Annotated in this window: 54 protein-coding genes and 1 pseudogene (2 of these 55 cut by a window edge); 13 read left to right on the forward strand and 42 right to left on the reverse strand. The window is 33.1% G+C overall.

Translation table 11 applies throughout. The annotated features are described in order from the left end of the window. From AAGV33_RS09005 to AAGV33_RS09065, 13 genes are all read right to left on the reverse strand, one after another. On the reverse strand, window positions 1–780 hold the 5' portion of the coding sequence (locus AAGV33_RS09005) for a sensor histidine kinase (RefSeq protein WP_373391644.1). It extends 876 nt beyond the left edge of the window; 780 of the gene's 1,656 nt are visible here — the first part of the coding sequence; it begins with the start codon at window positions 778–780; its stop codon lies beyond the left edge, outside the window. Window positions 781–1,214: 434 nt separating this feature from the next. Continuing rightward, window positions 1,215–2,114: an alpha/beta hydrolase family protein gene (locus tag AAGV33_RS09010; protein ID WP_373391645.1), complete on the reverse strand. Its 900-nt coding sequence runs from the start codon at window positions 2,112–2,114 to the stop codon at window positions 1,215–1,217. A gap of 286 nt (window positions 2,115–2,400) precedes the next feature. Beyond that, on the reverse strand, window positions 2,401–3,900 hold the full coding sequence (locus tag AAGV33_RS09015) for an FGGY family carbohydrate kinase (RefSeq protein WP_373391646.1): 1,500 nt from the start codon (window positions 3,898–3,900) through the stop codon (window positions 2,401–2,403). A gap of 298 nt (window positions 3,901–4,198) precedes the next feature. Further along, complete coding sequence (locus AAGV33_RS09020) at window positions 4,199–5,089, reverse strand: ABC transporter permease (RefSeq protein ID WP_373391647.1); 891 nt, start codon at window positions 5,087–5,089, stop codon at window positions 4,199–4,201. Between the two features lie 86 nt (window positions 5,090–5,175). Next, window positions 5,176–6,666 (reverse strand): sugar ABC transporter ATP-binding protein, encoded by a 1,491-nt coding sequence (locus AAGV33_RS09025; protein ID WP_373391648.1) that lies wholly within the window; start codon window positions 6,664–6,666, stop codon window positions 5,176–5,178. Window position 6,667: 1 nt separating this feature from the next. Next, window positions 6,668–7,282: a DUF2291 domain-containing protein gene (locus AAGV33_RS09030; protein ID WP_373391649.1), complete on the reverse strand. Its 615-nt coding sequence runs from the start codon at window positions 7,280–7,282 to the stop codon at window positions 6,668–6,670. A gap of 1 nt (window position 7,283) precedes the next feature. Then, complete coding sequence (locus AAGV33_RS09035; RefSeq protein ID WP_373391650.1) at window positions 7,284–8,204, reverse strand: D-ribose ABC transporter substrate-binding protein; 921 nt, start codon at window positions 8,202–8,204, stop codon at window positions 7,284–7,286. Further along, a complete protein-coding gene (locus AAGV33_RS09040) occupies window positions 8,201–9,163 on the reverse strand; it encodes a transketolase family protein (protein ID WP_373391651.1) in 963 nt (320 codons plus the stop codon). Before AAGV33_RS09040 ends, AAGV33_RS09035 begins: the two co-directional genes overlap by 4 nt. Next, window positions 9,163–10,002: a transketolase gene (locus tag AAGV33_RS09045; RefSeq protein WP_373391652.1), complete on the reverse strand. Its 840-nt coding sequence runs from the start codon at window positions 10,000–10,002 to the stop codon at window positions 9,163–9,165. The genes AAGV33_RS09040 and AAGV33_RS09045 overlap by 1 nt, the downstream gene beginning before the upstream one ends. Window positions 10,003–10,013: 11 nt before the next feature. Further along, entirely contained in the window at window positions 10,014–11,417 is a 1,404-nt protein-coding gene (locus tag AAGV33_RS09050) for an L-fucose/L-arabinose isomerase family protein (RefSeq protein WP_373391653.1), read from the reverse strand. Between the two features lie 42 nt (window positions 11,418–11,459). Continuing rightward, window positions 11,460–12,221, reverse strand: coding sequence for a DeoR/GlpR family DNA-binding transcription regulator (locus tag AAGV33_RS09055; protein WP_373391654.1), 762 nt, complete (start codon window positions 12,219–12,221; stop codon window positions 11,460–11,462). A gap of 398 nt (window positions 12,222–12,619) precedes the next feature. Continuing rightward, window positions 12,620–13,621: an AlbA family DNA-binding domain-containing protein gene (locus AAGV33_RS09060; protein WP_373391655.1), complete on the reverse strand. Its 1,002-nt coding sequence runs from the start codon at window positions 13,619–13,621 to the stop codon at window positions 12,620–12,622. Window positions 13,622–13,784: 163 nt separating this feature from the next. Continuing rightward, window positions 13,785–14,462, reverse strand: coding sequence for a Crp/Fnr family transcriptional regulator (locus AAGV33_RS09065; RefSeq protein ID WP_373391656.1), 678 nt, complete (start codon window positions 14,460–14,462; stop codon window positions 13,785–13,787). Between the two features lie 107 nt (window positions 14,463–14,569). Here AAGV33_RS09065 and AAGV33_RS09070 point away from each other — a divergent pair, with 107 nt between their 5' ends. The 8 genes from AAGV33_RS09070 (at window position 14,570) to AAGV33_RS09105 (ending at window position 23,671) form a co-directional block, all read left to right on the forward strand. After that, on the forward strand, window positions 14,570–16,957 hold the full coding sequence (locus AAGV33_RS09070) for a heavy metal translocating P-type ATPase (RefSeq protein ID WP_373391657.1): 2,388 nt from the start codon (window positions 14,570–14,572) through the stop codon (window positions 16,955–16,957). Window positions 16,958–17,119: 162 nt separating this feature from the next. Beyond that, complete coding sequence (gene ccoS, locus AAGV33_RS09075; RefSeq protein WP_373391658.1) at window positions 17,120–17,332, forward strand: cbb3-type cytochrome oxidase assembly protein CcoS; 213 nt, start codon at window positions 17,120–17,122, stop codon at window positions 17,330–17,332. A 38-nt stretch (window positions 17,333–17,370) separates the two neighbouring features. Beyond that, window positions 17,371–19,548 carry a cytochrome-c oxidase, cbb3-type subunit I gene (gene ccoN, locus AAGV33_RS09080; protein ID WP_373391659.1) on the forward strand — a complete coding sequence of 726 codons (2,178 nt, stop codon included), beginning with the start codon at window positions 17,371–17,373 and terminating at the stop codon, window positions 19,546–19,548. Window positions 19,549–19,653: 105 nt separating this feature from the next. Further along, complete coding sequence (locus AAGV33_RS09085; protein WP_373391660.1) at window positions 19,654–19,836, forward strand: CcoQ/FixQ family Cbb3-type cytochrome c oxidase assembly chaperone; 183 nt, start codon at window positions 19,654–19,656, stop codon at window positions 19,834–19,836. A 14-nt stretch (window positions 19,837–19,850) separates the two neighbouring features. Then, window positions 19,851–20,750, forward strand: coding sequence for a cbb3-type cytochrome c oxidase N-terminal domain-containing protein (locus tag AAGV33_RS09090; protein ID WP_373391661.1), 900 nt, complete (start codon window positions 19,851–19,853; stop codon window positions 20,748–20,750). Window positions 20,751–20,841: 91 nt separating this feature from the next. Further along, window positions 20,842–22,260 (forward strand): cytochrome c oxidase accessory protein CcoG, encoded by a 1,419-nt coding sequence (ccoG, locus tag AAGV33_RS09095; RefSeq protein ID WP_373391662.1) that lies wholly within the window; start codon window positions 20,842–20,844, stop codon window positions 22,258–22,260. A 140-nt stretch (window positions 22,261–22,400) separates the two neighbouring features. After that, window positions 22,401–22,850 carry a FixH family protein gene (locus tag AAGV33_RS09100; RefSeq protein ID WP_373391704.1) on the forward strand — a complete coding sequence of 150 codons (450 nt, stop codon included), beginning with the start codon at window positions 22,401–22,403 and terminating at the stop codon, window positions 22,848–22,850. Window positions 22,851–22,969: 119 nt separating this feature from the next. Then, a complete protein-coding gene (locus AAGV33_RS09105; protein ID WP_373391663.1) occupies window positions 22,970–23,671 on the forward strand; it encodes a sulfite exporter TauE/SafE family protein in 702 nt (233 codons plus the stop codon). Window positions 23,672–23,893: 222 nt separating this feature from the next. Here the strand turns inward: AAGV33_RS09105 and AAGV33_RS09110 are convergent, their stop codons facing one another. Next, entirely contained in the window at window positions 23,894–24,373 is a 480-nt protein-coding gene (locus AAGV33_RS09110; RefSeq protein ID WP_373391664.1) for a hypothetical protein, read from the reverse strand. Between the two features lie 352 nt (window positions 24,374–24,725). Between AAGV33_RS09110 and AAGV33_RS09115 the strand changes: the two genes are divergently transcribed. After that, window positions 24,726–25,577, forward strand: coding sequence for an alpha/beta fold hydrolase (locus AAGV33_RS09115; protein ID WP_373391665.1), 852 nt, complete (start codon window positions 24,726–24,728; stop codon window positions 25,575–25,577). Window positions 25,578–25,651: 74 nt separating this feature from the next. On the opposite strand, the gene hemN is transcribed toward AAGV33_RS09115, so the two are convergent. The 5 genes from hemN to nhaA all read right to left on the reverse strand — a co-directional run bounded on the left by hemN (window position 25,652) and on the right by nhaA (window position 32,507). Next, window positions 25,652–27,016 carry an oxygen-independent coproporphyrinogen III oxidase gene (hemN, locus tag AAGV33_RS09120; protein ID WP_373391666.1) on the reverse strand — a complete coding sequence of 455 codons (1,365 nt, stop codon included), beginning with the start codon at window positions 27,014–27,016 and terminating at the stop codon, window positions 25,652–25,654. 218 nt (window positions 27,017–27,234) lie between these two features. Continuing rightward, on the reverse strand, window positions 27,235–29,175 hold the full coding sequence (locus AAGV33_RS09125) for a DUF349 domain-containing protein (RefSeq protein ID WP_373391667.1): 1,941 nt from the start codon (window positions 29,173–29,175) through the stop codon (window positions 27,235–27,237). 222 nt (window positions 29,176–29,397) lie between these two features. Further along, window positions 29,398–30,009 carry an alpha-ketoglutarate-dependent dioxygenase AlkB family protein gene (locus AAGV33_RS09130; protein WP_373391668.1) on the reverse strand — a complete coding sequence of 204 codons (612 nt, stop codon included), beginning with the start codon at window positions 30,007–30,009 and terminating at the stop codon, window positions 29,398–29,400. Window positions 30,010–30,042: 33 nt separating this feature from the next. Beyond that, window positions 30,043–31,350, reverse strand: coding sequence for a TIGR00341 family protein (locus AAGV33_RS09135; protein WP_373391669.1), 1,308 nt, complete (start codon window positions 31,348–31,350; stop codon window positions 30,043–30,045). Beyond that, window positions 31,350–32,507 (reverse strand): Na+/H+ antiporter NhaA, encoded by a 1,158-nt coding sequence (gene nhaA, locus AAGV33_RS09140; RefSeq protein WP_373391670.1) that lies wholly within the window; start codon window positions 32,505–32,507, stop codon window positions 31,350–31,352. Before nhaA ends, AAGV33_RS09135 begins: the two co-directional genes overlap by 1 nt. Before the next feature lie 383 nt (window positions 32,508–32,890). Here nhaA and yaaA point away from each other — a divergent pair, with 383 nt between their 5' ends. Further along, complete coding sequence (gene yaaA, locus AAGV33_RS09145) at window positions 32,891–33,649, forward strand: peroxide stress protein YaaA (RefSeq protein WP_373391671.1); 759 nt, start codon at window positions 32,891–32,893, stop codon at window positions 33,647–33,649. On the opposite strand, the gene AAGV33_RS09150 is transcribed toward yaaA, so the two are convergent. Next, a complete protein-coding gene (locus AAGV33_RS09150) occupies window positions 33,639–34,319 on the reverse strand; it encodes a 2'-5' RNA ligase family protein (RefSeq protein ID WP_373391672.1) in 681 nt (226 codons plus the stop codon). The genes yaaA and AAGV33_RS09150 overlap by 11 nt on opposite strands. Window positions 34,320–34,499: 180 nt before the next feature. Between AAGV33_RS09150 and AAGV33_RS09155 the strand changes: the two genes are divergently transcribed. After that, the gene (locus AAGV33_RS09155; RefSeq protein ID WP_373391673.1) at window positions 34,500–35,054 is read left to right on the forward strand and encodes a DUF4494 domain-containing protein; all 555 of its coding nucleotides are present in this window, start codon (window positions 34,500–34,502) and stop codon (window positions 35,052–35,054) included. A 91-nt stretch (window positions 35,055–35,145) separates the two neighbouring features. Here AAGV33_RS09155 and AAGV33_RS09160 read toward each other — a convergent pair whose 3' ends face one another. The 16 genes and pseudogenes from AAGV33_RS09160 to AAGV33_RS09235 all read right to left on the reverse strand — a co-directional run bounded on the left by AAGV33_RS09160 (window position 35,146) and on the right by AAGV33_RS09235 (window position 52,123). Then, a complete protein-coding gene (locus AAGV33_RS09160; RefSeq protein WP_373391674.1) occupies window positions 35,146–35,304 on the reverse strand; it encodes a hypothetical protein in 159 nt (52 codons plus the stop codon). A gap of 5 nt (window positions 35,305–35,309) precedes the next feature. Next, window positions 35,310–35,755 (reverse strand): annotated as a pseudogene (locus AAGV33_RS09165) (DUF6934 family protein). A 174-nt stretch (window positions 35,756–35,929) separates the two neighbouring features. After that, the gene (locus tag AAGV33_RS09170) at window positions 35,930–36,925 is read right to left on the reverse strand and encodes a bile acid:sodium symporter family protein (protein WP_373391675.1); all 996 of its coding nucleotides are present in this window, start codon (window positions 36,923–36,925) and stop codon (window positions 35,930–35,932) included. 151 nt (window positions 36,926–37,076) lie between these two features. Further along, the gene (hxpB, locus tag AAGV33_RS09175) at window positions 37,077–37,745 is read right to left on the reverse strand and encodes a hexitol phosphatase HxpB (RefSeq protein WP_373391676.1); all 669 of its coding nucleotides are present in this window, start codon (window positions 37,743–37,745) and stop codon (window positions 37,077–37,079) included. A gap of 56 nt (window positions 37,746–37,801) precedes the next feature. Further along, entirely contained in the window at window positions 37,802–39,430 is a 1,629-nt protein-coding gene (locus AAGV33_RS09180) for an acyl-CoA carboxylase subunit beta (protein WP_373391677.1), read from the reverse strand. Between the two features lie 370 nt (window positions 39,431–39,800). After that, window positions 39,801–40,799, reverse strand: a complete 999-nt coding sequence (gene lpxD / locus AAGV33_RS09185; protein WP_373391678.1) for a UDP-3-O-(3-hydroxymyristoyl)glucosamine N-acyltransferase — start codon at window positions 40,797–40,799, stop codon at window positions 39,801–39,803. A 236-nt stretch (window positions 40,800–41,035) separates the two neighbouring features. Then, window positions 41,036–41,551 (reverse strand): hypothetical protein, encoded by a 516-nt coding sequence (locus tag AAGV33_RS09190; RefSeq protein ID WP_373391679.1) that lies wholly within the window; start codon window positions 41,549–41,551, stop codon window positions 41,036–41,038. A gap of 707 nt (window positions 41,552–42,258) precedes the next feature. Then, window positions 42,259–42,741, reverse strand: a complete 483-nt coding sequence (locus AAGV33_RS09195; RefSeq protein ID WP_373391680.1) for a hypothetical protein — start codon at window positions 42,739–42,741, stop codon at window positions 42,259–42,261. A gap of 154 nt (window positions 42,742–42,895) precedes the next feature. Next, on the reverse strand, window positions 42,896–43,204 hold the full coding sequence (locus AAGV33_RS09200; RefSeq protein WP_373391681.1) for a hypothetical protein: 309 nt from the start codon (window positions 43,202–43,204) through the stop codon (window positions 42,896–42,898). A gap of 77 nt (window positions 43,205–43,281) precedes the next feature. Beyond that, window positions 43,282–45,096, reverse strand: a complete 1,815-nt coding sequence (locus tag AAGV33_RS09205; RefSeq protein ID WP_373391682.1) for a BamA/TamA family outer membrane protein — start codon at window positions 45,094–45,096, stop codon at window positions 43,282–43,284. 161 nt (window positions 45,097–45,257) lie between these two features. Next, window positions 45,258–45,788: a mechanosensitive ion channel domain-containing protein gene (locus AAGV33_RS09210; RefSeq protein ID WP_373391683.1), complete on the reverse strand. Its 531-nt coding sequence runs from the start codon at window positions 45,786–45,788 to the stop codon at window positions 45,258–45,260. A gap of 11 nt (window positions 45,789–45,799) precedes the next feature. Continuing rightward, window positions 45,800–46,384, reverse strand: a complete 585-nt coding sequence (locus AAGV33_RS09215) for a Maf-like protein (RefSeq protein WP_373391684.1) — start codon at window positions 46,382–46,384, stop codon at window positions 45,800–45,802. After that, entirely contained in the window at window positions 46,371–47,264 is an 894-nt protein-coding gene (locus tag AAGV33_RS09220; RefSeq protein ID WP_373391705.1) for a geranylgeranylglycerol-phosphate geranylgeranyltransferase, read from the reverse strand. Before AAGV33_RS09220 ends, AAGV33_RS09215 begins: the two co-directional genes overlap by 14 nt. Window positions 47,265–47,413: 149 nt before the next feature. Continuing rightward, entirely contained in the window at window positions 47,414–47,941 is a 528-nt protein-coding gene (locus tag AAGV33_RS09225; protein ID WP_373391685.1) for a KdsC family phosphatase, read from the reverse strand. Beyond that, a complete protein-coding gene (locus AAGV33_RS09230; protein ID WP_373391686.1) occupies window positions 47,925–48,698 on the reverse strand; it encodes a Rossmann-like and DUF2520 domain-containing protein in 774 nt (257 codons plus the stop codon). The genes AAGV33_RS09225 and AAGV33_RS09230 overlap by 17 nt, the downstream gene beginning before the upstream one ends. A gap of 164 nt (window positions 48,699–48,862) precedes the next feature. Further along, window positions 48,863–52,123, reverse strand: a complete 3,261-nt coding sequence (locus tag AAGV33_RS09235) for a cytochrome c biogenesis protein CcsA (protein WP_373391687.1) — start codon at window positions 52,121–52,123, stop codon at window positions 48,863–48,865. Window positions 52,124–52,423: 300 nt separating this feature from the next. On the opposite strand from AAGV33_RS09235, the gene AAGV33_RS09240 reads away from it, so the two are divergent. Together AAGV33_RS09240 and AAGV33_RS09245 are read left to right on the forward strand one after the other, a co-directional pair. Next, window positions 52,424–53,653, forward strand: coding sequence for a multidrug effflux MFS transporter (locus AAGV33_RS09240; RefSeq protein WP_373391688.1), 1,230 nt, complete (start codon window positions 52,424–52,426; stop codon window positions 53,651–53,653). A gap of 37 nt (window positions 53,654–53,690) precedes the next feature. Continuing rightward, window positions 53,691–53,852, forward strand: coding sequence for a hypothetical protein (locus tag AAGV33_RS09245; protein WP_373391689.1), 162 nt, complete (start codon window positions 53,691–53,693; stop codon window positions 53,850–53,852). Window positions 53,853–53,876: 24 nt separating this feature from the next. On the opposite strand, the gene AAGV33_RS09250 is transcribed toward AAGV33_RS09245, so the two are convergent. The 6 genes from AAGV33_RS09250 to AAGV33_RS09275 form a co-directional block, all read right to left on the reverse strand. Next, complete coding sequence (locus AAGV33_RS09250; RefSeq protein WP_373391690.1) at window positions 53,877–54,224, reverse strand: DUF1801 domain-containing protein; 348 nt, start codon at window positions 54,222–54,224, stop codon at window positions 53,877–53,879. Further along, window positions 54,224–54,688: a 2-dehydro-3-deoxyphosphooctonate aldolase gene (locus tag AAGV33_RS09255; RefSeq protein ID WP_373391691.1), complete on the reverse strand. Its 465-nt coding sequence runs from the start codon at window positions 54,686–54,688 to the stop codon at window positions 54,224–54,226. Before AAGV33_RS09255 ends, AAGV33_RS09250 begins: the two co-directional genes overlap by 1 nt. Window positions 54,689–54,775: 87 nt before the next feature. Next, entirely contained in the window at window positions 54,776–55,324 is a 549-nt protein-coding gene (locus tag AAGV33_RS09260; RefSeq protein WP_373391692.1) for an REP-associated tyrosine transposase, read from the reverse strand. Between the two features lie 250 nt (window positions 55,325–55,574). After that, window positions 55,575–56,045 (reverse strand): hypothetical protein, encoded by a 471-nt coding sequence (locus AAGV33_RS09265; protein WP_373391693.1) that lies wholly within the window; start codon window positions 56,043–56,045, stop codon window positions 55,575–55,577. Between the two features lie 661 nt (window positions 56,046–56,706). After that, window positions 56,707–57,261, reverse strand: coding sequence for a hypothetical protein (locus AAGV33_RS09270; protein WP_373391694.1), 555 nt, complete (start codon window positions 57,259–57,261; stop codon window positions 56,707–56,709). A 192-nt stretch (window positions 57,262–57,453) separates the two neighbouring features. Further along, window positions 57,454–57,671 carry the 3' end of a pentapeptide repeat-containing protein gene (locus AAGV33_RS09275; protein WP_373391695.1) on the reverse strand. 352 nt of this gene lie beyond the right edge of the window, so 218 of the gene's 570 nt are visible here — the last part of the coding sequence; the start codon falls outside the window, past its right edge; it ends in the stop codon at window positions 57,454–57,456.

Here is a 57,671-nt window from a genome sequence, read left to right on the forward strand (position 1 = left end):
TTTTTGCATATTCTTAATTGGGTTGATAATAATTCTTGTCAGAAAAAGAGAAAGCATCACAGCCAGTAAAAAAATAGCAAGAGTTAAACCTACAAGTCTTTCTTTTAATTCTTTTAAGGGGATAGTAACCTCATCAACATCTATTTCAGATAGAATCACCATCTTTAAGTTTCCAATTACTATGAGACTGTACACACTATATACATCAATACCTCTATAATCCTTAAAAACACCTCTGCCGGTTTTCCCTTTAAAAGCATTGTTCACACCTTTTGTTTTTACCAATATGGTGTAAGGAGTTTTATTGGGATAAAAACGGGATTGAGAACGCATTCGGGAATCTTCACCCACAAGATAGGATTCGCCACTGTCACCCATTCCTGTACGTTCAAGGAGTATTTGTTTAATTTTGTTGTAATCAAAAACTTTAATCTTTGTACCTCTTTTCGAATTTGAGATAAAACCTATTGTTGTTTTTTTATCAACATGGTACGCTGTAAAATCGTGAATTCCATTGCTGTTTTTAATACTATCCGGAAGCTTTAATACGGTACTATCCATGCTTTGGCTATACAATTCGGAAGCCTCAAATCGTTCCCATTCTGATTTTAATAAATGTTCAATCTGATTTTGCTTGAGTGTTTTAATAGAATTTAATTGCAGTAAAATACGATCGTTTAAAACGTTTGAAAACTGCTTGTATGAAGAAAAAGACAATAAAGCAATTACCAATGCGATTAAACTATTAATTATAATCAGTATTAATGTTTTGATGTTCATTAAAATCTATTTTAACGATAAAGTTGGTTTAGTACGGTGGATTCAAGTCATAAATATAACTTTTTCCTAGTTCTTTATGTAAATATACTTGGTTTAGTGCTTTAAAAGAAACTTTGAAGCAATAGTTCTACTAAATTTTCTAAATGATGGGAAGTTAGAAGTCAGAATTTAGATTTCAGAAGACAGAAATAAAATCTTCAATCTTAAGACTTCCACACAAAGTTGTCATGCTGACGAAGGAAGTATCTCCGCAAGAAACTTACGTTAGCTGTTGGAATTGTATTGTTTAACGTGTGTAGCGAAGTCGGAAGACTTCACAGAGCTGGGATTTATAGCACAAAAATTCAATAGAATTACTTCTGTTGAACTTTGCAAAAATGCTAAATCGAAGGACTTCAGCCCCGATTTTGAAAAGCCTTGTTGTAGGCAGTGCTTTATTTTGATTTTTTAGGATTTTTATTGTTTATTGTTTTCTGTTTGATCCATTGTATTGAAATGTCAAAAGGTGTTGTAATATCGATAGAGGAAGTATTGTGTCCTAATGTTGGAAACAAGGTATATTCAAAAGGTTTGCCTTGAACTTTAAATGTGTTTAATTGCTCTATACACAACTTTACAGGAATTTGTATGTCCTTTTCACCAAAAAGCCAAAGTCCGGGAATTGAAAGAGCATTCAAAGAAGTTTTTGGGTCAGTTGCCACAAATTGATACTTGTCGGGGTCATTTTTAGTATGTTCACGGGCATCTGCGTCTGTATGATTTTCCCAAAAATTATTATTTCCGTTAGTGTAAAACTGAAATCGGAGTTGTTCCAGAGTCGTAATAGTTGGACAACTAAATAAAACCATAAATTCTATTTGTGGATTTTTGCTCGCAGTAATTGGAATTATCCATCCTGCTTGACTGAACCCAACTAATCCAATAGGTGTTTTTTTATCTTTCAAATAGGTTTGAAATGTTTTTACTGCCTCATTTGCGTCGTTAGATAATAAATTAAGATTAGTAGTGTCAATATTATTCGTGCCAACAGATGGTCCAACATACACACCACCAGATTCTCCAACACCACGTTTGTCATATGTCAATACAGCAATACCTTCCTTAGCAAGACGTTTTGCGAAATCCATTTCTCTTTTTACTGGGTCAGATCCGTGAACAATGACAACTGCTGTAAATGGATTTTTAGGTCTTAAAATTGAGCCAGCAAGAGTGACGCCCTGACTTTCAAACTTTACATCTTGAATTGTAAAGTCGACCGATTGAGAAAATACCATTTCTGGTAAAGTTATTAATAATAACCAAAGAAATAAGTTAGAAAAAAAGTTAATGTTCATTTTGGTTTAATATAAAAATTGTTTGAATGGTTCGTTAGCATTGCCTACAACTTGTTTATACCCGCATAAAAATTCCATTTTTATTCCAAAACGGCATGTTATGCGCCTATTTTTGTTTGAATTGATGTGTATAATTTCTAATTACTCAATACAAAAATAAAAATATTTCTTACGTATACAATAACAGCCGCTTTAAAACGGCTGTAAATTGGTAATACTATTTTTTGAAAATCTATTTTAACTATTGTGTGCCGTGTTCTACAATCTGCCTTCTGATTTCTATATTCTAAAATCGAGCTATTTTCTCTTTCCAACCTGAATAACCATTTGTTGGTAATTCATTGTTTGTGTTTGCAGCAACTTGTTCGGTTTGGCTTTTATTAATTTCCGAAAGTTGTTCAATACTACTGTAAACACCACTTTTAAGACCTGATAAATAGGCAGCTCCTAAGGCGGAAACATCAGGATTTCGTTGTTTGTTGAGTGGAATCCCTAACAAATCGGCTAAAAAATGAATGACAAATTTATTTTGAGTCATTCCGCCATTTACTGAGATGGATTTTAAAGGGGCTTGCATGTCTTTTGCCATCGCTTCCACCACATCTTTTATTTGGTAGGGAATACTTTCTAAGGCGGCTCTTATAATATGATTTTTAGTAGTTCCAAAAGTCATTCCTTCAATGGATGCTTTTCGGCTCATTTGCCAGTGTGGCGCACCCAGTCCGCTAAAAGCAGGAATCAGATAAACTCCAGCATTATCTTGAATAGCGGTAGCCATCGCAGCGGTTTCGGCAGGATTAGAGAACAATTGCAATTCGTTTCTCAACCATTCGATAGTAGAACCACAGGAAACAATTGCGCCTTCCAACGCATAATCTATACGGTTTTCGGTGCTCCAGCAAATGGTGGTTAACATTCCAGAATTAGATAAAACAGCTTTGTCGCCAATGTTCATCATAATCGAACTTCCTGTTCCAAGAGTAACTTTGGCAGTCCCTTTTTCGAAACAACCTTCTCCGAAAGTCGCCGCATGTGAATCGCCAATTAAAGAAGTAATTGGGATAGAAAATGAGGTTTTTTGGTTTAAAATTTGCCCAAAATGAACCATTCCAAAATCATGCGAGGAAGGGCAGGGTTGAGGTAAATTTAAGTTGGATAATCCCCAAGTTTCTAAAATTTCGCTATCCCATTGTAGCGTATGGATATTAAAAAGTAAGGTTCTGCAGGCATTTGTATAATCAGTTTTGAAATGAGTACCATTGGTCAATTTGTACAAAATCCAGCAATCTACCGTTCCAAAATATACTTCGCCTTTGGTCACTTTTTCTTTTAATTTCGAATCATTTTCCAGTAGCCAAAGCAATTTGGTTCCCGAAAAATAAGGATCTAACAGCAAACCTGTTTTTTGTTTAATCAAATCATTCTGCCCCTTTTCGATTAAATCAGTACAAATGGAAATAGAACGTTTACAAGCCCAAACCACGGCTGGAACCAATGCTTTTCCATCTTTGTCCCAAAGCACAAAAGTTTCTCTTTGATTGCTAATCCCGCAGGAAACAATGTCAGCAATGTTTAAGCCTTTTTGGGTAAAATCATTCACGCATTCAGTTACCGAGTCAAGAACATTTTGATAAATGTCTTCTGGATTTTGCTCTACAAAACCATTATCAAAATAATTCGTTTTTAAATCGACACTGCCTTTAGCCGCAGCCTGTCCTAATTCGTCAAAAAGTATGGTTTTAGTACTGCTGGTACCTTGGTCAATGGCAAGAATATATTTTTTCATTTTTTAGTTTAAAATTTACTTTTCAAAGCTTAATTGAATAATAAACAATTTTTTATAAGAGAAACAGTGAATAGAACTATTTTACCATTAAGAAGTTAAGGAGCATTAAGGCTCTGTTTAAAGTTTATTAAAATTAATTCCCCCATTTCAGCGGCGGATATAATTTTGATGAATTTTCAAGAAATTTTCCACCCTTTAGGGACGGGGAAAAGGAAATTTCTTTTTTTAATGAATTTTAAACAGGCTCTAAGTCTTAATTATCTTAATTTCTTAATGGTAAAAAAAAGAATTAATGTTTTTATTTGTTTTTCTGATTCATTTTATCAATAATCACGGCTAATAAAATAACAATACCTTTTACTACTTGTTGCCAGAAAGGCGAAACATTGAGCAAAACCAATCCGTTGTTTAAAACTCCAATAATTATCGCACCAATTACAGTTCCTGTTACCGTACCCACGCCGCCAGATAGCGAAGTTCCTCCAATAACTACTGCAGCAATTGAATCGAGTTCATAACTCATACCCGCATTGGGTTGTGCAGAGTTCAATCGGGAAGTGACTAAAATTCCGCCTACAGCTGCCATCATTCCTGCAATTCCATAAACCGCTAGTTTGATTTTATTGATGCTAATTCCAGATAAAAAAGCTGCTTTTTCATTTCCTCCAATAGCATAAATGTAACGTCCAAAAGTGGTTTTATTGGTTAAAAAAACGACGATTAGTACCATAATTAACGAAATCCAAACCGGGACGGGAATTCCTAAAATCCAGCCTGAACCAATAAATTCAAACTTAGGACCTAAATTAGAAATAGGAATTCCTTCGGTGTATAGCATTGTCAAACCACGGGCAATAGTTAACATGGCTAGTGTAGCCACAAAAGGTGGAATGGAGAATTTAGTAATGACCCAACCGTTGAATAGACCTAAAGCCATTCCAATGAGCATGGCGGCTAAAATGGCTCCTAAAACGGTAAAGCCAATAAACAAATCCAGAGATTCAAAAACAAGTCCATTTTTTAATAATCCCGCACAAATAGCGGCTGTAAGTCCTAAAATTGAACCTACCGAAAGATCAATTCCAGCCATTAAAACCACTAATGTCATGCCGACAGAAATGCAGACATTAACTGAGATTTGTCTTAATACGTTCCAGAGATTGGTGCTGGTCATGAATTTATCAGACATGAGACTAATAAATAAACACAACAGAAATAGTGCAATTAAAGATTGCGATTTTTTAATAACGGGGTGGTTCAAAGTGATGTTCATAATTATTCAGGTAAGGCTGATTTTAATAATTTATCTTCGTTGGCATCTGCGGCTAAATAGGAAGCTTTAATCTTTCCTTCGGCCATCACTAAAATTCGATCCGAAAGTGCTAGTATTTCGGGAATTTCAGAAGAAACTAGTATGATACTCATTTGGTTGGTTGCTAGTTTTTTAATGAGATTGTAAATTTCGTTTTTAGCATTAATATCGATTCCTCGTGTCGGCTCATCCAGCATTAAAATTTGTGGATTGGTTGCAAGCCATTTTGCTAAAACTACTTTTTGTTGGTTTCCTCCACTCAAATTTTGGCACAATTGAGTTTCAGAGGGCGTTTTGATGCTTAATTTTTCAATATAATCTTTTGCAGAAGTTTTGTCTTTTGTAGCATTCAAAAGTCCAAATGACGCCAGATTAGTCAGGCTGATATTAGATGAAATATCCATACCTAAAACCAATCCTTCGGTTTTGCGGTCTTCGGTTACAAAAGCCAATCCATTCTCGATGGCATTTTTAGGGTTTTTGATTATGGTTTTTTGTCCATTAATTTCAATATCACATTCGCTATTAGACGGATGCATTCCGAAAATAGTTTCCAAAAGTTCGGTTCTGCCAGCACCCAATAAGCCAAAAATCCCCAGAATTTCTCCTTTTTTTAATTCGAAAGAAATGTCCTGAAGTAATTTTCTTGTTTTAATGTTTGGATTGATGAGGTTTAAATTGGTTACTTTTAAAATATTGTTGCCTAATTGATTTTGGGTGTTTTTTTTCTCAATTAGCACTTCACGTCCCACCATTTTTCGGATCAAATCCTGCTCGGTAGTTGCTTTCATTTCTCCGGCATCAATAGTATTTCCATCTCTTAAAACGGTGTAATTCTCGGCAATTCGGAATAATTCGTCCATTTTATGAGAAATGTAAACAATGGTTTTTCCTTCTGCTTTTAATTGCTCAATAATGCGATGTAAATTTTCAATTTCCTTGTCACTCAAAGCAGAAGTAGGTTCGTCCATCAAAATAATATCCGCATTGGAGAGTAAAGCTTTGGCAATTTCGACCAATTGTTGTTCGCCTACTTTTAGTTTTTGAACCAGTGTTTTCGGACTAACATTCAAGTGAATTTTATCAAAAATAAGTTGGGCTTCCGCTTCCATTTTAGCACGATCCAGAAGTCCAAAAGCGTTTAGATTTTCTCTTCCTAAAAATAAATTTTCGGTTACACTCAGTTCAGGAATGAGGTTTAATTCCTGATGAATAATGGCAATTCCTGCATTTTGAGCTTCTTTAATATTCGAAAATGAAACAGTTTGTCCATTCAATTTAATTTCGCCATCGTATTCGGTATAAGCGCCTGTCAAAATTTTTAACAAAGTCGATTTACCAGCACCATTTTCTCCCAATATCGCATTGACTCTTCCAGGATAAAATTTAAAATTTACCTGATTGAGCACTTTTACGCCTGGGAATTCTTTCGATATCTTAACTGCTTCTAACAATTTATTGAAGTTTAATTTGAGATGGAATAATGGTTAGGTCATTAAATAAATTTTGCTTTTTACTTAATTTGATTGCGCCTGTAAACGAAATGCTGTCACCAATTTTAACCGACTTAATTTCTTTAGGAATGACTTCGTTTCGAATAATATCATTCAAAGATTCGGATACCTTATTAAATTCCGAATTGGTCTTAAAATCAGTTAGTTTTACTAAACCCGAAGCATCCCGAATGGCGTTCCCAAAAATGTATTTGGTGTCAATGTAAACGATACCATTTTTTTCGTCAGCAATAGTGTAAAGTCCGTCTTTAATAGCAATGATTTTCCCAGTGCTTTGAATCATAAAATAAGCCGAATTTCCTATTCCAAGTCGGTTTCCGTGCTTTTTGAAAGCCGTTTCAGAATTGCTTTTCACCAAACCAATTAGCGCCTCCAAAGAGATGTTTTTCTTGTTTTTTAAAATGCCTTTGTAATAAATGGAATCAGCATAAGCCTTGAAGTCAAAATTTTCTTTTTTGGCTTCTTTAACCACACTTAGTTTTTTAAAATAAACCGATTGATACCCTAAAAAAGCGAGTAGTAGCAACGCTAAGATATATACATATTTTTTTTTCATGCTAATAGTCTTTTATGTTTGCGGCGTTTACTAATTCGACTTCTACAGGAACTCTTTGAGGAAAAATACGTCGGCCTTTGAAATATTCATCTGCATATTGGGCGGCCGTTTTTGCCATCACTAAAGGAAATTGCATTCCTGTTGCTACAATTTTCTTTTCACGAATTTTTTCAATGACATCTCCCGCACCATCAAAACCAAATATTTTAACTTTATAAGCTTTTCCAGCCGATTGTAATGCCTGAAAAGCACCCATTGCCATGGCGTCATTACCACAAAAAACAGCATCAATATCAGGATTAGCCTGCATGATGGTTTCTAAAACTTCCATTGCTTTATTGCGGTCGAAATTGCCACTTTGTTGAGCAACCATCTTTAAATTAGGGAATTTATCTACCACTGAATGAAATCCACCTGAACGCGCCCAAGTGTTGTTATCGCCTACTAAACCTAAGATTTCTACATAATTTCCTTTTTCTTTTAGTTCTTTTACAAATTCGATTCCGATAGAAACACATCCGGAATAATTGTCCGAAAGAATCTGACTGGTTGCTGCATCATCGGCATTGATTTCTCTATCCATGCAAAATACTGGGATTCCAGCTGTTTTGGCTTTTAGCACATTGGAAATCGAACCATCAGAATCGGTTGGATTCAACAAAATAGCATCATAACCCGAAGAAATTAGGTTTTCAAAATTGTCTGATTCAACCGCCGGATTGTTTTGAGAATCGAATATTTTAGCTTCATAGCCCAATTTCTCAGCATTTTTTGCTGCTGATTCGGCTAACATTACAAACCAAGGATTGTTTAAGGTAGAAACAACTACTGCAATTTTTTGCTTTTCATTTTTTTCTTTTGAAGAACATCCAAAAATAAAAACCAATGCTAATAGAACGAAAGAAATCTGTTTTATTTTCATAGTTTCAATAGGTTTAAAGCCGTTTTTTGTAATCCTTCGCCCGAAATTCCATAATGATTAAAAATTTCGATTTGCGAACCCGAAACGGTATGATCATCAGGAAATCCTACGATTTTGAATTTGTTAGTAAAGCCATTTTGGAACAATAAAGAAGCCACTGCTTCTCCAAGTCCGCCGTTGATGGAATGTTCTTCAACGGTAATAATTGGTTTTCCGGTAGTTGCTGTTGCTAATAATAATTCCGTATCCAAAGGTTTAATAGTGTGTAAACTGATTATTTTACAGGAAATGTTATGTTCTTTTTCTAGTAATTTTACGGCTTCGACACAAGGTAAAACAGCTTCACCAGTAGCAATAAATGTCAAATCATTTCCTTCCTGAATGATACGACCTTTACCAATTTTAAATTCCGAATGAGTGGAGTCTGATTGCAAATTGGCAGGCATTCCTTTTTTTCCAAAACGAATGTAAACAGGACTTTTCATTTCAGCAGCTGCTTTAATCGCTTGGGCAGTTTCAAAATTATCCGCTGGAGCAACAATACTAATATTATTGATGGCTCTCAAAACCGCAAAATCATGCAAACTGTGGTGCGTAGTTCCTAAAGCGCCATAACTGACACCCGCACTGATACCAATTAATTTCACAGGATTGTCTGAATAGGCTACGTCATTTTTAATTTGTTCCAATGCTCGAGCAGTCAAAAAACAAGCCGGAGAAACAGCAAATGCTTTTTTGCCCATACTGGCTAATCCTGCTGCAACACCCACTAGGTTTTGCTCAGCAATTCCCACTTCTACAATTTGGTCTGGATATTTTTGTCCAAAAGGCACTAGTTTTCCTGAACCACGAGAATCGCTCGTAACTACCATAATATCTCTGTCTGTGGCGGCTAAATTTTGCAGTACTTCTGAAAAAATCTCCAAATTTGCGACCGCTGTTGTTTTAATTTCTTCCATTATTTTAAAACGGTTTCAAGTTTTTGTAATTGTTCATCTAATTCCGTCATCGCCAGCTTGTATTGCTCTTCTGAAGGAACGCCATGATGCCATTTTAATACATTTTCCATATAACTGATTCCTTTTCCCTTGGTTGTATGAGCAATGATAAAGGTTGGTTTTCCTGCCACTAAGGGTAAATTATTGAATGTATTAGAAAGTTCTTCCAGATTATGTCCGTCAACGTGTTTTACTGCCCAACCAAAGGATTCCAGTTTTTGGTCAATAGGTTCTAAGCCCATCACATCAGCATTGGGAGCCGTAATTTGTAATTTGTTATAATCTAAAATAGCGCATAGATTGTCTAGTTTATAATGAGCAGCAAACATCATTGCTTCCCAGTTAGAACCTTCGGCCATTTCTCCATCACCCAGAACAGTGAAAACTTTTACAGCCGAATGGTCTTTTTTAGCAGCTAATGCAGCTCCGGCAGAAATAGGCAATCCGTGTCCAAGTCCGCCCGTATTTTGTTCAATACCAGGAATCGATTTTGTGGGATGTCCTATGTAAGGCGAGTTGTATTGGCACATAGTCAGCAAATCTTCTTCGGGAAAAAAGCCTTTGTCGGCTAAAACAACATACAATGCTTCCACACTATGACCTTTACTCTGGATAAATCGGTCTCTATCGTTAGAATCAAAATTCTCTGGAGAAACGTTCATTACATCATTGTACAATACATTCAAAATATCTAAAATAGACAAGCTTCCTCCAGTATGTCCTGCCTTAGCATGATAGATGTATTGAATTACTTTCTTTCTGCTCTCTATGGATTTTCGTTTTAATTCTTCTAGCTGCATTTTGTTTGTTTTTAGTGTTTGTAAACTTCCCAGCCCATGTAATTTCCTAGCGCTTCTTCTAGTATTGCGGCTGTTTTTGAAGCATTCATTACTACGTGGTGCTCGAATCCGTTTTTGCAAACGTATTGCATCAAACCTTGTAAATCTGGGATTTGAGCAACGGCTCTGTTTCCAAAAGTGTTTAATTCGTCGTTAGTTAATTCGCCTTCGCCAATATATACTTTGATAATTCCTTTAGGGTCATCGGTACTAATTCTACCATAAGTTAGAGGCATGGCTGGCGTTCTGCCGTCTAAGGCGCCATACGTGTTTTCTACACCTACAGTTGTTCCTAAGATAGGAGCAGTACTTAATGAAATATCTGGTAAGAATGATTTTGCCCAGTTGCCACAGTGGAATAAAACACATTTTTCAGGATCGTCGGCATAGTTGTTATTCCAATCTACTAAAGCACTTGGTGAACCCGAAGCCAATTGCATCGCATACATGCTCAAAGTTCCCGTTACATCTACTTCGCAAGCACTTGGCAACATATTTTCGCTCATGATACTCATGCTGGTACACACATTGCAACCGTAATTTTGCTGTAAAGAAGTCCAGCATTGAATAGCCGTAGCGTCTAAAGCATATTCTTCCATGAATTCTTTCAAAACCACATCTAATTTGGCAATTTGAAGCATTGCTTCGTTAGGCGTTTTTCCTTGAGCAACATAAGCGTTTATGGATTCCAAATGGCGTTTTACAGATTCGTCTTCAGCAGTTAATTTATTGGCTTTGCCTAAAATTTCAGATAAATCTACCGTAGTAACCGTAATACCGTTTCTTTGTAATATTTTTTCCGAATAACGAACCGTGTTAAAAGCTCCCGGTCTTGCTCCGATAGCCCCAATACGCACATTACGCATTCCTTTTACCACCCTACAAACAGCGGTAAAATCTATTAAATCTTTTTGGAAAATAGGATCCGACGGACTCATTACGTGCTGACTTGTCAGCGAATATTTGATTCCGTATTGGTACAAATTGTTGCAAACCGAGATTTTTCCACACCAGGAATCGCGTCTATTCACCACATTCATTTTTGTTAATTCATCAGGGTAAGCCTGAATTAAAACAGGAACATTTAGGTTGGCTAATTTTAGGGTATCAGCAACTCCTTTTTCATCTCCAAAATTAGGTAGTAAAACCAAAACGCCCATAATTTCGTCCTGGTGTTTTTTGAATAAATCAGCACATTTTTGCGCTTCTTTAAAAGTTTCTACACCGCCCAGCTTTGTTGCGGTGCTGTCTAATAAAATAGGTTTGATGTTTAGTTTTTCAAACACTTCAATAATTTCAGTTCTTGCTTTTTCGACTAAATTATCAGGAAAAAAATCTCTATTTCCTATAATTACTCCTAATGTTGATGTTGTCATTTTTATTTTTTTTTGTCTTTTTTTTGTCTTTTTTATTTTGAATCAGGCAACAATTACTTCAATTTCATTGTCCCGAAATACTTGTTTGTGTTTTTCTTCAATGGCATCATCGGTAATGATGTAATCGATTAAGGATAATGCGCCTAAACTGGCTAAAGCACTTTTACCCATTTTAGTGCTGTCTGCAACAAGATAAGTGACTTCTGCCGCTTCAATCATTGCTTTTTTTACCACTAAATCGCTAATACTAGGGTAGGTAAGTCCTGATTTTAAAGAAATTCCGGCTGTTGCCAAAAATAATTTTTGAACGTTTAAGCCTTTGAAAAAATCAGCTGCTTTTTGACCGGTTAACGATAAAGTTGGTGGTTTGAATTCGCCTCCGGTCATAATTACCTCAATATCAGGATCAGTTCCTAATAATAATGCAATATTTAAAGCATTGGTAATTACGGTAAGTTGTTTAAAGCCTTTTAGTTTTTTTGCTATTTCGGTAGTGGTAGAACCCGAATCCAGAATAATGGTATCTCCGTTTTCGATAAATTCCAGGCATTTTTGAGCAATAGCCGATTTTTGATCTAAATTTTCCTGACGTTGTAATGAAAAGCTTCTTACCTGATCTTCAACGTTTTTTATACTCGCTCCGCCGTGTTCTTTTAAAATTAGCCCCTCGCTTTCTAATTTCTCAAGATCCTGACGTATGGTAACTTCGGTAACTTTAAAAAGACGGGCTAGATTGATAACCTTTGCAAATCCGTCTTCTTTTAACAGATCTAATATTTTCTCCCTTCGTTGATTTGGCAACATATTTTGTTTTCTTTAGTGTTAGTGTAAAAACAAATATAAAAGAAAATAAACGAAAGTAAAAGAAAGTAAACGTTAATTTTTAATTGGAAGAAGTAAAATTTAAGAAGTAATTTGATTATTCGGAAAAAAAATGTCTTTTATTGAAATATTGTTATTAGATAAAAGGAACAGTTCGCTCCTACGGAGCTAAAAAAGGAAAAACATCCATTTCTACAAACAGAAAGTCCCGATGGGACTTTGACCAACTCCGCTAGGAGTGAAATGTTTGTAGAAATAATTAGCATTGCTAAAGTAAGCTCCATAGGAGCGGGCTGTTTAAAGTGTTGTTATGAATAGAAAAATATTTTCAAATTAAGTCAATTATCCAAATCTGTTGTAGCTGTTATGAGATGTTTTTTTTACGTTTCAAAAGTTATGTTTTTGATGAAAGCTCCGTTTGTAAAATCATCACTTCTAATTATAACTTTAGCTTCAATTATATTAGATTTCTTTTCTAATACAATAATGGATTGATGAAAAACATTTTCGCAAACTGAATTTTGTTTTAGAGTTATAGCAAACTTATTTTTTAATTGATTACGCTGAACAATAAATTCGGTTTTATTTTCTTCTGCGTCAATATGAAGGTTACTCAAAACAAAATTATCCAAATAGTTTATTGGTGAAAAATAGTTTTTTTGTTTTTGGCTATTTTCCGCTTTCTTTATTTCCCGTAAAAAATGTTCTTCTAATAAAATTGTATATTCTTCTGATTTTTTAATAAAGATTTCAATATCTAAATCAATTGATTTGTTTGATTTATTGATTAATTTTAAATCAAGATAGTTTACATTCCATTTATCCATTTCTTCACTAGAAGGTTTTCCAATATGTGGAACGATATCGATATCTTCTTGTCGATTTTTATATTTCTTTTTACTCTCGATTATGTCATCTAATTCTTTTCTTCCAATTTTGCTGGTTGAAGTTCCAACTCTAATAAATCCGTCTCCATATTTAAATTCGGTTTTGTCACTAATTGGATTTTTTATTTCTTTTTTAAACAAATATGGTCGATTATTGTTGGCAGATAGCCTAAAAAAGGAAATAGTTTTACCCTTGTAAATAAAATTATTATATTCAAAATTTATTTGAGGTTCAATATTTTCGTTAATAAACTGACGATATTTTGCTTCATCAGTTGGATTTTCAATTCCAAAAATATCTTTTGTTTTGTCCTGATTTTCTTTTATACCAATGATTATGTACTTTTCATCATCAGATAAGTGATTTGTAAATGCAGAAAAGTCTTTAAGAATTTCATTCTTTTTGGCATCTTTTCCTAAAATATATTCTGTTTTTTTGAAATCTACTTTGTGACTTTCGTTTTCATATTCAATTATTTCGATAACTTTTTGCACAATCTTTTTTTTTAAAATATCACATAACTCGCATATACTCGCTACAAAGTTGCGACAATTTACCTAATTGGGGGTGTATAGTCGCTATTGAATAATACATTTCTAATAAATATAGAAATAATATTTTTATTACAAAAAAGAGAAAGGGAATAATAGTAAAACCTTAAACCATCTTTTTAAGTTTGGGAATATCTTTAAGGATGATTTTTTTTCCTTTAATTTCAATGAGTCCTGATTTATTAAAATCGGATAATAGGCGAATACAGCTTTCGGTAGCGGTACCAATCATACTAGCAAGTTCGTCGCGGGTGAGTTGGATTTTTAGCGTTTCGTCTTCATTTTTTCCAAAAGTATCCTGAAGATAAAGCAAGGTTTCGGCAAGGCGTTCTTTTACGGTTTTTTGAGCCATATTGACCATTTGGCTGTCTGATTCTTTCAAATCGCCACAAATGGTTTTCATAACATTCATAGAAAACTGATTGTTTTTATCAAAGAACCCCATGATTTCGTTTTTTGGAACAAAACATACTTGCATATCTTCGAGCGCAACGGCAGTTAAGTTTACGGGTTCGTCGCTTATCATGGAGCGTTGTCCTAAAAGTTCTCCTTTGGTCACCAATTTTACAATATGATCTTTCCCATTCGGACTCAGTTTAGTGAGTTTGCAAACACCGTCTTTGATACAAAAAATACCATTTACATTTTCTCCTTCTTCAAAAATAACTTCTCCTTTTTTTACCAAACGAGACGTCTTGCACTCGGCAAGTTTTACTAATTCGTCTTTGTTTAGTGCTTTTAAAGAACTAAATTCCCTAACGATACATTGTTCGCATTTACTCATTTTAGAAAGTTTTTTTTGTAGTGTAAAATTAATCATTTATATGACATATATCATATTCTGCCTAAGATTCATTCAGGAGCTTTGCATTAGGTAAAATGAGCAAAGTTATGGACACACAAAACTGTTTCCATTGTGGTTTAGATATTGTAAAAGAAGCTGAAATTATTTTTGACGAAAAAACATTTTGTTGCAACGGTTGTAAAACGGTTTACGAAATTTTTAGTCTCAATGATTTGACTTCTTATTATGATTTCGCAAAATCACCTGGAGCAACTCCGCAGGAAAATAAAGGTAAATATGATTTTTTAGACAATGAAAATATTGTTTCGAAATTATTGGAATTTCAAGAGGCTACAACCGCTATTGTTTCACTTAGCATTCCTCATATACATTGTAGTTCGTGTATTTGGATTCTGGAAAATTTACAACGCCTTCAAAAAGGAATAAACACTTCTCAGGTTAATTTCCCAGAGAAAAAAGTCCGTATTACTTATAATTCGGAAGAAGTTTCGCTGAGTGAAATTGTGAATTTGCTGAATTCTATTGGTTACGAACCTTACATCAGTTTAGAAAATTACGAAACTCAAAAACAAAATATCGACAGGAGTTTGACTTACAAACTGGGTGTTGCTTTCTTTTGTTTTGGAAACATCATGCTGCTTTCGTTTCCCGAATATTTTGAGGTAAAAGAATTTTGGCTGGACAATTACAAACCGTTTTTCAGGTGGTTAATTTTTGCATTGGCATTGCCGTCTTTCTTTTATTCCGCCAGCGGATATTATGTTTCGGCTTATAAAAGCATGAAATCCGGAATGCTCAATATTGATATTCCCATCGCTTTAGGAATTATCGTGATGTTTATTCGAAGTCTGGTCGATATTGTTTTCGATTATGGTCCAGGATTTTTTGATAGCTTGACCAGCTTAATTTTCTTCATGCTTTTGGGTAAAATGTTTCAAATTAAAACCTATAGTTTTTTAAGTTTCGAAAGAGACTTTAAATCCTATTTTCCAGTTGCTGTTACTCGAATAAACACCGATTTCTCCGAAGAAAGCATTGCAATTTATGATGTTCAAAAAGGCGATCGATTACTGATAAGAAATCAGGAATTAATTCCCGTTGACGGAATTTTAATAAGCGAAAAAGCTGCTGTCGATTACAGTTTTGTAACAGGAGAAGCCATCCCGATAAACAAGAATTCAGGGGATAAAATATTTGCAGGAGGAAAACAAATAGGGAAAGTGATTGAGATGGAAGTATTGTTTTCGGTTTCACAAAGTTATTTGACGCAATTGTGGAGCAATGATGTGTTTCAGAAAAATGTAGAGCAAAAGCACAAAAGCATTACCGACAGTATTTCAAGATATTTCACACCTATATTATTATTGATTGCTTTTGTGGGATTTGGCTATTGGATTTTTATTGATGCTAATACCGCTTTTAATGTTTTTACGGCGGTATTAATCGTGGCTTGCCCATGTGCATTGGCTTTGACCGCGCCTTTTACTTTAGGCAATGTATTGCGAATTGTTGGAAAGCAAAAGTTTTATCTCAAAAATGCTTTGGTCATCGAACAATTAGCAAAAGTTGATACGCTGGTTTTTGATAAAACAGGAACCATTACCACCAATAAAAAATCGAATATTTCTTATGAAGGGAAAGCACTTTCTGAGGGGAATTTAATTCGGATAAAATCAGTGCTTCGAGGTTCTAATCATCCTTTAAGCCGAATGTTGTATGATTTTTTGCCAAATGGATCAACAGTAAATATCAATGAGTTTGAAGAAATTACAGGAAAAGGTATTCAGGCAAAAGTGGTCGATAGTTTTATCAAAATAGGTTCGGCTGCATTTACAGGAAAAACAGAGGAAAAGACTGTTTTGCAGACGTCTGTTCATATCCAGATTAACAATGAATATTACGGGAAATATGTTTTTAAAAATCAATATCGCGAAGGTTTAGAAAAACTTTTTAAAAGCCTGAAAAATAATTACCAAATCAAAGTATTGTCAGGTGATAATGCAGGTGAAAAAGCCGCTTTAGAACAACTTTTGCCTAAAGGAACGGAACTTATTTTTAATCAAAAACCAGAACAAAAGCTGGAATTTATCAAACAATTGCAAGATTCAGGAAAAAATGTAATGATGGTGGGCGATGGTTTGAATGATGCCGGAGCTTTGGCACAGAGCAATGTAGGGATTTCAATTTCTGAAAATGTAAATGTTTTTTCACCTGCCTGCGATGCCATTTTAGAAGCCAGTCAGTTCCAAAAACTGAATTATTTCCTGAAACTTTCTAAAAAAGCGATGCTAGTGATCAAGATGAGTTTTGGTTTATCCTTACTCTATAATGTGGTGGGGTTGACTTTTGCAATAACAGGCAATTTAGAACCTCTGGTAGCAGCAATCATAATGCCTTTAAGTACCATAACCATTGTGAGTTTTGTTACGGTAATGAGTAATTATTATGCGAGGAAGTTGGGAGCTAGAAGTTAGGAGTTGGAAGATGGGAGAGGGAAGTCGGAAGATGGAAGTGAGTAAATTTCTTTTTCCACCCTTTAGGGAGGGGAAAGAAAAAGAAATTTAAGTCCAAAGCATGATAAATGTCATAGAATTCCCGATGCTGGGAATCTAATTTTGGAGTATAAAATTTAAGGTATGAGTGTCATTTATTTATTAATCACCATTAGCATTTTTGTTGCAGTTGGCTTTTTTATCGCTTTTGTTATTGCAGTAAAAAGCGGACAATATGACGACGATTATACGCCCTCGGTCAGAATGTTGTTTGACGATGAAATTTCGAAGAAAAAAACTATTCAGAAGGCAGAAAGCTCAGAAAGCAGAATTCAGAAAATAGAGGCTGAAGTATAAAAACGAACAGAAAAAAATAATCATTTTAATTTTAATATATGGAAATGCAGCAGTTTTATTATGACAACAAAATTGTTAAGAAGTTTATTTATGCTACCATTGTTTTCGGGGTAGTAGGAATGGCAGTTGGGCTTTTATTAGCAATCTTATTTTTATTCCCTAACCTGACTGATGGAGTTTCCTGGTTGAGTTTTGGCCGATTAAGACCTTTGCATACCAATGCAGTTATTTTTGCATTTGTGGGAAATGCTATGTTTGCCGGGATTTATTATTCTTTGCAACGATTGCTAAAAGCAAGGATGTTTAGTGATTTTTTGAGTAATCTTAATTTTTGGGGTTGGCAATTAATTATTGTGGCTGCAGCGATTTCATTACCATTAGGCTACAGCACCTCTAAAGAATATGCCGAATTAGAATGGCCTATAGACATTGCAATTGCTTTGATTTGGGTGGTTTTTGGAATCAATATGATTGGAACCATTATCAAAAGAAGAGAACGCCATCTATATGTTGCCATTTGGTTTTACCTCGCCACTTTTGTTACAGTAGCGGTATTGCATATCTTTAATAGTTTAGCTTTGCCTGTTTCACCAATGAAAAGCTATTCTGTTTATGCAGGAGTTCAGGATGCTTTGGTGCAATGGTGGTACGGACACAATGCGGTTGCTTTTTTTCTGACTACACCTTTTTTAGGATTGATGTATTATTTTATTCCAAAGGCAGCTAATCGTCCGGTGTATTCTTACCGATTGTCTATTGTTCACTTTTGGTCTTTAATATTCTTATATATCTGGGCAGGGCCACATCATTTATTGTATTCTGCTTTGCCTAACTGGGCACAGAATTTAGGAGTCGTTTTTTCCATTATGTTGATTGCACCGTCTTGGGGAGGAATGATAAATGGATTGTTGACGTTGCGTGGTGCTTGGGATAAAGTGCGTACTGAACCTGTGTTGAAATTCTTTGTAGTAGCCATTACAGGTTACGGAATGGCCACTTTTGAAGGCCCAATGTTGTCACTAAAAAATGTAAATGCTATAGCGCATTTCACCGATTGGATTATTGCTCACGTTCACGTAGGAGCTTTGGCCTGGAATGGATTCATGGCTTTTGGTGTGATTTATTGGTTGATGCCCCGAATGACAAAAGGTCCTCTATACTCTCTTAAATTGGCTAATGTTCACTTTTGGTTAGGGACTTTAGGAATCATTCTTTATACGTTACCATTATACGTTGCTGGTTTCTTACAAGCGTCTATGTGGAAACAATTCAATCCTGATGGAACGTTGACTTATGGAAACTTCTTAGAAACGGTAACTCAAATTATGCCCATGTACTGGATGCGAGCGGCAGGAGGAACATTATATATTATTGGAATGTTCATTTTAGTTTATAATATTTATAAAACAGTTCGATTAAATGATGCTGTTGAAGATGAATTAGCCGAAGCTCCAGCGTTACAAAAAATCAGCAGCGGAAGAATTAAAGGAGAAAAATTCCATCCTTGGTTAGAAAGAAAACCTATTCAATTGACCATTTTGGCTACTGTAGCTATTTTGATTGGAGGGATTATCCAAATTGTGCCTACCATCATGGTGAAATCAAATATTCCAACAATTTCAAGTGTAAAACCCTATACGCCATTAGAACTCGAAGGACGTGATTTATACATCCGTGAAGGTTGTGTGGGCTGTCACTCTCAAATGGTTCGTCCGTTTAGAAGTGAGGTAGAACGTTATGGACCACAATCTAAAGCAGGAGAATTTGTCTATGATCATCCCTTCCTTTGGGGATCAAAACGAACCGGTCCTGATTTGCTAAGAGTTGGTGGAAAATACAATGACAACTGGCATTTTAACCACATGTGGTCACCACAAAGTACTTCTGCAGGATCCATTATGCCAGGTTACAAATGGTTGTTTGACAATAAGGCTTTGGATATTTCAGACATCGAAGCAAAAATGAAAGTCATGAGAACCTTAGGTGTTCCTTATACTGATGCTGAGATTGCCAATGCTGAAAAAGCAATAAAAGAACAATCTAAAGGAATTGAAAACAATTTGCATGCTGACCCTGATTTTGTAAAAAGTTACGAAGAAAGTAAAAAGAAAGCAGCCGCCAGAGGTGAAGCCTTTGTGCCAATGCAAGACAGAGAAATTGTAGCCCTGATTGCTTACATCCAAAGATTAGGAACTGATATTAAAGTGAAAAAATAATTTGAAGATACTGAGAGGCTAAGGTTCTAAGTTGCTAAGATTTGGTATTACAAAAACTTAGAGCCTAAATTTCTCAGAATCTCAATAACTTAAAAAGAAAAAAAAATGTTTGAACAAATAAAACACAATATGGAAACGATTGCGGGAGTATCGATATATCCAATACTCTCATTATTGATTTTCTTTTTCTTCTTCGTGGGATTAGGATTTTGGGTGTTCTTCTATAAGAAAGAGAAAATTAAGGAGTTGAGCGAAATTCCGTTGAATGACACCAAAAAAGTAGAATAGTAAAACTATAGAAGATGAAAAAATTAATTCCAGCATATCTTAGAGTACCCGTATTTTTCTTTATCATTTTCGGTATGATAGAATATTTTATCGATTCTGGTGACCGACCTGCATTTATAAAATTCCCAATGGTTAATGTCATTCTATTGGTTGTTTTAGTGTTGTTAATTGCAGTCGAAATCGTCATAAGTGCCGCTGATGCAATTGTGTACCAAATTTTACCTGAGGAAGAAAAAGCAAGATTAGCTGCCGAGGAAAATTTGAAATTAACAGAAAAACCTTGGTTTAAAAACCTAATGAGCAAGTTAACACGAACAGTTCCCATTGAAAATGAAGCTAGTTTGTTGTTGAATCATGATTATGACGGTATCAAAGAATTAGACAATAATTTACCGCCTTGGTGGGTGTATTTGTTTTATGCTTGTATTGGATTTGCGGCGGTTTACTTAGTTCGTTTTGAAATTCTTGGAGCAGACAATCAGGAAATGGAATTGAAAAAAGAATTGGCTCAAGCCAAAATTGAAGTAGCGGAATACATGAAAAACGCTCCCGATTTGATGGATGAAAAAACAGTTACCCAACTGACGGAAGCATCAGATTTAGTAATAGGAAAGACCCTTTTTGAAAATAATTGTGCGGCTTGTCACAGAGCCGATGGAGGTGGGCAAATTGGTCCCAACTTAACAGATGACAATTGGATTTTGGGTGGCGGAATCAAAAATATATTTCATACCATTTCTAATGGAGGTAGGGATGGAAAAGGGATGATTTCCTGGAAAGGAACGCTGAAACCGAAAGAAATTCAGAAAATAGCTAGTTACATTATGTCTTTAAGAGGAAGCAATCCTAAAGATGCCAAAGCTTCAGAAGGCGAAATTTGGGAGGAAAAAGCTTCAATTGCCGAAGTAAAATAATAAAAGTTATTACAAACCATTAAGGAATTAAGAATTATTAAGTTCTAGCTTAATCTTCTTAACTTTCTTAATGGTAAAAAAAAGATAAAAAATGTCAAAGTTAGCCGACGAAGCTTTTAGAGATACCATTGGAACGATTGACAATGAAGGAAAAAGGAAATTTATTTATCCTAAAAAACCTTTGGGCAAGTTTTATAAGTATAGAAAATGGATTAGTTATTTTCTATTATTGATTTTAATAGCCAATCCGTTTTTAAAAATAAATGGTAATCAGTTCATGATGTTTAACATTCTGGAACGTCGCTTTAACATTTTTGGTTTCCCCTTTTGGCCTCAGGATTTTTATCTCGTGGTGCTTTTTATGATTATTGGGGTGGTGTTTGTGATTTTGTTTACCGTAATTTTTGGACGTATTTTTTGTGGTTGGATTTGTCCACAAACGATATTCTTGGAAATGGTTTTTCGAAGAATTGAATATTGGATAGAAGGCGATAGAGGTGCTCAAATTCGTTTAGAAAAACAAGAATGGAATACCGAAAAAATCAGAAAAAAAGGGTTGAAATGGACCGTGTTTTTGCTGATTTCTTTTGGCATAGCCAATGTCTTTCTGGCTTATTTAATAGGAAGTGACGCTTTATTTGAAATGATTGGAGACAATCCGGCTAACCATTTAAAGACTCTGATTTCGTTATTTATTTTTACGGGAGTCTTCTATTTTATTTTTGTCTGGTTTCGGGAGCAGGTTTGTATTATTGCTTGTCCTTACGGCAGGTTGCAAGGCGTACTTTTAGATAATAAATCGATTAATGTAGCCTATGATTTTGTTCGTGGCGAAAAAGAAGAAGGTCGCGCTAAATTCAATAAAAAAGAAGATAGAACGCTAAGTAGAAAAGGCGATTGTATTGATTGCAGGCAATGTGTCAATGTATGTCCTACCGGAATTGACATTCGCAACGGAACTCAGTTGGAATGTGTCAATTGTACCGCTTGCATTGATGAATGTGATGCTATAATGGAAAGTGTTGGCTATCCTAAAGGTTTGATTCGATATGCATCTGAAGATGAAATTGAGAAAAAAGCGCCTTTTAAATTCACAGCCAGAATGAAAGGTTACACTGCCGTTTTAATCATTTTGATTGGAATGTTAATTGGCTTGTTGTTTTTACGTACCGATGTGGAAGCGCTTATTTTACGATTACCAGGTCAGCTTTATGAACACAAAGGCGAAAATATTAGCAATGTGTTTACGTATAAAGTTATCAATAAAACCAATAATGATTTTAATGCCATTCAGTTTAGGTTAATTGGCATAAAAGGTACTTTAAAAGTAGTGGGAGGCCAAACTTTAAAAGTACCTAAACAAGGAATGAGCAGCGGAACTTTGTTTATTGAAATCAATAAATATTTGTTAGAAAACGACAAAACCAAATTAAAAATAGAAGTTTACAACGGCGATAAAAAAATAGAGACCACGACTACGAGTTTCTTAAGTCCGAGAACTTTCGATTGATCCCCTATAGCCTCCGAAGAGGGAATATTTATAGGAGATAAAAGAAATATATTTTAATGCAATACATAGAAAATATGACAACAAATAATTTAAAAGATTCAAATACTTCGGTGGGAGTTCCCTCTTTGGGGGCTAGGGGGATTAAAATCAATTGGGGAACTGGAATCGTTATTGCCATTGCATTGTTTATGAGTTTTATATTGTATTTTGTAATTAAAGTACAATCTAATGCTAAGTATGACAATGAGTTGGTAGTAGAAGAATATTACAAGTATGATGCTCGTTTTCAGGAAGAAATGGAACGCGTTCAAAATGCTCAGGATTTAAAACAAAAACCAATCATTACTTTAACCAACCCAGGAATTACAATCGTTTTTCCAGAACCGTTTGTTCCCAATCAAATTACAGGAAAAGTGTCCCTTTACCGACCGTCTAACAAAAAATTAGATTTCGATACTCCGATTTCGTTGTCTAATCCAACTTTGCTCATACCTAAATCAAAATTGGTAGGCGGTCAATGGGACATTAACATGGAATGGCAATATAATGGAAAAAAGTATTTGACTAAAGAATCTATTTATATTCGGTAAAAGTTATGGGTTAAGAGTTATAAGTTAGGGTTGCCTGTTATCTGTTATTAAATAATAATGTTCTAACTCCTAACTCCCAGCTTCAAACTCCCAGCTTCCCACTTCTAACTTCAAAAAAAATGCTCTACACCGCTTTACTATTCGGACTCATAAGTAGCTTTCACTGCATCGGAATGTGCGGTGCAATTGCTATGATGTTGCCAGTAGATAGAAGCAATCCTGCAAAGAAAGTAACGCAAATTATAACTTATCATTTAGGACGAATAACAGCTTATGCAACAATTGGTTTTATTTTTGGTTTGCTGGGCAAAGGATTTTTTATGGCTGGAATACAGCAAAAGCTGTCCATTATTATTGGAATATTGATGATTGTAGCGATTGTAATTCCCGAGAAAGTATTTGCTCAATATAATTTTTCAAAACCTATTTTTAGATTGATTTCAAGAATGAAACAAGTTTTAGGAAGTCAGTTTAAAAAGAAATCTTATCAATCGCTTTTTACAATTGGATTGTTGAATGGTTTTTTACCCTGCGGAATGGTGTATGTTGCCTTATTTGGAGCCATTGCTATGCAGAGTACGAGTTTAGGTATTTTGTATATGGTTTTATTTGGATTAGGAACTATACCGTTGATGAGTAGTGTGGTGTATATCAATTCGATGTTGACTGTTCCAATGAGAAACAAAATACAAAAAACAATTCCTTACGTGGTAGTTTTAATAGGAGTATTGTTTATACTGAGAGGATTAGGACTCGGAATTCCTTATGTTTCCCCCACTACAATGAGTTTGTTTGTTCAGGCAAATCCTAATTGTCATTAGGAGATTTTAGTTTTAAGTAGTAGAAAAAGCTGTTTTGCATATTGTGAAACAGCTTTTTTGATTTCATCCGTTGAATGGAATGTTTTGGGTACTTGACGAAGAAGCAGATTCGAAGAACTAAACTGTATGCCACCACTGAGCTTGATAAGAAGCACAAAGCTTCATAAACACTGAACCCGATTTTTGCCATGCTGTTAGCTGTTTGCCATCTCTCTATATCCACTATTTTACTATTGTGGGAGGTAAGCTGCTTGCTTGAAGGTGATGCCAAATAGGAATATTATTTGCTGAAATTTTTAGAACCTTCGAAAGGTTTTTAGAAAACTCAACTTCTATGGTATCTGATAAAATACCGTTCCAGTGAACAATCGTTTTAGATTTAGAATTGAAAACTTTTAGATTTGATTCTAAATTTAATATGTATAACTCGTTGTATCGGTGTTTTATAATTTTATAATTTTTAGAAGTTTCCTTTCCTTCATATGTTAGATGTTCTAGTGAAATATTTTCCTCTGAGAAATGTATTGAATTATTCGGACTTAGTAAATCATTACCATTAGTGTCTTTGACAGACAACACAATGTTGTTCACTATTGGTCCTTCACTGAGTTCGTAATTATCATTGTCCTTTGAACAAGAAAAAAGCGCAAAACATACGCACAAGTTTAATAAGATATATTTTTTAACTTTCAAATTTTTCATAACTTAATATTTAATTATTCTTTAACTCCATAATTTTTGAATTTTCCGTTTAGCTTACAGCTAACTCATTTATAGGAGCCATTTAATGGCTTCAATCTACCCAATTTCAGCTGTATAGTCGCTATTGTATAGTGTATTTTTAACAAATATAGAAATAATATTTTTATTACAAATCATTAAAATAACTTTTGTTCGTTGACTACTTTTCGTACTAATGTAGGTGTGAATTATGCAGTTATTGTTGGAAATCATGTAAGCTAGCTTTATAATTCAAGAGTAACTTTACAAATATTAGAAATAATAATTGGACATAGAATTCAATTACAAAATAAATATTTAAAAAGTACACACTATGAAAACAGCAAATAAAGGTTTCAACTTAACTATTCCTGTAAATAATTTTGAATTATCTTATGATGACCTTGGAGAAGGAAATGTTCCAATTATCTTTCTACACGGTTTCCCTTTTGATAAATCGATGTGGCAAGGACAATTGGATTTTTTAAAATCAGCTTATCGTGTAATTACTGTTGATATTAGAGGATTTGGTAAATCAACTGATGAGAAATCACCACTAAGTATTAATTTGTTTGCTGAAGATTTAATAGCCTTTATGGACGAGTTAGAAATTCAAAAAGCAATTGTTTGTGGTTTGTCTATGGGTGGATTTATAACTTTAAATGCGCACGAACGATTTCCTGATCGCTTTGAAGCATTGATTTTAGCGGATACACAATGCATCGCCGATACTCCTGAAGTAAAAGAAAAACGTTATGAGGCCATTAGTGAAATAGAGGTTAACGGAGTTGCGAATTTTAATGAAGGCTTTATTAAAAAAGTTTTCCATGAAGATTCATTCACAAACAAAAAGGAATTGGTAGAAGAATTGAGAAGTGTTGTGTTTTCTAATTCGGAACACATTATCCAACAAGGATTGGTAGCGCTTGCTGAACGTTCCGAAACTTGTTCTACTTTGGATAAAATAAATATTCCAACATTAATTATCTGCGGAAGAGAAGATATTGTAACACCATTAACTGAATCAGAAGCGATGAAAGAATCTATTAAAGGAGCAACATTACAAGTTATAGAAAATGCAGGTCATGTTTCTAATTTAGAACAACCCGACGAATTCAATAAACATCTTTTGGATTTTTTAACTCCTTTAAATGTGGTTAATATTAAAGGTTTCAAAGTAGATTAAGCTAAATCTATTATAAATTATTGTCAAAAAACAAACCTCGTTTAAATAGTCATAAACAAGGTTTGTTTTTTATTTTAAACCGTCATCGAAAACAAAGCTGTTTCGGGAGCTTTTCGTTTTAGGTGTAAATCAAATGCCATACAAATATTTCTAACGTAGGCTTTGCCTTTATCGGTTACTTGAACTCCGTTTTCTTTAATTATCAGAATAGCATCATTTTCCATTTCTCGAAGTTGTTCTAAAACTCTGGGGATTTCTTTGAAATGAGTTGAGCTATTGTCCCAACTGGTTTCAAATTGGCACATTAAATTCAAAATATGTTTCCTGATGATGATATCTTCATCGGTTAATAAATGTCCTCTAAAAATAGGTAATTTATCCCATTCTAAAAGTTGGTAATAATCAGTTAGGCTTTTTTCATTTTGGGCAAAACTATACCAACTATCGCTGATAGAGGAAACGCCTAAACCAATCATCAATTTGGTTTTAGAAGAACTGTAGCCCATAAAATTACGATGCAATTTACCATTTTTAAAAGATTGGTACAAACTATCGGTTTTTAAGGCAAAATGATCCATTCCTATTTCATGATAACCATTTTTTAGTAATAATTCTTTGCCTACCTGGTACAAAATTCTCTTTTCATTGTCTTTAGGAATGTCTTCGTCTTTAAAACCGCGCTGTCCATTTCCTTTTATCCACGGTACATGAGCATAGCTGTAAAAAGCCAATCGGTCGGGTTGTAATGATTTTGTTTTTTCGATAGTATCTACAACATCTTCAATTTTTTGAAATGGCAATCCAAAAATAATATCGTGACCAATCGAGGTATAACCAATTGCTCTAGCCCAAAAAGTTACTTTGGCAACATTATGAAAAGCCTGCTCGCGATGAATGGCTTTTTGGACTTTTTCGGAATAATCCTGAACGCCGAAACTCACTCTTCTAAAACCTAAATCGTAAAGTTTTTGCAAGTGAGCATGAGTAGTATTGTTAGGATGTCCTTCAAAACTAAATTCATAATTCTCCGCTTTATTGGCATAAGCAAAAATGCCATTAATCAAATCTTCTAAATTTTTTGTCGAAAAAAATGTAGGTGTTCCTCCGCCCAAATGGATTTCTTTAATGATTGGTTTTTCGTCAAAAAGTTGGCTATACAAACGCCATTCTTTTAAAATTGCCTGAATATAAGGCGATTCTACACTATGATTCTTGGTGATTCGTTTGGTGCAGCCACAAAAAGTACACAGACTTTCGCAAAACGGAAGATGAATATACAAACTGATTCCTTCGGCTGAATTACTTTCTATAAATGATTTTTTGAAAGACGAAACCCAATCTTCGTATGAAAACTCAGCTTCATTCCAGTACGGAACAGTGGGATAACTGGTATATCGAGGGCCTGGAACATTGTATTTTTGAATCAAAGAATTTTTCATGACAGTCTAATTTTATCATTCAAAAATAAATCGATTTGAATCGATTTGAAATGATAATTATCATGAAAGAAGAAAGAGATTAGAAAGCAGAAAGCAGACTTCATTAGGCAGACAAACAGTAAAAAAAGCGATTTTCAAAACTGAAAATCGCTTTTTTTATAAATCTGAAATCTATTTTTTTCTTTCTGAAAACTGCTTTCTGCTTTCTGAAATCTTTATTATTCTTGATTGAGGTTTCTAAGTTGTTTTAGCTTTTCTTTCCAGGTATCTAAACTTTCTTTGTGGATAGCAATGTTTTTTCGAACTTCTAGAACAATAGAATTTTCTTTTTTAGCATTTCTGGTGTTGGCAAAAAACTGAATGTTATTTTCTAATTGGAAAATTTCGTTTTGCAATTCTTCAATTTTGCGAATAATAAAAATCTTTTCGTTTTCTAGTTTTCTGCTGTCGTTACTTTCGGAAAGATTTTCGATTTTGTTAGCAAAACGCATCATATCCGAATCTTTTTTGCTCAAACTTAATTTGTCAAAAAGAGCATCTAATATTTTGTTGAATTTACCTTCAATATGCCTTCTGGTAAAAGGAACTTTTCCTAAGTTTTTCCAGTTTTCAATATGCTGTTTTATGGCATCCAAATCGGCTTTGTGTTCACCAATTAACTGAAATTCTTTTATAGATTCAAGGTAGGCTTTCTTTTTATCAAAAGCTTCCATTTCTTCTGCATTGTGCTCACTTTTTTGGTCTTTTAGGCGATCAAAATAATGATTACAAGCCGCTTTGAATTCAGCCCAAACTTTATCAGAATATTTTCTAGGTACATGACCTATTTTTTTCCAGTCTTCCTGAATTTGCTTCATGGTTGCAGTCGTTGCTGCAAAATCTTCGCTGTCTTTCAGTTCGTTTGCTTTGGCTACTAAGGCATTTTTCTTGTTTAAATTTTCGTTTTGTTCCTTTTTGATGTCTTTGTAAAAAGAATTTTTAAAGGTATTGAAATTTCTAACAGCGGTTTTAAATGCTGCCCAAGTTGCCTCATTTACATCAGCAGGAACTTTTCCAGCAGAGAAAAAAGCTTCTCTTAAAGCTTCTACTTTTTCTATTTGAACCAACCATTGCGAATGTGCATTTACTTTGATAGTGCCTAATTCTTCAATTTGAGCAATAATTGCATTCTTCTTTTCAAGATTTTCCTGCTCAGTTCCTCTCATTTTTTCGAAAAGAACTTCGCGTTTGTCGTGCATTTTTTTAGTTAAATCACTAAATTGATTCCAAATTTCATCACGAAATTCTCTGGAAACAGGACCAATGTCTTCTTTCCAGATGCGGTGTAAATCTTGTAATTCTCTGAACGCTTTGTTAATATCCTGCTCCTGAAGCAATTCTTCAACACGTACAATAATTTTTTGTTTTAGCTCTAAATTGTGTTTAAAGTCTAAATCTCTGGCTTCTCTATCAAGGTGCAAATAATCGTAAAAATTCTCTACATGAAAATGATAGTTGTTCCAAACGTGGTTGTATTTGTCTTTTGGGATAGCACCTGCATTTTTCCAACGCTCTCTTAATTCGTTGAAATGTTTTAGGGTATCCTTGATATTTTCATTCGGATTAATCAGTTCTTTTAGTTCTTCAACTATAGCTAGTCGCGTTTCTAAATTGGTCTTTAAGTTGTTTTGTAAACTCTTAAAATGGGTGTTTTTATTGTCTTTATATAAAGTATAAAACTGATCAAATTTTGATTTTAAAGGGAAATGATACTGAAATTCTTCGGTAGTTTCTGGATTTTCGGCATGGAATTCTTCTTTTTTCTCTTCAATAAAATGATTGTATTTAGATAAAAAAGCTTTTTTGATTTCCTCAACATGGTCACGTATCGACATGACTTTTTCATTAGAAACCAGTTTTTGCAATTCATCAACAAGTGCTTCCATTGACAAAGTATCATAATCCAGCATCGGAATTTCATGACGCTCTTTTAAGGTTTCGTCTTCATTTTCTTCAGCATTTGATTCTTCAATTTCGTTTAAAGCTTGTTGATTTTTAGAAATTTTAGTTTCTTCAACAGCTTGTTCTAAAGCTTCATTATTAGCCTGAACATCAGTTGTTGAGTTTCCATCTGTCTCGTTTTTTGGTTGCGACAGGTTATCATTCGTTTCTTCTAACATTTTTTTTAAATGTTTAAGGGTTCTGTTTAATTGGTTAAATCGATGGGGAAAGATAGTAAAGGTCTACTGAAAATCAAAATAATTCCCTTATTTATACTTTTTTTAGTTAAAAAAAGTATTGTTTTTTTAAGAAAATAAGATTTTATTTTTTAGGTATTTAGACTTGTTTATCAAACCATATAAGAGATATAATCTAATAATTAAACTTATATGTTTTTAAAATTATTCTCTAACAATCGTTCTAAAAGTCAAGTTAATTCTAAGGTTATTTATTTTTTTAGTAGGAGGAAGGCGGTGTAACCAATGGGTTTGCGTTTCGTCTTTCATGACTAAAAGACTTCCATGTTCCAAGATTAAAGAAACCGTTTCTTTGGTTGTTTTGTGTTTAAAAGCAAATTTCCTTTCGGCTCCAAAACTGATTGATGCAATAGCTCCATTTTTTTTCAAATCTTTTTCGCCATCGCTGTGCCAAGCCATACCCTCATTGCCGTCATGATATAAATTAAGTAAACAAGAATTATACGTTTCGGCAGTTTTTTCTTCTATCAAACGTTTTAATGCTTCCAATTCCGGAGTCCAATGCAGTGCTTCTTTAGTAATTTTAGAATAGCTGTATTTAAAATTGGTATCGCCATACCAAGCTACTTTTCGTTTGGTCGTAATGATTTGTCCAAAGATAATTGCCTGGTCATTTTTCCATTCGATGGTTTCTAATAAGCGATTGAAATAAAATGCTGCGTTAGAATAATCCATGATTTTTCCATAGTACAGCACCGTTCCGTCTTTAGGCAAAAGGTTAGTGTTTTGGTCAAATTCAGTACTAAATAAATTCATGTTTTTTCTTTAAAAAAGCAATAAGTAAAACGCTTAATTTTGACGGTAAACTTCGATTTGTTTTTTAGACAATCGCTGTTGCAACCAGAGCATCATCTTGTTTTTTTCGGCTTTTTCAATATCTTTTTTGCTTTCATAAACCAGAACAGGAACTACTTTAAGGCTGTCAGTGTTTTCATTAAAAACATGATTTGAAATAGAGATGTTGTCTATGTTGGGGAATAAAATTTTCATTTCAGCCAGTAACTCTGTATTGTCAAAATAGTTCTCTTTTATTTGTTTTTTTAAATTTAAAATTGTGATGTCTTTTTGGCTTAAAGCCGATTTATTAAAGTTGATTTCGTTTAAAATATCACTTTTTAAATCGGTGGTGTCTTGTTTAATTATCAGTTTTGTGTTGTTTAATTCATAGTCTTTAAGACTGTTATTTAGTTCTTTAATTTCGGCATCACTAAAACGTTTGGAAAGAAAACCTAATTCTAAAATTTTTGGGTTTTTATTGAATTGCGTTTTTTGGTATACAATGGTCATGCCTTTGTTTACAAATTCTCTATCGGTAAAAACAGTAATTTGTTGTTTGTACTTTTTTTCTTCAAATAATTGGTAAGCAAAATAAATACTTGGAAGTATAAAAATGATTAATAAACTACTAATAAAATATTGTACTTTTTTCTGCATTTTTTCATCCAGTTGTTTTTTGATAGGATAGGATAAAAATTTGACAATAAAAAAAGTTGAAATACAGATAAAAATACAGTTGATGGAGTACAGGTACATTGCTCCAAAAAAGAATTTAAAATTACCAGTAGCTACACCATATCCAGCGGTACACAGCGGAGGCATTAAAGCTGTTGCAATAGCAACTCCAGGAATAGGATTTCCTTTTTCGACCCTAGTTATAGCAATAGCTCCAACTAAACCACCAGAAAAAGCAATGATGATGTCATAAATATTAGGAGATGTTCTAGACAAAAGTTCGGGCTGGGTTTCCTTAAACGGACTGATATAGAAATAAATAGTAGAAACTACTAAGCCCACTATGGTGGCTACTAAGAGATTTTTTAAGGATCTTTTTAGTAATTCAAAATCATATATCCCAAGTCCGAAACCTGCTCCAATGATAGGTCCCATCAAAGGAGAAATAAGCATCGCACCAATAATTACAGCCGTCGAATTGACATTTAAACCTACAGACGCTACTACAATAGCACAGGCTAAAATCCATAAATTAGAACCTCTAAACGAGATATTCGATTTTACATTAACTAAAACTTTAGCCTTGTCTTCTTCGCCTTTGTTGAGGTTAATGTAGGCAATGATTTTGCTCACTAATAAGTTCATTATTTTTTCTTTAAGTTATGTTTTAATGACATAAAACCAATGCAACCAGCAGTTAATGAAGAAAGTAAAATGATAAATTTAGCATTATTAATAATATGATGATCGTTAAAAGCAAGTAAAGTGACAAAAATAGACATAGTAAAACCAATACCGCCCAGAAAACCAACACCTATCACTTTTTTCCAGTTCAAACCTTTCGGTAATTTACACAAACCAATTGAAACTGCCAAAAAGCTAAATAGAGCGATACCTAAAGGTTTTCCAATTACTAATCCCAACATAATTCCTTTACTGTAATCCAAACTCAATGTTTCAACAATATCTGATCCTAAAACAATTGCCGTATTGGCCAAAGCAAATATAGGAAGGATAATAAATGCCACCGGTTTATGTAAAAAATGTTGTAATTTATAGGAAATAGAACTTTTGCTACCATCTTCAAAAGGAATTACAAATGCTAATAATACTCCGGTAATAGTAGCATGAACACCCGAATTAAGCATAAAATACCACATAATAACTCCACCAATAAGGTAAGGAAGTAATTTGTATACTTTCATTCGATTTAAGATGAATAAAAACAACATAATACCAAAAGCAATCGCCAGATTAGACCAAAAAATAGTTTTAGTATAAAAAATCGCAATGACTAAAATTGCTCCTAAATCGTCAATAACAGCTAAGGCAGTTAAAAATACTTTTAACGCTAATGGCACTCGGTTGCCTAATAAAGAAAGCACACCTAATGCAAAAGCAATATCAGTAGCCATAGGGATTCCCGCTCCCGACTGAGTAGCTGTACCGTAATTAAGAAATAAATAGATACCAGCAGGAACAACCATTCCTCCTAAGGCAGCAAAAATAGGCAACATAGCTTCTTTGATTTTAGACAATTCACCTATATAAATTTCTCGTTCCAATTCTAATCCAATTAGCAAAAAGAAAATAGTCATCAAACCATCATTAATCCAATATTCAAGACTTTCGGTTCCTACTTTCATGTGCCAAGTATGCAAATATTCTGTTGAAAAAATAGAATTGGCAAGTAGTAATGAAATTAAAGTACAACCAATTAAAATAAGTCCACTGGATTTTTCATTTTCAAAAAATTCTTTAAAAAGGTCTGATTTGTAAAGGCGTTTAATTGTTTTTTTCATGGAATTAAGTTTGTTATTATCATTTAGATAAAGAAATGAATGATTTGGCTTCTATATTTGTAAAAAATGTAGAGATATGCAAAAATAACGAAATACTTCATAAAATCTAGTTGTTAAAATGATAATATTAGACTATTTATGCTTCTTTAAAATAGGAAAACAAGAAATTGACTTTGCGTTTTTTATTAATTTATTAAAGCCGTATTAAAGTGAAAGAACATTACAAGTAACGATTTTAGTTTTAAGTACTTTTAAATTAGTTTGTTATCCTTTTAGGAATAATTTTTTTATAGAATTCAGTTAAAAGAATTTAATTCTGACGGATTAATTTGTTATCAATTAGTATTTTTGAATTGGATAAGAAAAAATGCTAAAAGTACTTTATGAAAATAGTAATATCACCTGCAAAATCATTGAATTTCGAGAAAGAACTGCCTACAAATCAGTTTACTCAACCTTTATTTTTAAAAGAATCCAGACAAATTAGTAAGGTGTTGAAACAGCAATCGCCGAAAGACTTATCTAATTTAATGTCTATTTCAGACAAATTAGCTGATTTAAACTGGCAACGCAATAAAGATTGGAAAACACCTTTTACAGCCGAAAATGCTCGTCCTGCTATTTATACTTTTGATGGCGATGTTTATACGGGTTTAGATGCTTATACCATTCCAGTTGAAAAATTAGATGTTCTTCAGGACAAATTAAGAATTCTGTCGGGTTTGTACGGAATTTTACATCCGTTAGATTTGATGCAAGCGTACCGACTGGAAATGGGAACGAAATTGCCTATTGAAGACAAAAAAAATCTATATGAATTTTGGAAAACAACTCTAACAAATTCGTTGAATAAAGAATTAAAAAAAGACGAATTGTTTATCAATTTAGCCAGTAATGAATATTTCTCCGCCATTGATACCAAAGCCTTAAAAGTTCCTGTAATTACTCCGGATTTTAAGGATTATAAAGATGGAAAACTTAAGATAATTAGTTTTTTTGCTAAAAAAGCCAGAGGAATGATGGTGCGTTATATTATTGATACTAATGTTGAAACCATTGATGATTTGAAAGGATTTAATTATGAAGGATATCAATTTGATGCCAATTTATCTAAGGGAAATCATTTGGTTTTTACACGATAAATGGATTTATAATTTGTGTTTTTTCCTTTTTCTGATACCAATCATTATAAACTAATTCGATTTCTTTTACTTCAAATTTTCCAAAATCAGTCTTGCGGTATTTTTCTAATAAGGAAATCAATTTTTCAGTATTATTGATCGCTTTTTTAAAACGACAAACACTAATGTGAGCGGTAAATAATGTATAACGGCTATCAATACTTTGTTCAAGTGAACTGTTTTGAAATGCTTTTCGAAGCAAATCCCGAAATAAATTCAAACTATCATTTGTTGGAAAACCCTGAATCATAATAGTCGAATTAGAGGTTGTAATTCCTTTGAAGTTTATTTCTAAATCTTGTATAGCAGTTAGGTTTTCCTGAATAATGGCAATGTATGCTTCGGGATTAATTTGGTTTAAACCAAAACCGTCATAACAGGAAATAATAGATAAAACGGTAATGTGCATATCCGAATTAGGATAATAATATTGCGTAGGATTTTCTTTTTTAAGTTCGTTTAAGAACGACTGAATCTTGTTTTTAATCGATTCTGGCGGACGAATGAGTAAAGTAATCCCAAAACGATTGTCATTTTCAGCATCTATTTTAGTGTCTATCACATAATTATTGTCCAAAATAGCTTTTGACGATTCGGTAAATAATTGGTTATAATGAGCCGCTAAATCCATAGAAAGTGATTGTGAAACACAAAACTAAGCATTTTTCTAGCTTCTAATTTCAATAAAAAGCTAAATACTTCGCTTTGAAATAAATAGCTTTTTTAATTCAAAATTGTGAATATCTATTTTGATAATTTGCGGTTTCTTTTGCTCTAAAATCTATCTTTGGCATCCTTAAAAAAAGAAATTATGAGCGCAATTTGGTACGAATGCAAAGTAAAATATAGAAAAACAGACGAAACAGGAAATCAAAAAATTACGACTGAACCGTATTTGATTGATGCTATTTCTTTTACAGAAGCCGAAAGTAGAATAAACGAAGAAATGAAGGCTTACATTAGTGAAGAATTCAAAATTACCAATATCAAAGTGGCTAATTATGCTGAGATTCATCCTTTTGAAAATGCCGATCGTTGGTTTAAATCTAAAATTTCTTTACTGGCTTATGACGAAGAAAGCGGTAAAGAACGCAAGACCAATATGTATTTTTTAATTCAGGCAAATGATGTGAAAGAAGCTTATGATAACACTGTTTTCACAATGAAAAGCACCATGGGTGATTATTCTATTCCCGCTATTTCTGAATCGCCAATTGTAGATGTTTTTCCTTATTTCAGTGGAGATGAAGACGAATTAGAGCAATTAGAAAAGTTCAATGCACTTAAGGCTTCAAAACCAGAAATTGTAGCAGAAGCAGAAGACCACATGGAATTTGCTGTTGAGGAAGAAGAAACGGTTTCTTAATCATTTAGATTTTCGAATAAAAATAAAATTCGCAAATTACATTTCCAAATGGATGTTGTAATTTGCGAATTTTTGGTTAAATTAATTTGTTTTAAAAAAAAAAATATTTTTTTGGCAACTTTACTTTATCTAACATTTTATTAGCCAATTCAAGTTTTTCAGGAAATAGTATTTTTCCTTTAAACTCTTCCAGTTTTTTATTTATTTTCACAACTGGTATTTTTGCTTTATTTAAATCTTCCACTTTCATGTGTTTTAATTTTTTCGTGTTATTAAGAAACCTAAATAATCTTCTCCAACAATAAATGGCTCAAAAGTTTCATCGTTTTTTAATCCGTAAACATAAAAGTCATTCTTTAATTCTTCTAAATTATTCGTAATTCCCATTCTGTATAATCTTGTTCTGGCTTCGCTACTTCCAGTTGCAAAGATATAAGCTTCTGGGTATTTTCCAGTAAATGCATAAACAGTAGAAACAACTGTTGCTAAAACTTTAGTAGCATCCCATTATTTGTTATTACACCGTCATTTATTTCTCTTGTTATAATATCTAAATCTCCAAAAGCTAAATTATAATAGCCTTTAATATTCATTTCGGTGTATTGGACTAATTTGACGATTTTACCTTTTATACCAATACTTTCAAATTCAAAGATGTTTAATTCAGCTTCTGTGGAATATTCGTACCTCGGATATTTCATTGTAGATATTAATTTCTACACAAATTTAATGAAATTTTTACGACTTTCAGTTTTTGTGGATCTAAATTAGGAAGTAGTTCTTTGTAAATGAGTGTTTAATAAAAAAAAAAAATCGCAAATTACATTTCCAGATGGATGTTGTAATTTGCGAATTTTTTAGTTTTATGATATGGATTATTTTTCTCCCACATAAGACACTTCATTTTCTTCTTTTCGATTACTGATTTTGGTGGCAATAAAACTAATAATGAAAATCTGAAAAGCGTGAAAAAGCATAATTGGAAGTAAGATAATACCCATGGTACTTGGGTTTGGGAATAATATTTTAGCAAAAACAGTTCCATGGACTAATGATTTTTTGGTACCACAAAACTGAGCTGTAATTTTATCTTCGATGCTAAATCCAAGTTGGTTGCTAATATAACCACTAAGAAAATAAACCACATAAAATAATCCGAAAACTGCAACTGCAATTACCGTAAAATCGAAAGGATCTATTCCGCTAAAAACATTTTCTTCAAACGAACTAGCAAAACTTTTATAGATAATTAAAAGGATAATGGATTTGTCAAACAAGGTCAAATAACTATTGTATTTTTGAGCTACATTTCCCCAATAACGATGCAAAAGTAAACCTACAATAACTGGAACTACAACTTCAACAATGAGTTTACTGTAAATTTCGCCCAAATCATAACTAGTGCCAGTATTATTTAAAAAAAGTCCTAACCAAAGCGGTGTAACAATAATTCCAATCAAGCCCGAAATACTGGCGTTAAAAATCGCTGCGGGAATGTTTCCTTTTGCCATAGAAACCATTACTACCGATGAAGAGACAGTGGAAGGAAGAGCTGCTAAAAACAAAAAAGCTAACCAAATATTTTTATCATATTCGGAATGGATTAAAGGGTAAAAACATAAAATAATGATTGGAAAAACTAAGAAAGTACAGGCTTGTACTAAAAGATGTAATCTCCAGTTTTTTAATCCTGTTTTTATTTTTTCAGGACTTAGTTTAAGACCATAAAAAAAGAAGATTAAAGAAACACCAACACTTGCAATTTTATCTAACGGTAGAGGACTAGACTTACCTCCAAATTGAGGAAAAAAATAAGCGGCAAGGACAACTGTAATTATAGAAAGAATGAATTTGTCTATTTTAAATTTCATTGTAAGATAATCTGATTTGTAGTTTTTCAAGTCTGCAAAGGTAAGAACTTATAAAAAGACAGAAAAACAGAAAACGATTTTACGATGTTTTTAACGATTGATGAAATTGTATAGTGGATATTAGAGTTAATCAATCTCAAATTTTAAAGTATCATTTACTACAAATTAAGCCGTATGAAGTTACTTTATTTATAGCTACATCATCAAATTGATTGATTGTAAAGTCTGCAATATCAAAGTTTATTAAGGGATTTCCATTGGTAAATGCAATTACCGTCATTCCTGCTTTTTTTGCGGCTATCATTCCAGAATGTGAATCTTCAATTACCAGACAATTTTTTGCAGCTACATTGAGTTTTGCCGCTGTATTTATATAAATAGCGGGATCAGGCTTTCCTTTTTCTTCAAATTCAGCTGAAGAAACGGCATCAAATAATCCCGTAACTTCTAATTTTTCTAAAACGGTTGGAATAATTTTATAAGGTGAATTGGTTGCGAGTCCAATTTTGTAATTATTACTTTTGAGTTTTTCGATAAACTCTTTTACGCCGTTAATTTTACAATCTTCAGTCGTTATTAGTTCCATGACTCTCGAAATTACCATTTGCTCTACGACGTCCAAATTTTTGTTTTGCCAGGGGGATTTGTTAAACCAAAATTCACTCACTTCAGTAGTTGTCATTGATTTTGTTACTTCCGAATCTTCGTCAGTTACATTTATACCTAATGAGGAAAATATTTCTTTTTCCGCTTGTTTCCACAACTTTTCAGAATCCACAAGTACTCCATCCATGTCAAATATTACGGCTTTTTGTGTCATGTCAATTGTTGTTTTTCAAATACGCATATTAGTATAGCGACATCGTATGTTAAACCTTAAACCTGAATCACTCCCAGATTAAATGCTTTTTCGATAGGAGCGTGGTTAGCGGCTTCAATACCCATAGAAATCCATTTTCGGGTGTCTAATGGATCGATTATGGCGTCTGTCCATAAGCGGGAAGCAGCATAATACGGAGAAGTTTGTTCGTCGTAACGTGCTTTTATTTTGGCAAACAATTCGGCTTCTTTGGCTTCGTCTATGATTTCTCCTTTGGCTTTCATCGAAGAAGCTTCTATTTGAGCCAATACTTTAGCAGCCTGAGTTCCCCCCATAACGGCTAATTCGGCACTTGGCCAGGCTACAATTAATCTAGGATCGTATGCTTTTCCACACATAGCATAGTTTCCTGCACCATAAGAATTTCCAACAATCACGGTAAATTTAGGAACAACCGAGTTGCTTACCGCATTCACCATTTTAGCTCCGTCTTTTATGATTCCGCCTTGTTCCGATTTTGAACCCACCATAAATCCAGTAACGTCTTGCAGGAAAACCAAAGGGATTTTTTTCTGGTTGCAGTTGGCTATAAAACGAGTGGCTTTGTCGGCACTATCAGAGTAAATTACACCACCAAACTGCATTTCGCCTTTTTTGGTTTTGATTACTTTTCGTTGGTTGGCAATAATTCCTACAGCCCAGCCGTCAATGCGGGCATATCCTGTAATAATAGTTTGTCCGTAGCCGTCTTTGTAAGCTTCAAATTCCGAATTATCCACCATTCGACTGATGATTTCCATCATATCGTATTGTTCAGTTCGGGCTTTTGGCAAAATGCCATAAATTTCTTTTTCGTCTAAGGTTGGTTTTTTAGCTTTAATTCGGTTGAATCCCGCTTTGTTATAATCCCCAATTTTATCAACGATATTTTTTATTTTGTCTAAGGCATCTTGGTCATTTTTCGCTTTATAATCGGTCACACCTGAAATTTCACAATGTGTGGTGGCTCCGCCCAAGGTTTCGTTATCAATACTTTCGCCAATGGCGGCTTTAACCAAATAACTTCCTGCAAGGAAAATACTCGCTGTTTTATCTACAATAATGGCTTCGTCACTCATAATAGGCAAATAGGCACCACCGGCAACACAGCTTCCCATAATAGCCGAAATTTGGGTAATTCCCATGCTGCTCATCATCGCATTATTCCTGAAAATACGCCCAAAATGTTCTTTATCAGGGAAAATTTCGTCCTGCAAAGGCAAATACACTCCGGCGCTATCCACTAAGTAAATAATAGAAATTTTGTTCTCCATTGCAATTTCCTGTGCACGCAGATTTTTCTTAGCGGTAATAGGAAACCAGGCACCTGCTTTTACAGTGGCATCATTGGCAACAACAATACATTGTTTTCCTTTGATATAACCTATTTTTACCACAACACCTCCCGAAGGACATCCGCCGTGTTCTTTGTACATTCCTTCTCCAACGAGTGCTCCAATTTCAATACTTTCAGCTTTGGCATCCAATAAATAATCAATGCGTTCGCGAGCGGTCATTTTGCCTTCGCTGTGCAATTTTTGAATGCGTTTTTCGCCTCCTCCTAATTTTATTTTAGCGAACTTTTGTCGTAAATCAGAAAGTAAAAGTCTATTGTGGTCTTCGTTTTTGTTGAAGTTTAAATCCATAGTATTTATAATTGCAAGAAAATTGATGGCTAAAATACAAAACCAATTGAAGTTTTTTTTGTTTTTTAACCAGATAAGTTTTTTTTTACCATTAAGCGATTAAGAAAATTAAGTATAAAACTTAATTTCTCAATGACTTTGGGTTTTTACCATATAAGTCAGGTAAGTTTTTTTGAATCTAACTGATAAAATTTAAGTTGATATAAGTTTTGCTTTTTATTATTGAGCTATTAAGAAAATTAAAACTTAGCGATTCTTAGTGGTTTCTTTGCGAAACTTTGCGTAATTGGACATAAATAAAAAAAGAACCGCAGATTCACAAAGTTTTAAATTTGCGAATCTGCGGTAAAAAAATAAAAATAAAAAAAAATTATTTCTTAGATTCGTTAACGAGTCTTTTTAGAATTGCCCATTGTTTTAGCGCATCACGAGCTTCAACAGCAGGATAACCTAACATGGTTTTTCCTGCAGGAATATCACAAGTAACCCCTGATCCAGCACCTACAATTGCACCATCACCTATAGTCGTATGATCTTTTATCGAAGCGCTTCCGCCAATGATTACACCGTTTCCTAAAGTAACAGAACCTGCTAAACCGCTATTTCCAGCCATAATACAAAATTGTCCTAGCTTACTGTTGTGTCCTATTTGAACTAAATTATCAATTTTACAACCGTTACCTAAAACTGTCGAACTGAATTTTCCTCTATCGATGCAGCTATTGGCACCAATTTCGACATTATGGCCAATGATTACATTTCCAATTTGTGGAATTTTTACCAATCCTTTTTCAGGACAAGGACGGAATCCAAAACCATCTGCTCCAATAGTGGCGTTAGGATGAATAATACATCCGTTACCAATATGGCAACGTTCTCTAACTACAGTTCCTGACCAAATTACCGTATTTTTCCCGATAGTACATTCGTCCAGAATAGTTGTGTTTGGATAAATCGTTGTGTTTTCTCCAATTTGAACCTTAGGACCAATGTAGCTTCCTGCGCCAATTTTTGTTCCCGCTCCAATAGTCGCTGTTTTATCGACTACTGCAGTAGGATGAATGTCTACGTGAAATAGAGGTAGAGGTGGTGCAAAAAGTTCCAGAATTTGAGACATGGCCAAATCGGCATTTTTTACTTTTATAAAGGCTCTGTTTTCTCCTGGTTCAATAGAAATGTCTTCGTTTACTACTGCAACACTTGCTTTTGATGCAGCCCAGAATTTCTCGTATTTTTTGTTTCCTATAAAAGAAATTTCAGTTTCTGAAGCCACTTCAAGTTGTTCAGGTGCTGTGATTTTCTGTATTGTAGTACCTAAAATAACGCCTTTAAGGACTTCGTTTATTTCTTCAAGGGAGTAAGATTTCATGCTTTTTTGATAAATTATATATATTTTCCAAATAAAGTGATTCTATAATGATAAACCTAATATTTTAATATTTTGTAAGGTGAAAAATCAAAGAATGCACTTTGTTATTAATCAATTTGTAAACTTTTTTCTGGCTTAGAAACCATTTTAAATAAAGTTTATATACTATAAATAAAACGAAGAAGCCGCCTCAAAATTATAGTATTGAGACAGCTTCTGTGTTATTTTAATAATAATTAACGGTTTCTGTATCCGTTTTTTTGTCCTCTGTGATCATCTCGACGATCATCTCTTCTGTTATCATGATCGCGTTTATCGTATTTTTTATAATTAGCAGCATAACGATGATTGTTAGAATGACGACGATCTTCTACATATCTTCTGTTGTGATGGCTGTTGTTGTAATATTTTACTTTGTGGTTATTGTAGTAAGAATATGGTCGGCTTCCATGATATCCTCTTAATTCAATACGTCTTGCATGATGCAAATCATAGCCTCTGTATCTAACTGGAAGGTATCTGGTACGACACCAGTTTCCGTTATCTAAATAAACATATAATGAACTGTTCACGTCATAATAAGTTTGGATTTCTGGTAGATAATAAAAATCTACGTTTACATGTTGTCTAGGTACCCATGCTGGTCTAACTACTACTGGTCTTCCTATGTTTACGTTTACTGAAACTTGTGCTTGCGAAGTGCTAGCGGCAAATAAAATAATTCCTGTTACGATTAATTTTAAAGTTCTCATGATTCCTATATTTTTAAAAAGTTATTTTGTTTTTTGAGTTTATTTGTGACTCTATATTTTCATTTTCAATTAGTATGCCAAATATTTTTTGTTAACTTTATTTTAACTTTTTTTAAAATGTAAATGAAATTAAATTCTGATTTTTAATTATTTTATACTTAGAAAATAAAAAATTTTGATTATCTAAGTATAAAATAATTTGTACTGATTTAAAGCTTTTAGTAAATCAAAAATTTGATCAATTTTTTTTCTAACTTTTTTTTAAAACAAACAGGGATTCAATTTTAAACCAGATGCAATTGATGTTCTGTTTTTTTCAAAATAATTTTAAACATACACAATAAACCATGTAATATTGAGTTACGCGCAGTTTTTAAGATTTTTTTTCTGTTATTGGAAAATAAAAAAAACAGAATTATTATATCTAATATTATTTAGATATCAAATAAATCAGTAGTATTTTTTTTTCGAAATTCATTCTGTTTTAGAATGACTCGAATTGATGAAAACTACAATTTTTAATTCGTCGTATAGTTTAAAATACGTTTTAATAATACAGAACCATTTTATTTTTTAAAATAGGATTTTCTTTTTTATTTGAATCAAGTGTGTTGAATATTATTTTGTTAACATTTTATTAACTTTTTAAAATAAACAAAAAAAGAAACGCAATTTGCGTTTCTTTAGTATGGAGAGCATTAAAAAAATTAATGTTTTTTATTTCCTTTTCCATTATTCGAGTTCTTGTTTCCCGAATTGTGTTTCTGTGCTTTTTTATCATTGTACTTATAGTCGCGCTTATCATTGTTTCTATAACCAATGGTTTTTTGTGGTTTTCCTTTGTATCCTTTATAGTATTTTGCTTTATGGCTTTTATAATGTACATAAGGAGTTCTTCCGTGATAATCATTTAAAACTACTTTGTAACCATTGTATAAATCATAATTTCGATATTGTCTTGGTAAGTATCTTGAACGAACCCATTTTCCATTGCCATAATAAATAAATTGAGAATTACGAATGTCATAATAGCTTTGAACATCGGGAATAAAATAATAATCAATGTTACTATATCCTGAAGGTCCCCAGGCTGGTGGCGTTCCTATGTTTACATTTACAGAAACTTGTGCTTGAGCTGTGCTTGTTGCAAATAATACAATTGCGGCTACGATTAATTTTAGAGTTTTCATAGTTTCTATTTTTTTAGAATTGTTTTAAATTTTTATTCTTATCAAGCGAAAGCCAATTATTGTGCCAAAAAAATAGTGCAATGTTTAATTTAGAGCTAAAAAAAAGCAGCTCAACTATTAAAATTGAACTGCTTTTAGCTTATGTGTTTGATTTTTAAAGTAATAAAATCAATAAAAGAACAATAATAATAATTGCACCTACGGACAAATAAATTCCCTGTCCTGATGATCTTAAATTCTTTTTAATAGTTTTTACTTCAGTTCGCAACTCTTTTTTTTCTGAAGAAGATAAGTCAGACTTATCCATTTTTTTAATTTCCTCTAATCGATTAAGCATTGTTTTAACTTCGGCAGGAATTTCTTTTGGATTTTCTTTCGCATTTTTGTCTGCTGCATAAGTACTTGTTGGAAGTACAGTCAATGTTAATACCATAAACATCAAATAAAAGCTTAGTTTTTTCATACTTAAAAATTTAAATTAAAAATGTGATTTGTTTTTATAAATGTAATTAATAATTATCATTTAGCAAGAACTCTTTTTTATTTAAAAGGAACAATTTTAGGTTCTTCTAATTCAAAATTTTGAAATCCAAAATCTGTAGTTTCAAAAGCATTGGTTTTAAAAACATTATCACCCGAGAAAGGGATTTTCGGATAATAAGCAAGAGAAAGTTGGAAAGAGCTAAAAACCAGATAATCATTACTGATGAGTAAACCAATTCCAATTTTAGAATAGGTTTTATTAGTATTCATAAAGTTATTTTTATTCCCTATAACTGCAATTGAATAATTAAGATATGGATTGAAACGAAAACCCCAAACTTCCCGTGGAGCATAGGATTGAGTTTGAAACGTTAGAACCATTTTTTGTGTACCATAAATAGGACTATTAAATCCCTGAATTCCGTAGGTTTCATTAATATTCAATAAATCGCCTAGACTGTTTTGTCTGTTAAACCCAAAAACGGCTTGAGGTTTAATAAATTGTCTGACTTTCCAACTTCCAATTTCTAAAAGATTGGTAAAATAATTGGCTTGAAAGTTAATAGTTGTTTGTTCATTTGTAGATTCTTTAAGGAAAGTACCTATTTCTAAATTAGTACTTAAAAATCCCCATTTATGATAATCTCCAAAAGAAATTTGTGCTCCTAAATAAGGTCGCCATTGGCTATTTTTATATTGATAGCCTCCAGTAATTCCATAAATTCTACCTACAGGAACGTCTTCAATTTGTCCATTTCTAAAAATGTAACGGTCTTCAATAAATTGACGTGTATTGATCCCTATTCCTGTTAGAATGACTTTCTCTGAAGTATAAAAACCAATAGAATCAAATGCTACCGAAGGACTAATTTTATAATTTTTATTAGTAAATCCTGCAGCTAAAATTAAATTAGTGGTTCGCTCGGTTATAGCATCCGATTTGATGATGGGAAAAGCTCTTCCAACCCAAACATCCTGTGTGCTAAATTTAAAGTTCTCAGAAATAAAATCAGTGTTGGTATCCTGAATACTGTCTTTTAAATAATTTTGTCTAATGTTCATTCCGCCAGCCCATTTGGTTAATGGAGAATAAAAAGGACGTTCTATGGCAATGCCTTTCGAAAAATAACCATCAAAATCAACATTGTATTTCAACTCTGTTCGTACAAATGAGTTTTTGATATTAGGAATCAGATAACTAATGTTATTTGCATTTTTTTTATCGTTTTTTCGATGGGAATAGTAATAATCCAGTTGGTGTCCTATTCCAAAAAAATTACGCTCTTTAAGCCCAATTCCTGTTCTGGAACCCGAAGCAGAAAATTTAGGAATGGAACTCCATGAATCTAAAACACGAACATACACATCTACAGAATCTGATTGTGGAGCAACTAATTTTTCAGTAATATACACTCTGTTGATAAAGTTTTGACTTCTCAACAAACGTTCTGATTCTCTAATTTCGAATAAATTGTAAGCTTTATTTTTCGAAAAAAGTAATACATTTTTTATGGCTATATTTTTAGATTTCAGGTGAGCCCAGTTTCCTGTTTTTTGAGTCCAGCGGTCTGGAACTTGAGTGCTGTCTATTTCAGAATAACCAAAAGGATCCAATGTTGTAATATGAATGCGTCTAATAATTTTGCCTTCTACATCCAGATGTATAGAAGGAGGTGTCTTTTTTTTGACGCTTTTAGACTTGGTAGGTTTGAATATTAAACGATGGAAAAATTTTGAAGTTTTATTTTGTCTCGGATTGTAAATACCAGGAAGTGAAACACTGTCTTTAGACGTGCTTTTATTTTGCGAAAACGAAAGTTGATAACAGAAGAGTAAAACAAGAAAACCTATTGTTTTATGACTAAATAGCATGGGAAATGGCTTTAAAACGAATACTCTTTTTATTATTCTTCTGAATTTTGTGCAAAAAAATCTTTTTCACATCGTTAAATTAATTTTAGTCGACTTTAATTTTCAAAAGTCTTTTTATAAAGTTACTATAAAGACATAAAACCACATCTCTCTTTTATAAATTAATCGGTAAATTCTTTTTCTTCATGATAAGTAGGAAGAATAGAAATTCCTTTTTGAAACAAGAGGTTGTTAGGATAAACGACTTCTTCTCCTTCAATTGTTTTTAAAACAATATGAAACGCTGCAATGTCTACTATTTCGCCAATAATTGGAAAATCTTTATCGTGTATTTTGATGCTGTCTCCAATTTTAAATGGAAACGAAAAAAACAAAATTACTCCAGCTGTAATATTACTTAAAATAGACCATTGCGCAAACATAGCAACACCTACCACGGTAGCCATTGAAGAAATGGCCCAGATGATATCTTTTTGTTGTACACCCCAAATTATAATTAACGCAATTATGGCTAAAATATTAATCAGTATATGAATGTATTTAGTAACCAGATTGGTTCGGTATTCAATTTTATGGGAAGTTTTAGCAAAACGACGTACTAATTTATTTGAAATAAGACGTAAAACACCAACAATTAAAAGGACACAGCCGCTAACAATTATTTCGTTTGCATAATCTTTAAAAAAAGCCATTTGTTGTGTTTTTAAGTTAAATTAATCAAATATTGGTATACTTTATCCACTGGAAGTCCAATTACATTGGCATAAGAACCTTCAATTTTTTTTACGCCAATAAACCCAATCCATTCCTGAATACCATATGCTCCAGCCTTATCAAAAGGTTTGTATTTTTCAATGTAATATTCAATTGCCTCATCAGTTAATTCGTTGAAAGTAACTTTGGTTATTTCGAATAATACTTCAGTTTTTGTGTTCGTTTTAAAACAAACCGAAGTAATTACCTCATGAGTAGCATTCGATAATGATTTTAAAATTTCGAAAGCATCTTGTTTGTCTTTTGGTTTTCCAACTGCTTTTTCGTTGTGCCAAACCAAGGTGTCGCTGGTAACCAGAATTTCGTTTTCATTTAATTCACCTTCAAAAGCGGCAGCTTTCAATTCGGCTAAGTAATTCGTGATGGCTTCTCGTTTTAATTCGGCTGGGAAAATTTCTTCAATTTCTTTTAATCGAATTTCAAAATCCAAATCCAAATCTTTGAAAAACTGTTGTCTTCGTGGCGAACCCGAAGCTAATATGATTTTATATTGTTTTAATTTATTTCGAAGCATGGTATTTTATGTTTAAAGTAATAATTAAAATGGATAGAATTCCAAAAAATAAGATCCATTTTAGGACTTTACTTAAAATAGTAAAGTCGGTTTTTGATGTTGCTGTCCAAATTTTAATGCAAAAATAAAGCAATGGTCCTAAAATAAATAGCAAACTGTAAATTGTTGCCGCAATTAAATGATTTGGAACTAAATAATTATTAACGTAATAAAGTAATGCTATTATGGGAACAAAACTTAAAATAAAAACCAGTTTTGTTGTTTTTTGGACTCCTAAAACAATGGCTAATGTTTTCATATCTTGTTGTTTATCGCCATTAAAATCTTCTAAATCTTTTACTATTTCACGAAGCAAATTAATCATAAAGGCAAAAATAGCGTAGTCTATAAGTATCGAAAATAATCGTGCCATCACTTCCTGATTGCTGCTATCAGTAGCTGGAAAAATATCGAAAACTCCAATAATAATAACACTTAAAGCTAGTAATAACGCCACTACAATGTTTCCAATTAGTACTATTTGTTTTAAGCTAGTAGCATAAATATATAATGTTGCTGCTATCAAAATAAATATTGCGGCAAAATTAGGTCGCATAATCACATTGGATAAATAAAACCCAATTGCTACTCCGCTAACATTCAAAATGGCATAGATATTATACGCTTTATTTTCTGAAATGCTTTGGCCTACAATTACTTTATTGGGCTTATTGTTTTTGTCGGTTTCCTGATCAAAAATATCGTTGATGACATATCCCGCTGCCGCTATTAAAACCGTACTTAAAACTAATAATCCGTATTGCCAATCGGTTAGTGCCAAATCAATTTTTTGTAATTTCAAAAAACCATATCTAAAAATGAGCTGCATAAAAGCCAGCATCAGTAGATTTTTGTATCGAATTAGGTTTAGCATTTTAAGTTGGAAGTTAGGAGTGGGGAGTTTGAAGTTATGGTTGTGAGTGAGAAGTTAAGAGTGGGAAGCTAGATTACACATAAAGAATAGAAACTTCCATCTTCCATCTTCCCACTTTAATCATATTTTGCATCAAAACTTTCCATCCATTTTCCTTGCACTTTCATTACTTGTTCAATTACATCACGAACGGCGCCTTTTCCACCATTTCTATGCGAAATGTATTTAGAAATGCCTTTAATTTCAGGACAAGCATCTTGCGGGCAAGTTGGCAATGCTACTAATTTCATTACATGATAATCTGGAATATCGTCGCCCATATATAAAACCTGTTCCTGTTTGATTTGGTGAAGATCAATGTATTCGTCAAAAGTTTCTACTTTGTCTGGAGTTCCTAAATGGATATCGATAATTCCCAGATTACGCAAACGCACGCGAACGCCTTCATTGCTTCCGCCCGAAATGATACATACATTGTAACCACTGTCTACAGCTGCTTTCATAGCATAACCATCACGAATATTCATGGTCCTCAACATTTCGCCATCATTGTTTACAAACACTGAGCCATCAGTAAGTACACCATCCACATCAAAAATAAATGTGGTAATATCATTCATTATTTCTTTATAACTTTTTGCCATTCTCTTGAATCGATTGTGTTAGAATTTTATATAGGTTTAATTGATTTTTATTGGTTAAAAAAGCTTCGTGTGCAGCAATAGTTTTTTTGTCATTTCGAATTGCTGGCCCAGTTTGCGCTTCTTCTGGCGAAAGCGTTTGTGCTTTTTGAACAGTTTCTTCCATTAAAGGCTTTAGAATGTCAAACGGAATTTGGTTTTCGGCGCAAATTTGATTTCCAATAGCAAAAAGATGATTGGTGAAATTATTGACAAAAACAGCTGCTACGTGCAAGGCTTTTCGTTGATCCGAATTGATAGCATATACTTTATCCGAAAGGATTTTAGCCACTCGATTCAAAACCTGATAATCGGTTGGATTTTCGGCTTCTAAGCAAATGGGAATCTGTTTGAAATCGACAGCAATTCCTTTGGTAAAAGTTTGTAAAGGATAAAAAACGCCCTTTCGATTATTATCATTCACAATCGTCAACGGCATACTTCCAGAAGTATGTGCTACCAAGCGATTTTTAAACGGAAGTTCTCCCGAAAGACTTTCGATAGCATCATCAGAAATAGCTATAAGATACAAATCGACTTCTAGTAAATCATCTAAATCGCTGATGATTTGTTCCGAATGGAGTAGGTGAGTAAGGCTTTCCTTTTTTCGAGAAAAAACCTGAATCAATTCTATTTCGCTTCCCGATTTTTCGAGGTTTTGGAATGTAGTAATCAGCTGTTGCGCTACATTTCCCGAGCCGATAACACTTACTTTAATCATGCGGTAAAATTAACAAAAAAATTAGCCACAGTTTACAATGATGTCAAGAAATTAATCTATGAAAATCAATGTATGCTGTGGCAAATGTAACGTTGTATAATGATGTTTATTATAGTTTGATAATCAAATGGATTGATTTAAATCCAGCTGAAAAACTACTGCAATCATTTTACTATTTTTTTCTTATAATGTTTTTTATATTTTGGATAGGTAATAGCTCCAATTAAAGCGATTCCTCCTAATGAATAATAAATCCAGTCTAATGAATGTGCTTCACCACTAGCATACGAATGCAACCCTACCAAGTGGAAATTAACTCCGTAATACGTAAACAAAATGGAAATAAAAGCAAACATACTCATGAGGTTGAAAATCCATTTTCCTCTTAAAGCGGGTACAAAACGAGCGTGAATAACAAAAGCGTAAACCATAATACTAATTAATGCCCAGGTTTCTTTTGGATCCCAACCCCAGTAACGTCCCCAACTTTCATTAGCCCATTGTCCACCAAGGAAGTTTCCAATAGTTAACATAATCAATCCGATGGTTAATGCCATTTCGTTGATGTAAGTGATTTCCTGAATGTTCAAATCCATTTTGGTTTTGTTCTTTTCGTTGGTAAAAAAGATTAACAACAACGATACAAAGCCAAGTATAAATCCTAATGCAAACGGCCCATAACTCGCTACAATTACCGCAACGTGAATCATTAACCAATAGGAATTCAACACCGGCTGCAGATTAGCAATTTCCGGATCAATCCAGTTCATGTAAGCCGCCATTAAAATCATTGCAGTTACAAAGGCTGATGAAGCAACGGTTAATTTTGATTTGATATCAAAAGCCAATCCAAAGAACATGGTTGCCCAGGAAACATAAACAATAGACTCATAAGCATTACTCCAAGGCGCGTGACCTGAAATGTACCAACGCGCAATTAATCCTGCGGTATGCAAAGCAAACAATAATCCAATGAAAATGTGCATGCCGTTAACCAAATAATTTAATGCTTTTCTTTCCTTAAATATTTTTAAGATGGTGAACAAAAGCATCAAAATTGCCGCTGATAAATACCAATACGGTAATTTTTGGAAAACATCATATTTGTTGTATAAAATCTCCATAGTGACTTTGTCTTCTGAAGGCAATACTTTTTCTCCAAATTTCTTTTGGAAACCATGTAAACTTTCTAGTAATTCATCTGAATTTTTATAATCTCCAGAGACTGCAGCATTGGTTAAAGAACCAAAATACAGGGGCAAAACACTTTTGGTATACGTAGAATCCATCCCTTTTAAGCCCGCTGTTGCCAGTTCGTTAATGGAAATCCATTTGTTATTGGCATCATTCGGAATTGGGAAAATTTTCAAAATATTTCCGCTCAATGCTGATTCCATTAAGTTAACCTTCTTGTCCGTTTCTACAAAGTCTTTTTCAAACTGATTTGGATTTGCAGCCTGATAAGCCGCTTCTAAATAAGGGGATAATTTGTAATTTCCTTGTCCGTCAAAAAAGGCAATAAAAGGCGCATATTTTGCTTTAGCATCAATACCAATAATTTTTCGGATACTGTCATTGCCACTTTTGATGTAAATCAAAGGAACTTCGATCCAGAATTGAGCATATTGTGACATGGACAAAAATACCTGATCTGAATTCATGCCTTTGTATTCGTTGGCATGACTTACTTTTCGCAACAATTCAGATGAAAAAGTATTAATCGGTTTCATTCTTCCGCCTGCATCCTGAATAATCAATCTTCCGAATTGAGCTGCGTGTTTTTCAGAAACCTTGTATTTTGTAATTAAGGAATCTATTTGTTTTTCTGTTGGAGCTACTCTTGCAGGCATTGTTCCTGCTTTTGCAGGTTCAGCACTGTGTGCGTGATTATGTCCAGCTTCCTGTTCTGTATGTTCATGATTGTGGTCGTGTCCTTCATGATCATGGTCGTGATCCTGCATTTGAGCAAAACCATTAAAACTTAAAAATAAAACTAAAACAGTAATTAATTTTTCTTTTTTGTTCTTTACTACTTCTAGTTTTCGTTTCACATCAGCAAAACGAGAATGCTTGGTAAACATGATAGCCATCATAGAAAAGAATAATAAAAAGTATCCCGCATAAGTAATATTTGTTCCCCAGAAATCGTGATTCACAGAAAGTACCGTTCCTTTTTCGTCTGGATCAAAAGAAGACTGGAAAAAACGATAGCCTTTGTGATCTAAAACATTATTCATGAAAATTCTAGCATCAAATGGTTTTTCTGCCGAATCCTGAACCGTTACTTTACTTTCAAAAGAAGAATAACTTTTTTCTGTACCTGGATATTTTTCAGCAATAAAATCGTTCAATTGAATTTTAAATGGTAAAATATAAGCTTTACTACCGTAGAATAAAGAATATTCTATGTTTCCAATTTTCACTGTTTTAGGCTCACCAACTTTTCCTTTAGAACCTAAAAGGGTGATTTCTTTTTGTTGTCCTTCGGCATTTACGGTTAAAACCAAAGCATCTTCGTGAGTTTTTGCTTTAAAGTCATTATTAGATTCATATTCAATAGTTCCTCTTACAGCAGGATCTGGAAAAACAATTCTGATATCGCCAATGCTGTATAACGAACGCATCATTAACGGCTGAACATTGTCTTTTGTAACCACTCCCTGAAACTTATCAGCCATACGCATAAAGTTCCCTTCAAATGGTGTTTCTATCGTATATTCTTTTCCGTTAAAGTTAATGTTGATAGCACCATCTGTAGGTTTGTTCAAAGCAAAAAGTACGTTGTGTATGTTTTGAACTTCTCCTTCTTTCAGGAAATGCTCGTGACGTCCGCCATCGCCAGCTTCAACAAGTTTCATATACAAAGTTCCGTTGGCATCTGGTTTTACATATTCTTTTGCACCCATAATGAAGTTTTTGTATTTTACTTCAAACGGAGTATCGGCAAACTGTCCAGAAACAGAAAAATTATTGTTGGTTACGGGCGAAAGCAATAAGGGTTTTTCAAAAACACGGCGTTTCATTTCGCCTTTGTACTCCCCATCTACAAAAACAGACAGGAATGTTTTGTCGGAATAAAATTGGTTTTCAGCAGCGCCTTCGCGAATGGGCATCACACCTTCATAACTAATATAGCGGGTAATAAAAGCACCTAAAAGAATTAAAATAAAAGCCAAATGCAGTAATAAGGTTGCCCATTTTTCTTTTTTCAATAATTGATAACGTTTGATATTTCCAATGAAATTAATCATAAAAAACACCATAATTCCCTCAAACCACCAAGTGTTGTAAACCCAAATTCGGGCAGTATCGGTATTGTATTTACTTTCGATGAAAGTTCCTGTTGCCATCGCTATTGCAAAAGCCAGAAAAAGAATAGCCATTAAGCGAGTAGAAAATAAAAAAGAGTATATTTTTTTATCCATTATTTAAGGGATTGTGTTTTGTAAAAGTGCCACAAAAGTACTTAAAAATGTTGAGTTCCAAAGCCGTGCAATTGTTAATTAAATCCAAAATTAAGAGCGTAAAAAGGAGTTTTTTACTGAATTAAATATGGTAAATTTTCATCGAAAACTGGATTAAAGTGGTTATTTGGTTTCTATTTAGATTTGAAATTCCAAATAGAAATTCAAATAATAATCATAATTTAAAATTATCAATTTTTTATATCGTCTTTTTAAGGCTTACTTTTGCAAAAAATATATACAACACGATTTTCTACAAATATGACTAAGGCTAAACATTTCCAACTCATTTTAATTCTAGGTTCAATGACAGCATTGGGCCCTTTTTCTATAGACATGTATTTGCCTGGATTTTCAGGAATTGCAGCTGATTTGAATACAACTGTAGCCAAGGTTTCTATGAGTTTATCCAGTTATTTTATTGGAATTTCGGCAGGACAATTACTTTACGGTCCTTTATTGGATCGTTTTGGACGAAAAAAACCTTTATTTATAGGTCTAATGGTTTATATTTTAGCTTCGTTAGCTTGTGCTTTTGTCACTGATATTGATGCTTTTATTGGCTTCCGATTTGTTCAAGCCGTGGGAAGTTGCGCTGCTACTGTAGCTTCTTTAGCCATGGTTCGTGATTTATTTCCGGCTAAAGAAACGCCTAATGTCTTATCTAAATTAATGCTTGTAGTAGGGCTTTCGCCAATGTTAGCGCCCACAGCTGGTGGTTATGTGACTACTTATTTTGGCTGGCATACTGTTTTTTTAATTCTGGCTGCTATGGGCGCTTTTGTGCTTTTGGCTACTCAATTGGGTTTGCCTAATACGCACAAACCGGATTTATCTATTTCTTTAAAACCAAAACCGATTATCACTAACTTTATTTCGATTCTAAAAGTACCGCAATTCTATACGTATGCTTTTACGGGAGCCATTGCGTTTTCGGGTTTGTTTACCTATGTGGCTGCATCACCGTTGATTTTTATGGATATTTTAAAAGTAGATGCCGAAATTTACGGATGGATATTTGCGTTAATGTCGATAAGTTTTATTGGCTCTAGCCAATTGAATTCGGTTTTGTTGAAACGTTTTTCGAGTGAACAAATGATTTTCGCTGCTTTGATTTCACAATCCATTATCAGTTTTGTTTTCTTGATTTTGGCTATCAATGATCTTTTAGGATTGTATGAAACTATTGGAATGCTTTTCTTGTTTTTAGCTTGTTTGGGAATTTCAAATCCCAATACGGCAGGATTGTCTCTGGCTCCTTTTTCTAAAAATACGGGAAGCGCATCGGCATTGATGGGAGCTACTCAATTAGGGATTGGTGCTTTGGCTTCTTTTGGAGTCAGCCTTTTTGTGAAAGATTCGATTACTCCAATGGTGGTTATTATGACTTCGACTACAATCTTAGCACTTTTTATTTTGATAATTGGCAAGCGAAAAATCAAAATGACTATTGTAAATACGGATGATGATGCAATGGCAATGGTGCATTAATCTATTATTGAACAATTTTAACCAATAAAAAAATACAATGATGAACTGGAAAGTATTAAAAACAGAAGATGATTACAATAAAGCTTCTATACGAATGATGGAAGTTTTTGAAGCTAAACCCAATACTCCAGAAAATGATGAGTTGGATTTACTTGTTTTTTTGATAAAAGAATATGATGATAAAAATTATCAATTCTAACCTAAATTAGTTTTAGTCGAAAAGCTATATTCTATACAAATCCAAAGCTTTTTGTAAAATAGTTTCAATTGTTTTTATGGGTAAATCCAGGTTTGGGTTGACTCTTAAAACTTTCATTTTTTTTCGGTCTCCTTCTTCTAATTCGGGAAAGTCAAGGAGTTTTCCTTCTACCATAAGTATGTAAGGTTCGTCTGTTTTTTTATCAGTCCATAAATAGCATAACATCTTTCTCTTGTAACAAAAACAAGGCATTCCCCATTTTTGTGTTTCGGTTATGTCTTTGTCCTGATTTAGAATTATACTTCGCAACGCCAGCAAGCAACTCTGGTTAGGTTCGGTTTTGTTCAGATAATAGTTTTCTAGTGCTTCCATCAATTTTTCTCTTTTGCTTTTAAACCTACTGGAATTTTCAAATCGCCGGTGTCGTACATATTGATATAAATGTCTAATGTGTCTTTGCTTCCAATTTCAGTCAGTCTATATCGATCCAGTAATCCAGTGTTATTAAAACCATTAGGGGTTTTAAATGCACAACAACTTCCTGCTCTAAAATAAGTCATTTTTTTATTGTTGGGGCCAAACAAAGCATTTAGAAATCGTCTTTCGTTTAGTGGTCCACTTTTATCATTTGCTCCGCCTACTTTAATTGGGTTTGACTGATCGTAACCATAGGTTTTGTCGTCAGTTGTTTCAGTTAGCCAATAGGTGTTGTTGTCCATTAATTCGACCGCCTTGGTACGTGTATTGCCAATGCCTTTGTCTTCGTTAGTACTTGTTTTTGTTTGTGAGAAGGAAGAAACAGTAATAAGAGTTAGTGGTATAAGTAGTTTTTTCATGGTTTGGTTGGTTAATATTAATTGTAAGTTTAAAATAGAATTATTTTACTCTAAAGCTAGCGCAAGCGTCCCGCTTGTGCCCACAATTTAATTCATGTCAATCTTTAAAATGGTATGATCATCATTACCATAATTTCTTGCGCTGCTGTATTTCCAATCTATTGGGTCAGTTACAAAACCTGTTACTACTGGATTTTGGTGTATGTAATTTAATTTTTGTTCGAATACTTTTAACGACCAAATTTCAATGGGTTGGTTGTGTTGTTGCCAAAATTGTTTGTTGACATTATTAGAATTTTTTATTCCTGCTCTTGAAAACATCCACAACATCCATTCTTTTCTACTCTCTTGTGGGTTGTCTTCAATAAGTTGAAGCATTTTCTTTGAAGTAAAACCTTTAAAATCCCTTATTAATCCAGAAGGATCATTTAATGCTGAACGAAATATTAAATGGATATGACTTGGCATAATACAATAACCGTAAAGTTCCATTCCTTTATTTTTTCTGCAAAAATCTAACGATTCTATGATGCAACAAAAATAAATATCTCTGGTAAAAACATCTATCCAGTTTATAGTAGCAAATGAAATAAAATAAGCTCCTGATTTTTCTCCAAACTTATATTTTCTACTCATGCTTTTAAAATATTATTGATGATTTTGTCTTTGCGGGCACAAGCGGGACGCTTGCGCTAGCTGTGAATATAATGTATTACAAAGGATTTTTTGAGATTTGCTAACGCAAGCGTCTCGCTTGCGTCAACAATTAATGATCATCGTTATTGTAAATTTATTAGACTTCTGTATAGTTATAAAGCTTATTTTTTGCGGGCACAAGCGGGACGCTTGCGCTAGCGTGGGGGATTGTTTAAGCTACTCTTTTGGTTTAATATTTTACGATTTCAGATAATTTTCCATTTTTGAAATATAGTTTATATATTCCAGTATATTCCCAAACTTCGAGTTCTCCGCTTGCATTTTTATAATTTTTTCTATTTAAAGTTATTCCGCAAATATCTGAACACATATCTTTTGACATTCCAATTGTCAGATTCTTTTGAAAAACTAATTTTCCAAACTTCTCTCCATATTTTTTGATAAAAACATTTTCTTCTGACTTGTTTTTATTTGCATTTTCAGTTTTCAGTTTTTCTAAATCATTCTTTGCTAAAAGAACATTTTCAAAGTTCCACCTACTTCCATCTAAATCAAAAATAACTTTGTCTTTTTCATTGCTTAATAAAACTGTGAATACAACTTCTTCATCATTGGTATCGTTACTATTTTCTATTTCTAAATCTTTTCTTCTTAATAATGTAAGTTCTCCTTTCCATTCAGTTCCTTTGTCAATATACATGCTAAAATTAGTTTTTGATATAGGATTTCTAATTGCGTTAAAATCTTTAATAGCAATAAAGGTTTTTCCATTTATTAACTCTTTCTTTTTTTCAAAATATGGAGATAGAATAAATTGAGGATTTGATGAAGATTCAATTACATATATGGTTTCATTGTTTAAATTATCTTTTAGTTCAAAAAATATATCTGCAAAAAAATCCTCATTTAAATTGCTTTTGATTTCGTTGTATAATTCTGATTTTTCAAATGAAGGATTAATATTAACAACAGTAAAATATCTATTGCCGATTTGTGACCAATTTAGAATTTCAATTTTGTCAGTTTTCTTAAAAAATATTATATCATTTTCTCTGTAATTGTCGGGATACGTTGGGTAATATATTTTTAAACCATTATATCTCTTGTAGTATTCATTTATGTCACATTGTTTTTCATCAAATGGATTTTTTCCACTACCGCTTTCGAGTATTTTTGTGATTTTTGCTCGATAATATTCTGAATGTTCTATAAAATTTTCAGTTGGATTATATGGAGGGAAGTTTGTTTTTTTTTCGACTTCTACTGCTTTTTCAATTTTTCCGATTTCAATTTGCTAAAAAATTGATATTGTAAATATAGACGCAACAGCTGTAAATAATATTTTTTTATTCATTTTTAAGTTATTTATGTTTTCCTAAAATTGGTTTTAAATGCTTGGCTAAATCATTTTCTAAAACTTCCATTAGATTAATCATGTCAGCATCAAACTCAAAAACAGTTAGTTTTAAATTTAGATTAAGTTCTTTTGCCCAATAAAATAGTTGTAATCCTTGAGTTCTATTTACTTTGTAATAACCTAAATGCTGAATAAGTCTTCCCCAAAAATGGCGTTTAACTTTTCCAACATAAAGTATCTTACTTTCCACTATTTTACTTTTAATAGCAGGAATTGATTTGGAATTTTCGCTAATTGAATATTTTCTAATTCTACTAACTATTTCGGAACTTAAGTTATCTGAAGTTATTTCAAAGTAATACAAACAAGGTCCAACAAATTCTTTTAATTCGATAAACATTTTTCCGTGCTTATCTGAATTAGTGATGTCAATATGATTATAGTCCTCTAATTCACAGCAATTAATGTAGAATTCTTTTGTTCGTTTTACTCCATTTTTTGATACATTTTGTAAAGGGATAATAGCATTACCGCTAATTTCTTTAATTATTTTTTCCATATAAAGTTTCTTGTTTTTTAGTGTAGGTTTTTGATTGTTATTCTGATAAATGTGATTTTTACTTGTTTTCAAATATATTAAAATATTCTTACAAAAGAAGTTTTAGAAATAAATGTTTTTGAACTATAAAACCCTGTTAGCCTTTTAAACTCTGACAGGGTTATTAATAGTATACAGATGTAAAATAAAAAACTATTCCACAATAATCCCATGCTTATACAGCAAGCCTTTAAGACCTTCGAGGGCGAATTGGGCTTTTTTTAGTTTTGTTTTTGAGGGATCGATGGTGTAGTTGTAGCTGCTTCTAAAATCGACTTTGTTAGCAATGGCTTTTTCAAATTCGGAGCGGTACAAATCGCAATTTATGAATTGGACGCCTGTTAAATCGGTTGCCATGAAATCGACAGCAA

The sequence above is a fragment of the Flavobacterium magnesitis genome, assembly GCF_041729735.1.
Classification (GTDB): Bacteria; Bacteroidota; Bacteroidia; order Flavobacteriales; family Flavobacteriaceae; genus Flavobacterium; species Flavobacterium magnesitis.

Excerpts from the sequence above, each read along its gene's own strand:
- hemN (WP_373391666.1), bottom strand. The coding sequence starts at position 27,016 with ATGAAAAATTCTTTGATTCAAAAATACAATGTTCCAGGCCCTCGATAT.
- AAGV33_RS09105 (WP_373391663.1), top strand. The coding sequence starts at position 22,970 with ATGCTCTACACCGCTTTACTATTCGGACTCATAAGTAGCTTTCACTGC.
- AAGV33_RS09110 (WP_373391664.1), bottom strand. The coding sequence starts at position 24,373 with ATGAAAAATTTGAAAGTTAAAAAATATATCTTATTAAACTTGTGCGTA.
- AAGV33_RS09155 (WP_373391673.1), top strand. The coding sequence starts at position 34,500 with ATGAGCGCAATTTGGTACGAATGCAAAGTAAAATATAGAAAAACAGAC.
- AAGV33_RS09070 (WP_373391657.1), top strand. The coding sequence starts at position 14,570 with ATGGACACACAAAACTGTTTCCATTGTGGTTTAGATATTGTAAAAGAA.
- AAGV33_RS09270 (WP_373391694.1), bottom strand. The coding sequence starts at position 57,261 with ATGGAAAAAATAATTAAAGAAATTAGCGGTAATGCTATTATCCCTTTA.
- AAGV33_RS09180 (WP_373391677.1), bottom strand. The coding sequence starts at position 39,430 with ATGGATTTAAACTTCAACAAAAACGAAGACCACAATAGACTTTTACTT.
- AAGV33_RS09030 (WP_373391649.1), bottom strand. The coding sequence starts at position 7,282 with ATGAAAAAAAAATATGTATATATCTTAGCGTTGCTACTACTCGCTTTT.
- AAGV33_RS09035 (WP_373391650.1), bottom strand. The coding sequence starts at position 8,204 with ATGAAAATAAAACAGATTTCTTTCGTTCTATTAGCATTGGTTTTTATT.
- AAGV33_RS09125 (WP_373391667.1), bottom strand. The coding sequence starts at position 29,175 with ATGTTAGAAGAAACGAATGATAACCTGTCGCAACCAAAAAACGAGACA.
- AAGV33_RS09235 (WP_373391687.1), bottom strand. The coding sequence starts at position 52,123 with ATGGATAAAAAAATATACTCTTTTTTATTTTCTACTCGCTTAATGGCT.
- AAGV33_RS09255 (WP_373391691.1), bottom strand. The coding sequence starts at position 54,688 with ATGAAAAAACTACTTATACCACTAACTCTTATTACTGTTTCTTCCTTC.
- AAGV33_RS09040 (WP_373391651.1), bottom strand. The coding sequence starts at position 9,163 with ATGGAAGAAATTAAAACAACAGCGGTCGCAAATTTGGAGATTTTTTCA.
- AAGV33_RS09200 (WP_373391681.1), bottom strand. The coding sequence starts at position 43,204 with ATGAAAAAACTAAGCTTTTATTTGATGTTTATGGTATTAACATTGACT.
- hxpB (WP_373391676.1), bottom strand. The coding sequence starts at position 37,745 with ATGACACAAAAAGCCGTAATATTTGACATGGATGGAGTACTTGTGGAT.
- AAGV33_RS09265 (WP_373391693.1), bottom strand. The coding sequence starts at position 56,045 with ATGTATATTGACAAAGGAACTGAATGGAAAGGAGAACTTACATTATTA.
- lpxD (WP_373391678.1), bottom strand. The coding sequence starts at position 40,799 with ATGAAATCTTACTCCCTTGAAGAAATAAACGAAGTCCTTAAAGGCGTT.
- AAGV33_RS09130 (WP_373391668.1), bottom strand. The coding sequence starts at position 30,009 with ATGAATTTATTTAGTACTGAATTTGACCAAAACACTAACCTTTTGCCT.
- AAGV33_RS09210 (WP_373391683.1), bottom strand. The coding sequence starts at position 45,788 with ATGGCTTTTTTTAAAGATTATGCAAACGAAATAATTGTTAGCGGCTGT.
- AAGV33_RS09115 (WP_373391665.1), top strand. The coding sequence starts at position 24,726 with ATGAAAACAGCAAATAAAGGTTTCAACTTAACTATTCCTGTAAATAAT.
- AAGV33_RS09260 (WP_373391692.1), bottom strand. The coding sequence starts at position 55,324 with ATGAGTAGAAAATATAAGTTTGGAGAAAAATCAGGAGCTTATTTTATT.
- AAGV33_RS09170 (WP_373391675.1), bottom strand. The coding sequence starts at position 36,925 with ATGAAATTTAAAATAGACAAATTCATTCTTTCTATAATTACAGTTGTC.
- AAGV33_RS09220 (WP_373391705.1), bottom strand. The coding sequence starts at position 47,264 with ATGCTGGCTTTTATGCAGCTCATTTTTAGATATGGTTTTTTGAAATTA.
- AAGV33_RS09250 (WP_373391690.1), bottom strand. The coding sequence starts at position 54,224 with ATGGAAGCACTAGAAAACTATTATCTGAACAAAACCGAACCTAACCAG.
- yaaA (WP_373391671.1), top strand. The coding sequence starts at position 32,891 with ATGAAAATAGTAATATCACCTGCAAAATCATTGAATTTCGAGAAAGAA.
- AAGV33_RS09045 (WP_373391652.1), bottom strand. The coding sequence starts at position 10,002 with ATGCAGCTAGAAGAATTAAAACGAAAATCCATAGAGAGCAGAAAGAAA.
- AAGV33_RS09190 (WP_373391679.1), bottom strand. The coding sequence starts at position 41,551 with ATGAGAACTTTAAAATTAATCGTAACAGGAATTATTTTATTTGCCGCT.
- ccoG (WP_373391662.1), top strand. The coding sequence starts at position 20,842 with ATGTCAAAGTTAGCCGACGAAGCTTTTAGAGATACCATTGGAACGATT.
- AAGV33_RS09015 (WP_373391646.1), bottom strand. The coding sequence starts at position 3,900 with ATGAAAAAATATATTCTTGCCATTGACCAAGGTACCAGCAGTACTAAA.
- AAGV33_RS09020 (WP_373391647.1), bottom strand. The coding sequence starts at position 5,089 with ATGTCTGATAAATTCATGACCAGCACCAATCTCTGGAACGTATTAAGA.
- AAGV33_RS09090 (WP_373391661.1), top strand. The coding sequence starts at position 19,851 with ATGAAAAAATTAATTCCAGCATATCTTAGAGTACCCGTATTTTTCTTT.
- AAGV33_RS09065 (WP_373391656.1), bottom strand. The coding sequence starts at position 14,462 with ATGAGTAAATGCGAACAATGTATCGTTAGGGAATTTAGTTCTTTAAAA.
- AAGV33_RS09215 (WP_373391684.1), bottom strand. The coding sequence starts at position 46,384 with ATGCTTCGAAATAAATTAAAACAATATAAAATCATATTAGCTTCGGGT.
- AAGV33_RS09225 (WP_373391685.1), bottom strand. The coding sequence starts at position 47,941 with ATGGCAAAAAGTTATAAAGAAATAATGAATGATATTACCACATTTATT.
- AAGV33_RS09055 (WP_373391654.1), bottom strand. The coding sequence starts at position 12,221 with ATGTTGCCAAATCAACGAAGGGAGAAAATATTAGATCTGTTAAAAGAA.
- AAGV33_RS09150 (WP_373391672.1), bottom strand. The coding sequence starts at position 34,319 with ATGGATTTAGCGGCTCATTATAACCAATTATTTACCGAATCGTCAAAA.
- ccoN (WP_373391659.1), top strand. The coding sequence starts at position 17,371 with ATGGAAATGCAGCAGTTTTATTATGACAACAAAATTGTTAAGAAGTTT.
- AAGV33_RS09205 (WP_373391682.1), bottom strand. The coding sequence starts at position 45,096 with ATGCTATTTAGTCATAAAACAATAGGTTTTCTTGTTTTACTCTTCTGT.
- AAGV33_RS09010 (WP_373391645.1), bottom strand. The coding sequence starts at position 2,114 with ATGAACATTAACTTTTTTTCTAACTTATTTCTTTGGTTATTATTAATA.
- AAGV33_RS09240 (WP_373391688.1), top strand. The coding sequence starts at position 52,424 with ATGACTAAGGCTAAACATTTCCAACTCATTTTAATTCTAGGTTCAATG.
- AAGV33_RS09245 (WP_373391689.1), top strand. The coding sequence starts at position 53,691 with ATGATGAACTGGAAAGTATTAAAAACAGAAGATGATTACAATAAAGCT.
- nhaA (WP_373391670.1), bottom strand. The coding sequence starts at position 32,507 with ATGAAAAAAACAATTAAACGCCTTTACAAATCAGACCTTTTTAAAGAA.
- AAGV33_RS09160 (WP_373391674.1), bottom strand. The coding sequence starts at position 35,304 with ATGAAAGTGGAAGATTTAAATAAAGCAAAAATACCAGTTGTGAAAATA.
- ccoS (WP_373391658.1), top strand. The coding sequence starts at position 17,120 with ATGAGTGTCATTTATTTATTAATCACCATTAGCATTTTTGTTGCAGTT.
- AAGV33_RS09195 (WP_373391680.1), bottom strand. The coding sequence starts at position 42,741 with ATGAAAACTCTAAAATTAATCGTAGCCGCAATTGTATTATTTGCAACA.
- AAGV33_RS09050 (WP_373391653.1), bottom strand. The coding sequence starts at position 11,417 with ATGACAACATCAACATTAGGAGTAATTATAGGAAATAGAGATTTTTTT.
- AAGV33_RS09085 (WP_373391660.1), top strand. The coding sequence starts at position 19,654 with ATGTTTGAACAAATAAAACACAATATGGAAACGATTGCGGGAGTATCG.
- AAGV33_RS09135 (WP_373391669.1), bottom strand. The coding sequence starts at position 31,350 with ATGAACTTATTAGTGAGCAAAATCATTGCCTACATTAACCTCAACAAA.
- AAGV33_RS09230 (WP_373391686.1), bottom strand. The coding sequence starts at position 48,698 with ATGATTAAAGTAAGTGTTATCGGCTCGGGAAATGTAGCGCAACAGCTG.